Source organism: Jeotgalicoccus huakuii, from assembly GCF_036665975.1.
Taxonomy (GTDB): Bacteria; Bacillota; Bacilli; order Staphylococcales; family Salinicoccaceae; genus Jeotgalicoccus; species Jeotgalicoccus marinus.
Genome location: NZ_JAVIYN010000015.1, coordinates 1 through 57,483 on the forward strand (window position 1 = coordinate 1; position 57,483 = coordinate 57,483).

Annotated in this window: 63 protein-coding genes and 1 riboswitch (1 of these 64 only partly in view); of the genes, 12 read left to right on the top strand and 51 right to left on the bottom strand. The window is 35.6% G+C overall.

All coding sequences use genetic code 11. The annotated features are described in order from the left end of the window. Positions 1 to 173 precede the first annotated feature (173 nt). The gene (locus tag V6E76_RS08470; RefSeq protein WP_166626662.1) at positions 174 to 1,298 is read right to left on the bottom strand and encodes a M20/M25/M40 family metallo-hydrolase; all 1,125 of its coding nucleotides are present in this window, start codon (positions 1,296 to 1,298) and stop codon (positions 174 to 176) included. An 83-nt stretch (positions 1,299 to 1,381) separates the two neighbouring features. On the opposite strand from V6E76_RS08470, the gene prli42 reads away from it, so the two are divergent. After that, positions 1,382 to 1,483, top strand: a complete 102-nt coding sequence (gene prli42, locus V6E76_RS08475) for a stressosome-associated protein Prli42 (protein ID WP_156889134.1) — start codon at positions 1,382 to 1,384, stop codon at positions 1,481 to 1,483. A gap of 46 nt (positions 1,484 to 1,529) precedes the next feature. Here prli42 and V6E76_RS08480 read toward each other — a convergent pair whose 3' ends face one another. From V6E76_RS08480 to V6E76_RS08515, 8 genes are all read right to left on the bottom strand, one after another. Then, the gene (locus V6E76_RS08480; RefSeq protein ID WP_026866358.1) at positions 1,530 to 1,967 is read right to left on the bottom strand and encodes a BrxA/BrxB family bacilliredoxin; all 438 of its coding nucleotides are present in this window, start codon (positions 1,965 to 1,967) and stop codon (positions 1,530 to 1,532) included. 75 nt (positions 1,968 to 2,042) lie between these two features. Next, positions 2,043 to 3,290: a dihydrolipoamide acetyltransferase family protein gene (locus tag V6E76_RS08485; protein WP_499797793.1), complete on the bottom strand. Its 1,248-nt coding sequence runs from the start codon at positions 3,288 to 3,290 to the stop codon at positions 2,043 to 2,045. A 14-nt stretch (positions 3,291 to 3,304) separates the two neighbouring features. Beyond that, positions 3,305 to 4,288, bottom strand: a complete 984-nt coding sequence (locus V6E76_RS08490) for an alpha-ketoacid dehydrogenase subunit beta (protein WP_247352181.1) — start codon at positions 4,286 to 4,288, stop codon at positions 3,305 to 3,307. Continuing rightward, positions 4,281 to 5,276 carry a thiamine pyrophosphate-dependent dehydrogenase E1 component subunit alpha gene (locus tag V6E76_RS08495; protein ID WP_499797784.1) on the bottom strand — a complete coding sequence of 332 codons (996 nt, stop codon included), beginning with the start codon at positions 5,274 to 5,276 and terminating at the stop codon, positions 4,281 to 4,283. Before V6E76_RS08495 ends, V6E76_RS08490 begins: the two co-directional genes overlap by 8 nt. A 14-nt stretch (positions 5,277 to 5,290) precedes the next feature. After that, positions 5,291 to 6,706: a dihydrolipoyl dehydrogenase gene (lpdA, locus tag V6E76_RS08500; RefSeq protein WP_247352179.1), complete on the bottom strand. Its 1,416-nt coding sequence runs from the start codon at positions 6,704 to 6,706 to the stop codon at positions 5,291 to 5,293. After that, positions 6,706 to 7,782, bottom strand: a complete 1,077-nt coding sequence (buk, locus tag V6E76_RS08505; RefSeq protein ID WP_247352177.1) for a butyrate kinase — start codon at positions 7,780 to 7,782, stop codon at positions 6,706 to 6,708. Before buk ends, lpdA begins: the two co-directional genes overlap by 1 nt. Next, entirely contained in the window at positions 7,782 to 8,882 is a 1,101-nt protein-coding gene (locus tag V6E76_RS08510) for a Leu/Phe/Val dehydrogenase (protein WP_499797786.1), read from the bottom strand. Before V6E76_RS08510 ends, buk begins: the two co-directional genes overlap by 1 nt. Before the next feature lie 19 nt (positions 8,883 to 8,901). Beyond that, positions 8,902 to 9,810: a phosphate acyltransferase gene (locus V6E76_RS08515; RefSeq protein ID WP_247352173.1), complete on the bottom strand. Its 909-nt coding sequence runs from the start codon at positions 9,808 to 9,810 to the stop codon at positions 8,902 to 8,904. A gap of 206 nt (positions 9,811 to 10,016) precedes the next feature. On the opposite strand from V6E76_RS08515, the gene V6E76_RS08520 reads away from it, so the two are divergent. After that, on the top strand, positions 10,017 to 10,277 hold the full coding sequence (locus V6E76_RS08520; protein WP_247352171.1) for a DUF2627 domain-containing protein: 261 nt from the start codon (positions 10,017 to 10,019) through the stop codon (positions 10,275 to 10,277). 160 nt (positions 10,278 to 10,437) lie between these two features. Further along, a complete protein-coding gene (locus tag V6E76_RS08525) occupies positions 10,438 to 13,611 on the top strand; it encodes a peptidoglycan recognition protein family protein (protein ID WP_247352169.1) in 3,174 nt (1,057 codons plus the stop codon). 97 nt (positions 13,612 to 13,708) lie between these two features. Here the strand turns inward: V6E76_RS08525 and recN are convergent, their stop codons facing one another. The 13 genes from recN to V6E76_RS08590 all read right to left on the bottom strand — a co-directional run bounded on the left by recN (position 13,709) and on the right by V6E76_RS08590 (position 25,470). Then, positions 13,709 to 15,373: a DNA repair protein RecN gene (recN, locus tag V6E76_RS08530; protein WP_247352167.1), complete on the bottom strand. Its 1,665-nt coding sequence runs from the start codon at positions 15,371 to 15,373 to the stop codon at positions 13,709 to 13,711. A 14-nt stretch (positions 15,374 to 15,387) separates the two neighbouring features. After that, positions 15,388 to 15,840, bottom strand: a complete 453-nt coding sequence (gene ahrC / locus V6E76_RS08535) for a transcriptional regulator AhrC/ArgR (RefSeq protein ID WP_026866369.1) — start codon at positions 15,838 to 15,840, stop codon at positions 15,388 to 15,390. 88 nt (positions 15,841 to 15,928) lie between these two features. Then, on the bottom strand, positions 15,929 to 16,717 hold the full coding sequence (locus V6E76_RS08540) for a TlyA family RNA methyltransferase (protein WP_247352164.1): 789 nt from the start codon (positions 16,715 to 16,717) through the stop codon (positions 15,929 to 15,931). Then, a complete protein-coding gene (gene dxs, locus V6E76_RS08545; RefSeq protein ID WP_247352162.1) occupies positions 16,698 to 18,587 on the bottom strand; it encodes a 1-deoxy-D-xylulose-5-phosphate synthase in 1,890 nt (629 codons plus the stop codon). The genes V6E76_RS08540 and dxs overlap by 20 nt, the downstream gene beginning before the upstream one ends. A 91-nt stretch (positions 18,588 to 18,678) precedes the next feature. Further along, positions 18,679 to 19,548, bottom strand: a complete 870-nt coding sequence (locus V6E76_RS08550; RefSeq protein WP_247352161.1) for a polyprenyl synthetase family protein — start codon at positions 19,546 to 19,548, stop codon at positions 18,679 to 18,681. Next, positions 19,538 to 19,750: an exodeoxyribonuclease VII small subunit gene (gene xseB / locus V6E76_RS08555; protein WP_499797787.1), complete on the bottom strand. Its 213-nt coding sequence runs from the start codon at positions 19,748 to 19,750 to the stop codon at positions 19,538 to 19,540. Before xseB ends, V6E76_RS08550 begins: the two co-directional genes overlap by 11 nt. Then, the gene (gene xseA, locus V6E76_RS08560; RefSeq protein ID WP_247352159.1) at positions 19,731 to 21,077 is read right to left on the bottom strand and encodes an exodeoxyribonuclease VII large subunit; all 1,347 of its coding nucleotides are present in this window, start codon (positions 21,075 to 21,077) and stop codon (positions 19,731 to 19,733) included. The genes xseB and xseA overlap by 20 nt, the downstream gene beginning before the upstream one ends. Before the next feature lie 5 nt (positions 21,078 to 21,082). Continuing rightward, positions 21,083 to 21,466, bottom strand: coding sequence for a transcription antitermination factor NusB (gene nusB, locus V6E76_RS08565; protein ID WP_247352156.1), 384 nt, complete (start codon positions 21,464 to 21,466; stop codon positions 21,083 to 21,085). 25 nt (positions 21,467 to 21,491) lie between these two features. Next, a complete protein-coding gene (locus tag V6E76_RS08570; RefSeq protein ID WP_026866376.1) occupies positions 21,492 to 21,842 on the bottom strand; it encodes an Asp23/Gls24 family envelope stress response protein in 351 nt (116 codons plus the stop codon). Between the two features lie 122 nt (positions 21,843 to 21,964). Next, positions 21,965 to 23,311, bottom strand: a complete 1,347-nt coding sequence (gene accC / locus V6E76_RS08575; RefSeq protein WP_247352187.1) for an acetyl-CoA carboxylase biotin carboxylase subunit — start codon at positions 23,309 to 23,311, stop codon at positions 21,965 to 21,967. Then, complete coding sequence (gene accB / locus V6E76_RS08580) at positions 23,311 to 23,739, bottom strand: acetyl-CoA carboxylase biotin carboxyl carrier protein (protein WP_247352154.1); 429 nt, start codon at positions 23,737 to 23,739, stop codon at positions 23,311 to 23,313. Before accB ends, accC begins: the two co-directional genes overlap by 1 nt. Positions 23,740 to 23,838: 99 nt before the next feature. Next, entirely contained in the window at positions 23,839 to 24,396 is a 558-nt protein-coding gene (gene efp / locus V6E76_RS08585; RefSeq protein ID WP_247352152.1) for an elongation factor P, read from the bottom strand. Positions 24,397 to 24,411: 15 nt separating this feature from the next. Continuing rightward, on the bottom strand, positions 24,412 to 25,470 hold the full coding sequence (locus V6E76_RS08590; RefSeq protein ID WP_247352150.1) for an aminopeptidase P family protein: 1,059 nt from the start codon (positions 25,468 to 25,470) through the stop codon (positions 24,412 to 24,414). Between the two features lie 115 nt (positions 25,471 to 25,585). On the opposite strand from V6E76_RS08590, the gene V6E76_RS08595 reads away from it, so the two are divergent. From V6E76_RS08595 to V6E76_RS08610, 4 genes are read left to right on the top strand one after another with little or no spacing between them, the layout of a single operon-like run. Next, positions 25,586 to 26,146 carry a membrane lipoprotein lipid attachment site-containing protein gene (locus V6E76_RS08595; protein ID WP_247352148.1) on the top strand — a complete coding sequence of 187 codons (561 nt, stop codon included), beginning with the start codon at positions 25,586 to 25,588 and terminating at the stop codon, positions 26,144 to 26,146. A gap of 14 nt (positions 26,147 to 26,160) precedes the next feature. Then, positions 26,161 to 27,066 carry a DUF1385 domain-containing protein gene (locus V6E76_RS08600; RefSeq protein WP_247352146.1) on the top strand — a complete coding sequence of 302 codons (906 nt, stop codon included), beginning with the start codon at positions 26,161 to 26,163 and terminating at the stop codon, positions 27,064 to 27,066. Continuing rightward, complete coding sequence (locus V6E76_RS08605) at positions 27,066 to 27,284, top strand: SA1362 family protein (protein WP_026866383.1); 219 nt, start codon at positions 27,066 to 27,068, stop codon at positions 27,282 to 27,284. Before V6E76_RS08600 ends, V6E76_RS08605 begins: the two co-directional genes overlap by 1 nt. Before the next feature lie 25 nt (positions 27,285 to 27,309). Further along, the gene (locus V6E76_RS08610; protein ID WP_247352143.1) at positions 27,310 to 27,696 is read left to right on the top strand and encodes a rhodanese-like domain-containing protein; all 387 of its coding nucleotides are present in this window, start codon (positions 27,310 to 27,312) and stop codon (positions 27,694 to 27,696) included. 75 nt (positions 27,697 to 27,771) lie between these two features. On the opposite strand, the gene gcvT is transcribed toward V6E76_RS08610, so the two are convergent. From gcvT to V6E76_RS08650, 8 genes are all read right to left on the bottom strand, one after another. After that, the gene (gcvT, locus tag V6E76_RS08615) at positions 27,772 to 28,854 is read right to left on the bottom strand and encodes a glycine cleavage system aminomethyltransferase GcvT (RefSeq protein ID WP_247352141.1); all 1,083 of its coding nucleotides are present in this window, start codon (positions 28,852 to 28,854) and stop codon (positions 27,772 to 27,774) included. A gap of 71 nt (positions 28,855 to 28,925) precedes the next feature. Next, a riboswitch (glycine riboswitch) is annotated at positions 28,926 to 29,015 on the bottom strand. Positions 29,016 to 29,098: 83 nt separating this feature from the next. After that, positions 29,099 to 29,587, bottom strand: a complete 489-nt coding sequence (locus tag V6E76_RS08620) for a shikimate kinase (RefSeq protein WP_247352140.1) — start codon at positions 29,585 to 29,587, stop codon at positions 29,099 to 29,101. A gap of 159 nt (positions 29,588 to 29,746) precedes the next feature. After that, entirely contained in the window at positions 29,747 to 30,142 is a 396-nt protein-coding gene (locus V6E76_RS08625) for a competence type IV pilus minor pilin ComGF (RefSeq protein WP_499797789.1), read from the bottom strand. Further along, a complete protein-coding gene (locus V6E76_RS08630; protein WP_247352133.1) occupies positions 30,133 to 30,387 on the bottom strand; it encodes a hypothetical protein in 255 nt (84 codons plus the stop codon). The genes V6E76_RS08625 and V6E76_RS08630 overlap by 10 nt, the downstream gene beginning before the upstream one ends. Next, positions 30,377 to 30,808, bottom strand: a complete 432-nt coding sequence (locus V6E76_RS08635; protein ID WP_247352132.1) for a type II secretion system protein — start codon at positions 30,806 to 30,808, stop codon at positions 30,377 to 30,379. The genes V6E76_RS08630 and V6E76_RS08635 overlap by 11 nt, the downstream gene beginning before the upstream one ends. Further along, positions 30,786 to 31,109, bottom strand: a complete 324-nt coding sequence (comGC, locus tag V6E76_RS08640) for a competence type IV pilus major pilin ComGC (RefSeq protein ID WP_247352130.1) — start codon at positions 31,107 to 31,109, stop codon at positions 30,786 to 30,788. Before comGC ends, V6E76_RS08635 begins: the two co-directional genes overlap by 23 nt. Before the next feature lie 11 nt (positions 31,110 to 31,120). Further along, positions 31,121 to 32,179: a competence type IV pilus assembly protein ComGB gene (gene comGB, locus V6E76_RS08645; RefSeq protein ID WP_499797790.1), complete on the bottom strand. Its 1,059-nt coding sequence runs from the start codon at positions 32,177 to 32,179 to the stop codon at positions 31,121 to 31,123. Beyond that, positions 32,139 to 33,131 (bottom strand): ATPase, T2SS/T4P/T4SS family, encoded by a 993-nt coding sequence (locus tag V6E76_RS08650; protein WP_247352125.1) that lies wholly within the window; start codon positions 33,129 to 33,131, stop codon positions 32,139 to 32,141. The genes comGB and V6E76_RS08650 overlap by 41 nt, the downstream gene beginning before the upstream one ends. A gap of 235 nt (positions 33,132 to 33,366) precedes the next feature. Here V6E76_RS08650 and V6E76_RS08655 point away from each other — a divergent pair, with 235 nt between their 5' ends. After that, the gene (locus tag V6E76_RS08655; protein ID WP_026866393.1) at positions 33,367 to 33,615 is read left to right on the top strand and encodes a DUF2626 family protein; all 249 of its coding nucleotides are present in this window, start codon (positions 33,367 to 33,369) and stop codon (positions 33,613 to 33,615) included. Between the two features lie 45 nt (positions 33,616 to 33,660). Here the strand turns inward: V6E76_RS08655 and V6E76_RS08660 are convergent, their stop codons facing one another. Continuing rightward, entirely contained in the window at positions 33,661 to 34,272 is a 612-nt protein-coding gene (locus V6E76_RS08660) for an MBL fold metallo-hydrolase (RefSeq protein WP_247352122.1), read from the bottom strand. Positions 34,273 to 34,369: 97 nt separating this feature from the next. Between V6E76_RS08660 and V6E76_RS08665 the strand changes: the two genes are divergently transcribed. Next, positions 34,370 to 34,609 carry a DUF2759 domain-containing protein gene (locus tag V6E76_RS08665; protein WP_247352120.1) on the top strand — a complete coding sequence of 80 codons (240 nt, stop codon included), beginning with the start codon at positions 34,370 to 34,372 and terminating at the stop codon, positions 34,607 to 34,609. 39 nt (positions 34,610 to 34,648) lie between these two features. Here the strand turns inward: V6E76_RS08665 and argH are convergent, their stop codons facing one another. The 11 genes from argH to V6E76_RS08720 form a co-directional block, all read right to left on the bottom strand. Beyond that, the gene (gene argH, locus V6E76_RS08670; RefSeq protein ID WP_247352118.1) at positions 34,649 to 36,025 is read right to left on the bottom strand and encodes an argininosuccinate lyase; all 1,377 of its coding nucleotides are present in this window, start codon (positions 36,023 to 36,025) and stop codon (positions 34,649 to 34,651) included. Continuing rightward, positions 36,018 to 37,226 (bottom strand): argininosuccinate synthase, encoded by a 1,209-nt coding sequence (locus V6E76_RS08675; protein WP_247352116.1) that lies wholly within the window; start codon positions 37,224 to 37,226, stop codon positions 36,018 to 36,020. The genes argH and V6E76_RS08675 overlap by 8 nt, the downstream gene beginning before the upstream one ends. Before the next feature lie 87 nt (positions 37,227 to 37,313). Further along, on the bottom strand, positions 37,314 to 38,723 hold the full coding sequence (locus tag V6E76_RS08680) for a rhomboid family intramembrane serine protease (protein ID WP_247352113.1): 1,410 nt from the start codon (positions 38,721 to 38,723) through the stop codon (positions 37,314 to 37,316). Next, positions 38,713 to 39,285: a 5-formyltetrahydrofolate cyclo-ligase gene (locus V6E76_RS08685; protein ID WP_247352111.1), complete on the bottom strand. Its 573-nt coding sequence runs from the start codon at positions 39,283 to 39,285 to the stop codon at positions 38,713 to 38,715. Before V6E76_RS08685 ends, V6E76_RS08680 begins: the two co-directional genes overlap by 11 nt. An 80-nt stretch (positions 39,286 to 39,365) precedes the next feature. Next, positions 39,366 to 40,019, bottom strand: a complete 654-nt coding sequence (gene phoU, locus V6E76_RS08690; protein ID WP_247352109.1) for a phosphate signaling complex protein PhoU — start codon at positions 40,017 to 40,019, stop codon at positions 39,366 to 39,368. Between the two features lie 3 nt (positions 40,020 to 40,022). Continuing rightward, the gene (pstB, locus tag V6E76_RS08695; protein WP_026866401.1) at positions 40,023 to 40,865 is read right to left on the bottom strand and encodes a phosphate ABC transporter ATP-binding protein PstB; all 843 of its coding nucleotides are present in this window, start codon (positions 40,863 to 40,865) and stop codon (positions 40,023 to 40,025) included. A 20-nt stretch (positions 40,866 to 40,885) separates the two neighbouring features. After that, positions 40,886 to 41,764 (bottom strand): phosphate ABC transporter permease PstA, encoded by an 879-nt coding sequence (gene pstA, locus V6E76_RS08700; protein WP_026866402.1) that lies wholly within the window; start codon positions 41,762 to 41,764, stop codon positions 40,886 to 40,888. Position 41,765: 1 nt separating this feature from the next. Further along, positions 41,766 to 42,689 (bottom strand): phosphate ABC transporter permease subunit PstC, encoded by a 924-nt coding sequence (gene pstC / locus V6E76_RS08705; RefSeq protein ID WP_026866403.1) that lies wholly within the window; start codon positions 42,687 to 42,689, stop codon positions 41,766 to 41,768. Between the two features lie 74 nt (positions 42,690 to 42,763). Next, the gene (locus tag V6E76_RS08710) at positions 42,764 to 43,816 is read right to left on the bottom strand and encodes a phosphate ABC transporter substrate-binding protein PstS family protein (RefSeq protein ID WP_247352107.1); all 1,053 of its coding nucleotides are present in this window, start codon (positions 43,814 to 43,816) and stop codon (positions 42,764 to 42,766) included. Positions 43,817 to 43,942: 126 nt separating this feature from the next. Beyond that, a complete protein-coding gene (locus V6E76_RS08715) occupies positions 43,943 to 46,123 on the bottom strand; it encodes a peptidoglycan D,D-transpeptidase FtsI family protein (RefSeq protein WP_247352104.1) in 2,181 nt (726 codons plus the stop codon). 108 nt (positions 46,124 to 46,231) lie between these two features. Then, positions 46,232 to 46,834 carry a superoxide dismutase gene (locus tag V6E76_RS08720; RefSeq protein WP_247352102.1) on the bottom strand — a complete coding sequence of 201 codons (603 nt, stop codon included), beginning with the start codon at positions 46,832 to 46,834 and terminating at the stop codon, positions 46,232 to 46,234. A gap of 130 nt (positions 46,835 to 46,964) precedes the next feature. Here V6E76_RS08720 and V6E76_RS08725 point away from each other — a divergent pair, with 130 nt between their 5' ends. Further along, the gene (locus V6E76_RS08725) at positions 46,965 to 47,708 is read left to right on the top strand and encodes a DUF1189 family protein (protein WP_247352100.1); all 744 of its coding nucleotides are present in this window, start codon (positions 46,965 to 46,967) and stop codon (positions 47,706 to 47,708) included. 78 nt (positions 47,709 to 47,786) lie between these two features. Further along, entirely contained in the window at positions 47,787 to 48,905 is a 1,119-nt protein-coding gene (gene ispG / locus V6E76_RS08730; RefSeq protein WP_247352098.1) for a flavodoxin-dependent (E)-4-hydroxy-3-methylbut-2-enyl-diphosphate synthase, read from the top strand. A 66-nt stretch (positions 48,906 to 48,971) separates the two neighbouring features. On the opposite strand, the gene V6E76_RS08735 is transcribed toward ispG, so the two are convergent. The 5 genes from V6E76_RS08735 to V6E76_RS08755 all read right to left on the bottom strand — a co-directional run bounded on the left by V6E76_RS08735 (position 48,972) and on the right by V6E76_RS08755 (position 53,372). Continuing rightward, a complete protein-coding gene (locus V6E76_RS08735) occupies positions 48,972 to 49,385 on the bottom strand; it encodes a Fur family transcriptional regulator (RefSeq protein WP_247352096.1) in 414 nt (137 codons plus the stop codon). Continuing rightward, a complete protein-coding gene (locus V6E76_RS08740; protein ID WP_247352094.1) occupies positions 49,366 to 50,211 on the bottom strand; it encodes a metal ABC transporter permease in 846 nt (281 codons plus the stop codon). Before V6E76_RS08740 ends, V6E76_RS08735 begins: the two co-directional genes overlap by 20 nt. Further along, positions 50,208 to 50,990, bottom strand: coding sequence for a metal ABC transporter ATP-binding protein (locus tag V6E76_RS08745; protein ID WP_247352091.1), 783 nt, complete (start codon positions 50,988 to 50,990; stop codon positions 50,208 to 50,210). The genes V6E76_RS08740 and V6E76_RS08745 overlap by 4 nt, the downstream gene beginning before the upstream one ends. A gap of 126 nt (positions 50,991 to 51,116) precedes the next feature. Then, positions 51,117 to 52,022, bottom strand: a complete 906-nt coding sequence (locus tag V6E76_RS08750) for a deoxyribonuclease IV (protein WP_247352089.1) — start codon at positions 52,020 to 52,022, stop codon at positions 51,117 to 51,119. Between the two features lie 12 nt (positions 52,023 to 52,034). Next, a complete protein-coding gene (locus V6E76_RS08755; RefSeq protein ID WP_247352087.1) occupies positions 52,035 to 53,372 on the bottom strand; it encodes a DEAD/DEAH box helicase in 1,338 nt (445 codons plus the stop codon). A gap of 140 nt (positions 53,373 to 53,512) precedes the next feature. On the opposite strand from V6E76_RS08755, the gene V6E76_RS08760 reads away from it, so the two are divergent. Next, positions 53,513 to 54,475: a 4-hydroxy-3-methylbut-2-enyl diphosphate reductase gene (locus V6E76_RS08760; RefSeq protein WP_026866414.1), complete on the top strand. Its 963-nt coding sequence runs from the start codon at positions 53,513 to 53,515 to the stop codon at positions 54,473 to 54,475. A gap of 48 nt (positions 54,476 to 54,523) precedes the next feature. On the opposite strand, the gene V6E76_RS08765 is transcribed toward V6E76_RS08760, so the two are convergent. The 4 genes from V6E76_RS08765 to rpoD form a co-directional block, all read right to left on the bottom strand. After that, positions 54,524 to 55,603: a Nif3-like dinuclear metal center hexameric protein gene (locus tag V6E76_RS08765; protein ID WP_247352085.1), complete on the bottom strand. Its 1,080-nt coding sequence runs from the start codon at positions 55,601 to 55,603 to the stop codon at positions 54,524 to 54,526. Then, positions 55,590 to 56,279, bottom strand: coding sequence for a tRNA (adenine(22)-N(1))-methyltransferase TrmK (locus tag V6E76_RS08770; RefSeq protein WP_247352083.1), 690 nt, complete (start codon positions 56,277 to 56,279; stop codon positions 55,590 to 55,592). The genes V6E76_RS08765 and V6E76_RS08770 overlap by 14 nt, the downstream gene beginning before the upstream one ends. 56 nt (positions 56,280 to 56,335) lie before the next feature. Further along, a complete protein-coding gene (locus V6E76_RS08775; RefSeq protein WP_247352081.1) occupies positions 56,336 to 56,719 on the bottom strand; it encodes a c-type cytochrome in 384 nt (127 codons plus the stop codon). A 95-nt stretch (positions 56,720 to 56,814) separates the two neighbouring features. Next, positions 56,815 to 57,483 carry the 3' portion of an RNA polymerase sigma factor RpoD gene (gene rpoD, locus V6E76_RS08780; protein WP_247352079.1) on the bottom strand. Its footprint extends 438 nt past the window's final position, so only the last 669 of its 1,107 coding nucleotides appear in the window; its start codon lies off the right edge, out of view; the stop codon is at positions 56,815 to 56,817.

Consider the following 57,483-nt stretch of genomic DNA (forward strand, 5'->3'; position numbering starts at 1 on the left):
GACTTATGTCCCAGCCCCAGTCAGATAAATTGTTTCATCAACCTTATTTGACGTAGAGCCCAAGTTAGACAGTCAGATAAATTGTTTCATCAACCTTATTTGACGTAGAGCCACATTAAGTTACTTGGCATTATTTGCGGCCTATAAACTTAATGTACGGTTCTATTTATAATTTATTTACTTTCATTTTTATGATGAACTTTAACAATCTCAACAATTAAATCTGTCATTTTATAAAGTTCTTCTAATGGCATACGCTCACTTGTTGTATGGATATATTCGTATCCAACTCCTAAAATAGCTGTCGTCACACCATTTCCGTGGAAGATATTACCGTCACTACCGCCACCAAGACTGATGACATTAGGCGTACGGCCAATGTTTTTAATCGCTTCTGAAGCAGTTGTTATAACTACATCGTCTTCTTTTGCATACAGAGACGGATACATCAATTCAACATCAACCTCAGCACTTCCACCAAGTTCTTTTGCAGTTTCTTCAAATGCAGTTTTAATCTTATCTGTCTCACTCTGTAACTTCTCATCAGACAATGAACGAACTTCTGCTAAAATTTCACAATGGTCACTGACAATATTTGTTGCTTGACCACCCGTAATTGTACCAATGTTTGAAGTTGTTTCTTCATCAATTCGACCTAGGTTCATCTTTGCAATTGCCTTTGCAGCAATGTTGATTGCACTAATACCCTTTTCAGGTTCAATTCCAGCATGTGCTTTTTTACCAAAGATTTGTGTTCTAACTTTTGTCTGTGATGGTGCGCGGTTAACCACTGTACCTACTTCACCGGTACCATCAACTGCATAACCAAATTTACTTTTTATGTTCTGGATATCTAAAGCCTTAGCACCAACTAAGCCAGTTTCTTCACCGACTGTAATGATGACTTCTACATCACCATGTGGAATGCCTTCTTCTTTTAGAACGCGAACAGCTTCTATAATAGATGAGACGCCAGCCTTATCATCTGAACCTAGTATTGTTGTACCATCACTGTAAACATAACCATCTTCAATATGTGGTTTAACACCATTACCTGGTGTTACTGTGTCCATGTGAACCATGAAAGCAACTGGTGGAATGTTACTGTCCCCTTTTAATGTATAAATCAGGTTACCAGCACCATAACCGGTTGTCTTTTGTGAGTCATCTTCAAAACCTTCAAGTCCAAGTTCGTTAAGAAGATTGATTAAATAATCTGCCACTTGTCTTTCTTGGCCAGATTCTGAATCGATTTGGACAATTTCTAAAAATTGCTCTGTAAGACGTTCTTTATTCATAAAATAATGCCTCCAAGTGTTGATATGTTGATTTACCTTCATGTATAGTTATTATAACAATAAATACCGAGGATGGTTGACTAATGCAAAATAAAAACGTTCAAAAATTCATCATATGGTTCATGATTATTCTGATTGTTGTTTCAGGACTAATGATGGGTATCTCATATTTAACTTCATTTTAAAATTGAGAAACACCAGTTTGTACACTAAGATACAAACTGGTGTTTTTTAAACTTCTTTACCGTGTTCTTCGAACCAAGCTTGAATTCCAGTCATCACACTCATAATTTCGTGACCTTCTATTTCATGTCTTTCAATCATATCGACAATTTTTCCATCTTTGAAAAAAGCGAATGATGGTGAAGAAGGTAAGTAATCTGGTGCTCTATCTCTCATTTGCTCCGTTGCTTCCTTATCTTGACCGGCAAAAACAGTTAACAATTGGTCTGGACGTTTGTCATAGTTTAAGGAATGTATTGCAGCTGGTCTTGCGATACCACCTGCACAACCACAAACAGAGTTCACCATAACTAAGGCAGTACCTTCTTTATTTAAAGCTTGATCAACATCTTCAGGTGTACGTAATTCTGTATAGCCAGATTCAGTCAATTCATTTCTAGCATTTTGAACAAGGTCTTGCATGTATAGGTTAAAATCTAAATCCATACTAAAACTCCTTTTTGACTCAAGACGAGTCTAATCATTACTTTTATTCTAGACCGCTAAAAGAAGTTTGTAAAGTTAATAAACTGATGACTGATCTGGGTCAATATTTTCAATTCGTTGTTTAACTGCTTGTAAGAAGTTGCCTGCCATGAGACCATCTAAAACTCTATGATCAATCGATAGACAGAGATTGACCATGTGTCTTGCTGCTAACATGTCATCAATGAAGACTGGTTTCTTTACTATGGATTCGACTTGTAAAATCGCAACCTGCGGTTGATTGATAATACCCATAGACTGTACAGAGCCAAAGGCACCAGTATTATTAACAGTAAATGTACCACCAGCCATGTCTTCACCCGTTAACTTTTTCGTTCTCGTCTTAGTTGCAAGTTCGTTGATAGACTTAGCGATGCCTTTTAATGAACGATCATCTGCATTTTTTATGACCGGTACAAAGAGCTGGTCTTCGTCTGCAACTGCAATAGATAAGTTGATATCTTTGTGAACTGTTATTGTGTCACCGTCCCAAGAACTGTTTAACAGCGGGAAATCTTTAAGGACTTCAGAAACAATCTTAACGAAATAAGAGAAATAAGTTAAATTAACGCCTTCAGTCTCTTTAAATTTTGCCTTGTGTTTATTACGTAACTTTACAAGATTTGTCGCATCAACTTCCATCATGAGCCAAGCATGTGGAATTTCAGTTTTTGATTGTACCATGCGTTTAGCAATTTCTTTACGAACACCTTTAACCTTAATTTTCTCACCAGCCGTTACGCCTGTTTCTTGTGTAGGTATATGAGGGGTCTCTTTTGGTGCTGAATCACTTTTATTTACTGTTTGCTGTTGGTTGTCAGAAGTAATGAATTTTTCTACATCTTTCTTAGTTATCCGTCCCTCAAAGCCTGTGCCTTCTATACTATTGGCATCCAAACCATGTTCACTCAACATTCTCATCACTACAGGTGATAGTCGTTTAGAAGAATTGTTATCTGAACTAGCTTTAACTGATTCTTTATTTTCTGAAGGTACATCATTTATCTCTGAATCATCAGTTTCTTCATCAACTTCTTCTTTAACTGCTGCATTGTCAGCTTCAATTTTATAGATTGGTGTACCTACTTCTACGGTCTCGCCTTCATTAACGAGGATCTCACTGATTACACCGTCGTAAACAGAAGGAACTTCTGCAGTTACCTTTGCCGTGTTAACTTCACATACTGCATCATATTCATTGACATGGTCCCCAACTTTTACCAACCAATTTTCAATTGTACCTTCTGTGACACTTTCCCCTAATTTAGGCATCGTAATTTCAATCATTATTTCACTCCCTAGTATTCACTTAGTGTGAGCATTTTATTGTATATTTTTTCTGGGTTCATCATAAAGAAGTCTTCCATAGGTGGCGCATATGGCATAGATGGTACATCAGGACCAGCTAATCGCGTAATTGGTGCGTCTAAATCATAGAGACAATTTTCACCAATGATGGCAGATACTTCACTCATCACGCTACCTTCTAGATTATCTTCTGTTACAAGTAGCACCTTGCCTGTCTTAGAAGCTGCTTTAATAATTGATTCCTTATCAAGTGGATACAATGTTCGTAAGTCTAATATCTCTGCTTCGTATCCATCTTTAGATAACTGTTCAGCAGCTTGTACAGCATAATTAACACATAAGCCATAAGTAATGACGGTAATATCTTCCCCGCTCCGGACCGTATTCGCTTGACCAATAGGTAAGATATACTCCCCTTCTGGTACCTCGCCTTTTAAGAGACGATAAGCTTTCTTGTGTTCAAAGTATAAGACTGGATCGTTATCTTTAATGGCTGCCATTAATAACCCTTTTGCATCAGCAGGATTCGATGGCACAACGACTTTAAGACCTGGAGTAGAAACAAAAATTGATTCGATGGACTGTGAATGATACAATGCGCCGTGAATTCCACCACCAAATGGTGCTCTGATGACAAGTGGCGCATTCCAGTCGTTATCTGAACGGTATCTAATTTTTGCAGCCTCGTTTAATATTTGATTGACTGCAGGTAAAATATATTCTGCAAACTGAATTTCAGCGACTGGTTTTTTGCCCACCATCGCTGCCCCAATGGCAGTTCCTGCAATATTACTTTCGGCAAGTGGCGTATCTAAAACTCTCATTTCACCAAATTTTTCTTGTAGGCCTTCCGTTACTTTAAAAACGCCACCTTTTTTACCGACATCTTCTCCAAGTACAAAAACATCATCGTCTTGTTCCATGGCAGTAAATAAAGCATCTTTTATTGCATCGAGATAAGACAATTTAGCCATTGTTTACCTCCTCATAAACGTGTTTAAGCGCATATTCTGGTTCTGCATATGGTGCAGCTTCAGCTCTTTTTGTTGCCTGATTGACAGTTTCTTTAATTTCCTTTTCTAATTCTTCTAACCAAGACTCATCGACGATAGATTCACTTAGTAAATATGTTTTAAACGATTCTATACAATCATTTTTCTTATCTTTCTTTAATTCTTCTGGATCTCTATATTTATCATCATCATCAGAAGAATGTGGGGTTAATCGAATGGATAAGGCTTCGATTAAGGAAGCACCATCGCCGTTAATAGCACGTTCACGGGCTTCTTTCATTACTTTATAAACCGCAATTGGATCGTTACCATCTACTTGTTCACCATGCATATCATAACCAATTGCACGGTCAGATAACTTTTCTGCCCCATATTGAAGGCTTGTCGGTACACTAATGGCATACTTATTGTTCTCAATTAGACATATAAATGGTAAATCGTGGACACCTGCAAAGTTTAAACCTTCATGAAAATCTCCTTGAGAAGTTGAACCTTCCCCTAAAGTGGTTAAGGCAACTGCTTTCTTACCATCCATTTTAAAAGCGTAACTTGCTCCTACAGCATGAAGCACCTGAGTAGTTACGGTAGAACCTTGAGTTAAAATATTACTTTCCTTTTTAGAAAAGTGTCCAGGCATCTGACGTCCACCACTTTGTACATCAGCACCTCTTGCGAAGGCAGATAACATGGTTTCTTCTGGAGTAATACCAAAGTGTGTCACTAAGGCTAAATCTCTATAGTAAGGGCTTAGAATGTCAACTTCCTTATCTAAAGCAAAGGCAGTACCAGCTTGGGTTGCCTCTTGACCTTGACAAGAAATAACAAAGGGTAGTTTACCTGCACGGTTTAACAACCACATACGTTCGTCTAGTCGTCTTGATAAGACCATTAATTTATACATTTCTTTTAAATCTGATTCAGTTAAATCTGTTTCATTATGTGATAACAATATGTCTCACCTTCCTATACATGGATTGCGACGTCTTCTGCATCGAGTCCGACTTCTTTTATGATTTCACCAACTGATGGATGCGCAAATGTGGCACTAGATAATTCTAGGGTTGATGCATTCATAAATGCTGCAATAGATATGCTGTTGATTAACTCAGTCGCATGTGCGCCAACAATTGTCGCCCCTAAAATATCGCCTGATGGTGACACATTTAGCTTTATAAACCCTTCTCCCCCATTATCGATCACAGCTTTTGCGATTGTTTGTAAAGGTAACTTATGGGTTTTAAAATCTATTCCATTCTCTTTTAAAACTTCAGTGGTCATACCAATTGATGCAATTTCTGGTGAGGTATAGACACATCTAGGGATTTTATTATAGTCCAAAGTCAGTGGTTTCTGATCTGCTATATGCTCAGCTGCGATAATTGCTTCTTCAATCGCAACGTGTGCAAGTTGAGGCGTATTTATAACATCTCCGATGGCATAAATATGAGATTCTTTAGTCTGATAGTACTCATTAACTTCAATCGTACCTTTATCAGTCACTTGAGCTTTCGTATTTTGAATGCCGAGTTGATCAGTATTAGGTTGTCTTCCAACGGCAACGATAATTTTATCATAGCTTTCTTTTTCACCATTCACCACTATTTCACCATGGTCATCTTTAATCTCTATATCGTCTTGATCTAGACTAAGACCAGTTAACACTCTGACACCTTTGTCTTTTAAGGATTTTTCAACTGCTTTTGAGGCATCTTTTTCTTCTTGAATTAAGAGTCGGTCAGCCGCTTCGATTAAAGTCACTTCACTACCGAACGATGATAGGATAGTCGCAAATTCAACACCAATGACGCCACCACCGATCAATGCAACTTTTTGTGGTATATTTTCAAGATGCATTAAGTCGTTACTAGATAAGACAACCTTGTGATCAAATGGAAGGAATGGTAATTCTATTGGCTTTGAACCACTTGCTATAATCACTTGGTCATTGACAAGGACTTCACTTTCCTTTGATTCATCTTCATAGGATACGCTGACTGCGCCGGCAAGCGGTGAAAAAAGTGAGGGTCCAAGAATAGTTGCAGTACCTTCAATTACATCCACCTTATTCTTATCAAGTAAGTATTTAATACCGTTTTGCATCTGGTTTACAACCTTGTCTTTCACGCTATTAATATTTTTAATGTCAAAAGATGGTGTGTGATTCTCTAAACCAAAACGTGATGCTGTTTTCATATTCTCTATCATTTCTCCGCTCTTTAAAAAGCTTTTTGTAGGAATACATCCTTGGTTCAAACAAGTACCACCGAGCTTACTTTTTTCAACAACAGCAACACTCTGTCCGAGTTGACTGAGCTTAATTGCTGCCACATAGCCAGCTGTTCCACCACCGATTACGACGGTATCGTAATTTTTAGTCATTATTGACCACCTGCTTTATAGTATTTTAGCTTGTTATTATCTTGAATTACGGAGTATGCACCGTAGGCTAATGCATCCATCTCCAATTCACCAGGGTAAACTGTCACTGGTCCAATGTAGGAAATATAATCTTTAATGCCATTGATAACATAGTCACTATAACTGACTCCACCAGTAAAGATGATTTGGTCAACCTGCCCTTTTAGAATGGCAGCTTTTCCGCCGATTTCTTTAGCAATCTGGTAAATCATTGCATCAAGTACTTCTTTACTATGCTTATCTCCATTTTCAATATTTTGAACGACAGTGCGTACATCTTCTATACCAAGATGAGAGATTAAGCCACCTGCTTTAGAAGCAGTATAAATGATTGCTTCGTCACTTAAATTATTATCGTTTTTATATTTTAATAGTGCGTTGACTGGGACTGAACCGACACGTGTTGGACTCATTGGTCCGTCACCATTCAATCCATTATTAACATCGATAACTTTGCCATACTTATGAGCACCAACAGTAATACCCCCGCCCATATGAACGACAATCAGTTTTAAGTCTCTGTAGTGTTTATCAATTGAAGCTGCATACTTTCTCGCAACTGCTTTTTGATTAAGTGCATGGAAAATTGATGTCCTTCTGACACCTTTTAAGCCTGTATATTTTGCTTCGTCACACAGTTCATCGACTACAACAGGATCAGTAATTACTGCTTTGATGCCGTATTGTTTTGTGAATTCATTGGCGAGAATTCCACTTAAATTAGATGCATGATCACCATATTTCTTAGAAATAAGGTCATCTAACATTTCTTCATTAATTAAATAAGTGCCGCCTTCAATTGGTCTTAATAGACCACCCCGAGCTGAGACGATATCGAGTTCTTCTGCAGTTACATTACACTCATGTAAAAATTCCATTACTGTGTCAAAACGAACTGACTTTTGTTCGTTGAGTGGCATTAAAATTAGAGCCTTGTCATGCGAGTAGGTCTTAACTTCTAGGCAAGATAAATCTCGGTAGAGCGCGACTTTTGTAGTCGTGCTCCCGAGATTAATTACTAATGTTAAAATAGACATTATTTTCTTCTACCACTTAGAATATTTTTATCTTTTTGAGTGAAGACACTTTTGACGTTTTGAATAGCTTCAATACGACTCTCAGCTAGATGATCAGCTGCGTGTTGAGGTGAAATATTTTGTTCTTTTGCTATCGTGAAAATTTTGTCGATTTGATTGTATACGTTGTTAACTTTAGATGTTGCTCGTTCTTTGTCATAGCCTTCTAGCTCGTCTGCAACATTGATTACCCCACCTGAGTTAACAACATAATCTGGCGCATACATAATTCCTGCATCCGTTAACATTTGTCCATGTTTCTCAATATCTAGTAACTGGTTATTTGCACTACCACATACAGCTTTTACCTTCAATTGAGGAATTGTATTATCATTTAAAATTCCACCAAGTGCACACGGGGCAAAAATATCAGCATCTACACTATATATTTCATCTAAACCAACTGCTTTAGCACCGAAGTTATCTACTGCACGTTGAACTGCTTTTTCATTAATATCTGTGACTATTAAATTTGCACCAGTTTCATGTAATAACTCACATAGGCTGTAAGCAACGTTACCAACGCCTTGAACAGAAATCGTTTTTCCTGAAAGATCATCACTACCAAATGCTTCTTTAGCAGTACGCTGCATTGCTCTGAATAAACCGAGTGCTGTAAATGGACTTGGGTTACCAGATGAGCCATATGCCTCAGAGATTCCGCATACATAATCAGTCTCTTGGAAAATATAGTCCATATCTTCTACTGTTGTACCGACGTCTTCAGCAGCAATATATCGACCACCAAGGTTTTCAATATAGCGGCCTAAAGAACGGAAGAAGGCTTCAGATTTATCTTTTGAAGCGTCTCTAATTACTACTGTTTTACCACCACCGAGGTTTAAGCCAGCTGCGGCATTCTTGTATGTCATACCTTTAGCAAGTCTTAAAACATCTGTGATTGCATCTTCTTCCTTATCGTAGTTCCAAAATCTAATACCTCCAAGGGCTGGACCGAGTGTTGTATCATGTATACAAATAATCGCTTTTAAGCCACTTTGTTTATCCTGACAAAATACAAGTTGTTCGTAATCTCCATGTTCCATTTCTGTAAATATCATCTTAAACATCCTCCTAAATTTAGTTGAGCATTTGTAGTGCAAGTTTGATTGAATTGTATTTTTCTAATTTAGTATCTGCGCGAGATGTGAGTACAAATGGCACTTTTAAACCAGTGATAATACCTGCACAACGTGCACCAGCTGATACTGTTAATGCTTTATATAAAACGTTGCCTGCATCAATATGAGGCATGATGAGAATATCCGCATCACCTGCAACTTCAGATTTATAGCCTTTAATTTCACTAGCAGTAGCTGACATTGCTAAGTCATATGACATCGGTCCATCGACAATAGCATTAGAAAATAAATCAGCTTTTACAATTGTATCATTTGTAACTGTAGAATGAATCTTCTCATTCACTTTTTCTACTGCAGAAATTAAGGCTACTTTTGGCTTATTGATATTGAGATTTTCAGCGACTTCTATTGTATTCTTTATAATATTAACTTTCTTATCATTATCAACATCGATGTTCATTGCTGCGTCACTGATGATAATAGGTTTATGATACGTGGGTATGTCGAATAAGGCAACATGCGATAATACTTTCTTATCTAATAAATCTAGTTCCTTATTGAGCACTGCCTTAAGGATCGTTCCAGTTGATATTAATCCTTTCATTAAGACACTGGCCCGACCACTGTGAATCGCTTTAGCAGCTTGTTCAGCCGCTTCGGTATCCCCTTTAACATCATGTATTTCTATGTCGTAAGACTGATAGTCAAAAGCCATTTCTTTAAATGAATTCACTAATAACGATTCATCATCATAGAGGTGCCATTTTATTTCATGTTTTTCGGCTGTTTCTCTGACTATTTCTAAGAGCCCTTTTGAGTTCGCTCGAACCAAAGCTATAGACTGAGAGGTGTTCCTGTTGTAATCTAACATGCTGTCAAAATTAATAATAATCCCTCCTACATTCATTATACAATATTTAATATAAAACGCTTGTATCATCAATTGTTTGTAAGCCCTTACATTAAGGATAACTTTAAAATATATAAAAGAAAAGTGTATTACGAATGTTTAATTATTAAGAATATTAGAACTAATAATTTCATAAATTCTTAAATTTTTAAGCCATTATTTAATGTATAATATAACTAGTATTTTAGATTAGGAGCATGTTAATGCAGAAAATTATCGCTTTATTAATACTTGTTATCCCATTTATAATTGCAGGGGTCGGAATCAAATTGATGCGAGACAGCATATTCGGTATCGTAATTGATCCCTTTACTTATACAGCCCTCCAATTTATAGTTGGTTTACTTATGACTATTGTTGGTGTTTGGTTCATTGGGGGTTACCTCCTTCATAGAGAAAGAAAAAATAAACGCGCACAAGAAAGATTTTTAAAAAAACGTAAAGAAAATGACGAGACAAATTAATAGTTTTTTATGGCCTCCAACGGTTACATACGAGTATGTTAATTGTAACTTTTGGGGGATTTTTATATTACAATTGTATTAAATTCTGTAAATTTTGATAATTTTGTGACTATACTCTTCTATAATTGCCTAATAAATTAATTGATGGAGGTTACTTTTAATGAAGTACAAGAGTCGTTTAATTATCCCAACCCTACTTTCTACGAGTTTACTTGCCTCAACGATGGTCGCTAGTGCAGATGAGATTGATCAAGAAGAGAAAACATACGAACAGAATTTAGAAACTCACTATGAAGAAGAAAACGGTAAAGTTGATAATTTAGCAGATGACGATGCGGATGAAAGTGACGAATCAGAAGAAGTTGTTGAAGAAGAAGATACAGAAGAATCTCTAGAATCTGACGAAGAAGCCGCTCCTGAAGATGAAGAAAGTGAAGTTGATGAAGATGTTGACGAATTAGAATCAACTGAGACAGCTGAAGAAGCACCTATTGAAGAAGATGTACAAAGTGAAGAAGAAACTGTTGAAAACACGGCGTCCACTTCTGAAAATGAAACAGCAGCTGTTCAAGAATCAGAAGTGACTACTGAGGCAGTAACTGAAGTACCTTCACAAGAAGAAAGTAATCTTGAGACTGAAGAAGAAACGGATACTACAGTAGAAAGTACTGAAACAACTGTTGAAGAAACTACAGAAGAAAACACAGATTCAACGACCGTAAGTGAGTCAGTAGAAGAACCAGCACAAGATGTTGAAGAAGTGACATCAGAAACCGAAGAGACTTCTGAAGCAGTAGCAGAAGCACCTTCACAAGAAGGAAGTAATATTGAAGCTGACGAAGAAACGGATACTATAGAAGTAGAAGAAAACGTAGAATCAGATGAATCTTCTGAGGAAGAGACTGTAGAAACTTCAAAGGAAGAAAGTAATCCAGAATCAGAAGAAGCTACTGATGCTACAGAAGTAGAAACTACTGATCAAACTGTTAAAGAACCTACAAAAGAAAACGCTGAGTCCAATACTGAAAGTGAGACAGAAGAAATCGTAGAAACAGAAGAGACAGTTGAAAAAGACACATCAACAACTGCCGAATCAGAAGAAGCTACATATAAATATGATTCTGAAACGCTTACGAATGAATTAGAAAATAAATCTGCTGAGGAACGTACAGCGTTTATAGAAGAAAATGCTGACAAAATTGAAGCTGATGAAGAAACACTTAAGGAACTGACACAAGCCGTTGAAGATGAACTTGGTGTAGAGATTGATGAGAATCTGGCCTTTAACACAATGAGTACAATGTCTATGTCTCAAGCGATTACGGATATTAATAGCTATATTGCAGAAAATAATTTTGAAGTAGCAGAAATTCAATACGATATTATTGATTATCTACCTCAATATGCATATGAATCTAACATTGGATGGGAGCCTGAAAATGGTAAAGTTGGTCAACCTTCAGGTGTGGTATTACATGATGTTGGTAATGATAACTCAACGATACATGGTGAGATTAGTTACATGTCCGAGAATTGGGAAAATGCCTTTGTACATGCCTTTGTAGATGCTGATAATATCATTCAAGTTGCAAATACAGATTACCTCGCTTATGGTGCGGGTCCTGTATCAAATGATATTCATTTACAAGTAGAACTTGTACGACACGATAACCAACATGACTTCGCAAGATCAATTAATAACTACGCAGACTATATTGCTAACCTACTTTACAAATACAAATTACCAGCTGAAAGAGCGGATAGTTCAGGAAATGGTACACTATGGTCTCACGTAGAAGTATCAAACATTTTAGGTGGAACAGCTTCACCTGACCCATATGAATATTTCCAATCACATGGCTATGCATATGAAGATGTGATTAGCTTAATCCAAGGTCGTTACAACAACCTCTATAATAAAGTCAATACGCCAAGCATTTACATGCCAACATTTGAAGGCGATACATCAAATCTTGCCGGAAGTATCACTAACCAAAATAGAGGAATTTATGAAAGTATCACCGATGTTAAAACTGCCGATGCGAGCAACTACTTAGGAAAAGATGTTCGAGTGGTTCGCTCTGAAATATACAACTATGAAGAATACTACCTACTTGAAAATGTTTCAGACGGTTCAACAATCGGTTGGATGTATGCAGGTGATGTTGCCACATCATCACTTCCTGAGGCACCAATTGAAGATGACGATGAAGGTACTGATAACTCAGGCGATGGCTCTACTCCAGAAGTACCAGTAGAGGATGACGATGAAGGTACTGACAACTCAGGTGATGGTTCTACTCCAGAAACACCTGTAGACGACGATGAAGGTACTGATAACTCTGGTGATGATTCTACTCCAGAAGCACCAATTGAAGATGACGATGAAGGTACTGATTACTCAGGAGATGACTCCACATCTGAAGTACCTGTTGATGATGACGATGAATCTGAATCTGCTGATGATTCGAACGAAGATTCATCTAAAGATGAGAATCGAAGAGATGATGTTTCCGAAGATAATACCTCTGAGGACAGTACTGAAGATCAACTAGAACAACCAACTAATGGAGATAATGAATCAGAGGATGAAACTGAAGAAGTTATAGGAAGAGATGAATCAACTGACATAGATGATGACAATGGAGAAACAACTGATGACGTTTCATCTTCATTAGAAGATCCAGAAACTGGTGTTAGAGTATATAGTGCGTCTGATGAGCTAGTTGGCAAGCAGTTAGAAGTAACTGTACTTAATCCTTCAAATGCCATTGATGCAACACATGATTTATATGATATTCATATTCTAAATAGTGATGGTTCATTATATAACTTGAACAACCCTGTGACAGTTTACCTACCTGCTAATGGATATGTATCAAATCTATATTATCTTGGAGATATTGGTGAAACACTCGAGGCCATTTCATACAGAACTGACGATGATTATGTTGTATTTGAAACTTCTAGCTTTAGTCAATATGCTGTGGTTTATGGTGAATCTAACAAGGAAAACACAATTATCCCACCAACATCTGAAAAACATGGTGGAGATTCATCTGATGGTACAAATACTCATTCTAAAGTCTATACAGAAAATGTAGGTCAAGTTGATCAGGCTGAAGCGTCTATATCTACAAATGAAGTAAAAGGAAATACGCAGAAAGATAGTAATCAAGAGGCAGAAACTACAGATGAACAGGATGAGGAAGTAGCAGTGTTACCAAATACTGGTGTTAAAGAACAAGGTACAACTGTATTTGCAGCATTACTTGCAGCACTAGGCCTAGGCTTCTTAGTTAGAAGAAGAAAATCAGGTGAAGAGAAACAATAGCAAATAAAAGGTAATTCTTTGGGACTACCGCTTAACCAATTAACAAGGGTGGAAATCTAATTTGTAGATTTCCACCCTCTTCTATTTATAAAATAATTTACTCTTTTCCAGTTCTCAGCAATTCTTCAGCATTCAAGCGTGCAGCATCTGTAATCTTAGAGCCACTAATCATACGTGCAATTTCTTCAACTTTCTCCTCTTCCATTAAATAAGATGCTGAAGATTGTGTTCTGTCATCGACATTGGATTTCTCTACGTGAAGTAGGAAATCTGCTGTTGCAGCGGCTTGTGGTAAGTGTGAAATAGCAAGTACTTGTCTTTGCTTACTCAGTAGCTTCATCTTTTCTACCATACGCGCAGCAACCTGACCACTTACTCCAGTATCTATTTCATCAAATATTATAAGTGAATCATGTTCGAAGTCAGAGAAAATTGTTTTAACCGCTAAACTTACACGGGAAACTTCCCCACCGGATGCAATTTTATTTAACGGTTTTAGTGGTTCACCTTTATTGACTGCAATCAAGAATTCAGCATCTGTGTATCCTAAAGGATTAAATTGTGATTCTTTTAAATTGATTTCAAACTGTACATCTGGCATTTCAAGTTCTGACAATTCATGTCTTAATTTACTCTCTAGAAAATGTTTTCGGTCCAATCGATATTGATGCAATCGTTCTGCTGATGCTTCCATCTTATCGTAAAGCACCTTTTCTTCTTTTTGAAGCCGATCAAATGATTGTGAGATATTCTCTAAGTCATCAATATCAGATTTTAATTGCGTTTGAAATTCTAACAAACCTTCAAATGTTTTTGTGTATTTTCTCTTTAACTGATTAATTTGATTTAATCTCGATTGGATTGCATTTAAACGGTCACTATCATAATCGAGAGATGACAAATCATTTGATACTTGTGAATTCAACTCAGTCAGTAAGTAATATGCATCAGTCAATGTATCTTTATAAGAAATGTATGATTCATCATAACGGGTAATCGTTTCTAACGACTGATTGATATCATAAAGCATGCCTTGTGGAGGATATTCACTGACAAGTAAGGACTTAATCTGATTTAATGCATCATTAATATTTTCATAGTTCGATAAAAACTCAAGTTCATTTTCTAGTTCTGTCTCTTCGTCTTCTTTTAATTCTAATGTTGATAGTTCATTATATTGATGCTTTAACAATTCAAGTTGTGTCAGCCTATTTCTATCTTTGTATTCTAACTCTTCCTTACGAGACTTTACAGATTGATAAGCTTGATAATCATGAGTATATGTTGTGAAAATATCTTCCTTGACTAAACCAATATATCGATCCAAGTAATCCAACTGCTCGGACTTATCCAACACTTCTCTATGTGTGGATTGTGAATGGATAGATAAAACGTGTTCCATTATGTTTTTAAGTTGATTTAAAGTAATCATCTTATTATTTATTTTAATCAAGCTTTTGCTATTTGTCATAATTTCTCTACGAACAATGTACAGCTCATCTTCTTCAATACTTGAGTCAGCTAGTAATTGATTTAATTTTTCATTACTAGGAAAATCAAATACACCCTCAATGACAGCACCGGATTTTCCATGTCTGATATCTTCTTGAGATGCACGTTTTCCCTCTAAGTATCCGATAGCTTCAATAATTTTTGATTTTCCGGCACCAGATTCCCCCGTCAATACTGTCATGCCTTTTGAAAAATCAACTTCTATATTTTCTAATACAGCAAAGTTCTGCACACTGAGTCTTAGTAGCACATTAAACACTCCAATTAAATGAGATTAAAAATTCGATCTTTAATTAATTGCTGTGATTCTTCATCTCTACAAATGAGTAAGCACGTGTCATCGCCACAAATCGTACCAACGACCTCTTCCCACTCTAGCTGATCGATAATCGCACCAATTGATTGTGCATTACCTGGTAAGGTTTTTAAGACAAGTAAGTTACCAGTAAAATCTAACTTTACAAAACTATCCATTAGATAGCGGCCGAGCTTTTCTAATGGATGATACTGTCTATCCTTAGGCATGCTGTATACATATTCTCCACCTGGAGATGGTACTTTGATTAACTGTAATTCCTTAATATCTCTTGAGACAGTGGCTTGTGTAACATTAAACTTGTGCTCATTTAACTTATCTACAAGCTCTTCTTGTGTTTCAATTTTGTTGTTAGTAATAATTTCCCTAATCTTTATTTGCCTGATTGACTTGTTCGACATTGAAAATCCCCCTTGGTTAAAATCATGTGTATATTTATACATCATATTATCATAAGTTCATATACTTGGAAAGCAAAAACAGAAGACATCAACTATTTACAATAGTAGTGATGTCCTCTGTTCTGACTTGTTTATTATTTATATCTTCATTGCTAAGGTAGCATAAATATTCTACATTACCTTTGGTACCTTTAATCGGTGATCGGTCAAGTGAATACGCATATAGACCAATCTTGTTTGCTTCTTCAATCACTCGATTTATAACATGTTCATGGGTCTCTAAATTCGTTATGATTCCATGCGCTTCTCTTTCTTCAAGATAACTCTCAAACTGAGGTTTAATTAAAGCGACTATATTATAATCATGTTTAAACAACACTTCAATATGTCTAAGAATTGGAACAATGGAAGTAAAGGAAACATCAATTGTAATCAATTCAGGTAAATGAGTGAAATCATTAATACTTGTGTCTTTAAAATTGGTTTGTTCCATGACCTTAACATGTTCATCTATTCTAAGACTATAATCCAGTTGATTTGTACCAACGTCTACAGCATAGATGTAGGAAGCTCCGTGCTTCAATCCACAATCCGTAAATCCACCAGTCGATGATCCAATGTCCAACATGACTTTATTATTTAAATCTATATTAAAATGGCGTATTGCATGTTGTAACTTTAAACCACCACGTGATACATACTCTTTAACATTCTTAAATCTAATATTTGCTTTAGCGGGATCTAACTTATCAGAAGCTTTATAGACTAATTCATTATTATTTAATACTTTTCCCGCCATGATCATACGCTGAATGTCTGTTAATGAACCGATATTAAAGTGTTCATAAATATACTCATCAGTTCGCATTTTTTTCATGGCTACCCTCAACGATACGACAACTTTTATTTACGACATTTTCAACACTAATCCCGATGTCATTTAGTAGTAAATCAACATCACCATGTTCAATATATTCGTTATCAATACCTAATCTTTGTATGATATTTCGATACTTATTATCTGTAAAGTATGAGGAAATCATAGAGCCTAAACCACCTGTTAACATTGCTTCTTCAATAACAAAGATTGGCATACTGCTTGCACCTAATTGATCTAAGCACTCAAAATCTAAAGGTTTAATAAATCTAGCATTAATAACTTTAGCATTGATACCAAGCTCTTTAAGAGTTGTCGCTGCTTCAGTGAGCATTTGTAAAGTTGGTCCAAAGGAAATTAAAGCAATATCATTTCCATCTTCTAACACTTCCCAGCTACCATATTCAATCGGCGCTCTTTTTTCACTCGTATCTAAACCAAGGACATTACCTCTAGGATACCTAATTGCCATAGGGCCCTTAGTATTAAATGATAAATCAATCATTGCTGCAGCTTCTATCTCATCTCTAGGCATCATTAATGTGATATTTGGTAAAGGTGCAATGAAGCTAATATCAAAGACACCCTGGTGTGTTTCACCATCTGCACCAACTAGACCACTGCGATCTATACCAATTAAAACGTCTAAGTTCTGACGGTCAACATCATGTAAAAGCTGGTCGTAACCGCGTTGTAAAAAGGTCGAATAAATCGCTAGATAAGGTTTTAATCCTGCCGCAGCTAAACCACCTGCCATAGTTAAAGCATGTTGTTCAGCGATACCAACGTCAAAGAAACGTTCTGGTAATTCATTTTGGAACTTAGTAAGTTTACTACCAACAGGCATAGCAGGCGTTAAAGCAACGATACGATCATCCTTTTTGGCATGCTCTAAGACAGAGTTGGACATAAAGCCACTCCATGACTCTGTCTCTTTTTTACCAAGTACTTCTCCAGTTTCCATCTTATAAGGGCCTAAGCCATGCCAAACACCTAATTTATCATGTTCAGCTGGATGATAGCCCTTGCCTTTTTTAGTAATCACGTGAATGATAACGGGACCATCATACTCTTTTGAAGTTTTAATTGCGGCACCTAAGTCTTCGAAACTATGACCATCGACTGGACCAATGTATTTAATGCCAAGTTCTTCAAAAAAGACACCATCAACAAACATGTATTTAGTACTATCTTTTACTCGGTCTGCTAAATCTCTTAAAGTCGTTCCTACTTGTGGTAATTTCTCTATAAAGCCTTCAGCACCGTGTTTTAATTTATTATACTGTGTATTCGTACGCATGCGTCCAAGCATGTTGTGTAAGGCACCAACATTTGGTGCAATACTCATTTCATTATCATTTAAAATAATCGTCATATTCGTCTTGTCGCTACCGATATGATTTAATGCTTCTAAAGCCATACCGCCAGTTAAAGCACCATCACCAATAATTGGGACGACATGACTGTTTTCACCTTTAATATCTCTCGCTTTGGCAAATCCCATCGCTGCAGATAAGGAAGTTGATGAATGGCCCGCTTCCCATACATCGTGTTCACTTTCTCGCATTTTAGGAAAACCACATAAGCCTTCGTATTGACGAAGTGTAGGAAACTTATCGATTCTACCCGTTAGGATTTTGTGTATATAAGCCTGATGTCCGACATCGAAAATCAGTTTGTCAGTTGGCGAATCAAAGTACTTATGAAGGGCAATTGTTAATTCAACAACACCTAAGTTTGCTCCGATGTGGCCGCCTGTAATTGCACATGATTCTATTAGGAATTCCCTAATATCAGTTGCAAGTTCTTCGAGCTCCTTATCATTCAAGTTTTTCAGAAATGAAGGCTCTTCAATACTATATATATTCATATAGCAACCACCTTTAAATTTACTATTACTCATTATAACACTATATAGTACTCCCAAAAAGAAAAATGATAATTCATATACCTATGAATTATCATTGGTTTCTGTCAGCAAATATAGAGACAATTTGTCTTAATCCCTCTATGGAAATGTCTCTTTCTAATGTTTCAAGTATCATATTAGCCTGACTGACTTTTTCTTCTAATGCAGACTTTGCACCATCTAAACCAAGTTCGCTCACATAAGTGACCTTACCTTTTTTTACATCTGAACCAGAATTTTTACCTGTGAGTTCTACCTGACCCTCAATATCTAGAATATCGTCCTTAATTTGAAAGAGCACCCCGATAATTTCACTAAATCGTTCAAGTTGTGATCTAACCGATTCACTTGCATTAGCGATGATACATGCAGAAAGGACTGGTGCTTTTATTAAAGCTCCAGTTTTATAGGAATGTATAATTTCTAACGCTTCCAATGATGTCACTTTCTCTTCTGCTTCAATATCTAACATCTGACCGCTTATCATGCCTGACTGACCACTGGCAGTTGAAATGGTCTCGATTAATTTGATTCTCACTTCAGCAGATAGTGATTCATCTTTACTAATCACATTGAAACTTTCATTCAGTAGATTATCACCAGCTAATATCGCTGTCGCTTCTCCGAAAATAATATGATTGGTCGGTTTACCTCGTCTTAAGTCATCATCATCCATGGCTGGTAGGTCATCATGAATAAGAGAATAAGTATGAATCATCTCGATAGCAGAAGCAGCACTTAAGCCTTTCATAGGCGGTTCACCAAGTGCCTCTAATACAGTAAATAAAAGTGTTGCACGTAGGCCTTTTCCTCCTGCCTCAATGGAATATCGACTCGCATCAAATATAGTTGTTGAGTGTTTAGTATGTTCGAGATGAGCCAATATATTTTGCCTTACTTCATCTATATATCTATTCTCCATCTTCTGAATCTCCAACTAACTCTTCGACTTTTAATTCTGCATTTTTAAGAATATCATCACATTCTTTGGAAAGCTTGATACCTTCCTGATAGAGTTCGAGTGACTTTTCTAAAGATAAACCATCTTCATCTAGAGATTTTACGATTTTTTCAAGTCGTGTCATTTTCATTTCGAAGGTTGCTTCATTTTTTGTCATCTTCATTCACCTCTATAACCTCGGCAGTCACACTGCCGGTACTAAATGATATATCTACATAATCTCCCTTATTTAATTCATTTGCATCTGAAACAATTTTATTATTAAACGTTGTAAAAGAATAGCCTCTTTTTAGAATCTGTGTCGGACTAACAGACTCCAAAACTTGAATATTATTGTTTAAGGCCTCTGCTTTTTGTCTATGAACCTTTTTTACACCACGATAAAGTGCGTCACGATAACGATTTAATTCCTGTTGATACTTATTAATACTCGGTAACGGGCTCATGTAAGATAAGCTCGTATTTAAGCGATCAAGTTGGTGTTTAAATAGTGTTAGCTGCTTGACCATAGAACGTTCTAGGTTCTTATTAAAGTCGTGTAGTTTTTCAGTCTGTTCAATATATAGTAAATTAGGGTTCTTAAACTTATAATATGATGCGAGATTCTCTAGATGCTTATTATTATTGGAGATTTTATTTTTTAATAGGTAAGTCGTCTGACGATTAAATTCTTCTAACTTAACCTGTAAATCTCTTTGATTTGGTACAGCTTGTTCTGCAGCAGCCGTTGGTGTTGGTGCTCTTAAATCACTGACAAAATCGACGAGTGTAAAGTCTGTTTCATGACCCACACCAGTGATAATAGGCGTATTTAAATTAACAACGGTCATGGCAACATCCAGCTCATTAAAAGTCCACAAATCTTCAATCGATCCGCCACCTCGTGCAAGGATAATTGTGTCGACACCAAGTTTATCCGCTGCGATTAAATTATCCATAACACTCTTTTTACTAAGACCACCCTGAACATATGTATTGTAAAGTGACACTTTGACAAGAGGGAATCGTCTTGTCAATGTCGTAATCATATCCTTAATGGCTGCACTCGTACTTGAAGAAACAATCGCAATGTGTTCTGGGTATATTGGGATGGGCTTTTTTAAGTTCGCTTTAAAATACCCTTTTTCCTCTAGGTACTTTTTATTTTCTTCAAGTTTTAAGAATAATTGTCCGACTCCATCAATCTGCATTTCCTTAACATATAGTTGATACTGCCCTCTTTTTTCATAGAGTGTGATGTTTCCTGAAAGTAAGACGTTTTGTCCTTCTTCCGCTTTAAAATCTAGTTTTTCTGCATCATATCTAAACATGACTGCATTGATTACTGATGCGTCATCTTTAACTGAAAAGTAGATGTGGCCATTTGAATGGTGTTTTACATTCGATAGCTCACCTTTAAGAAAGACCCGTTGTAAATACGGGTCTTTGTCAAATTTATATTTAATATATTTTGTTAAAGATTGAACAGTTAAATACTTATTACTATCCATATAACTTACCCTTCATTTTGTACGGCAAAGTTCTTCAGTACACCATTTACAAAACGATGACTATCCTTATCTCCGTAATTTTTTGCAAGTCTGACTGCTTCATCAATAACGACTTTTACAGGTGAATCATGAACTTCCAATTCACTGATTGCGATACGTAAGATATTGCGTTCCACTTTTGAAATTCGATCGATCGTATATCCAGTAAGGCTGGATGAAATCTTACCATTTATACTTTCACCGTTTGCGAAATAATAATCCACTATGGCTTTTATAAACATCTCACTCTGATATACTTCATAATATTTAGCATTCGTTAAATCTACAATATCTTTGTCCGTTTGAAAAAGTAATTGGAATGCTTTTTGTCTTTGTTCATGTCTTTTCATGCTTACACCTAAACCTATCTGTATACTATTTTATAATGTTGACAATGTGCACGTTTACTTCATTGACAGTCACTTCTAACATATCATTTACTGTCTGTTTAACATTGTTTTGAATGCGCTCAGCCACGTTATGCACATTTCGGTCAGTCGATAAAACAACATAGATAGAGATATGAATTTTGTCATCTTTTGTTTCAACTCTGACACCGCGGCCTCGAAACTTCTTACCAATCTTTTCGATATTACCACTGGCAAAGTTATTTTGCAATGAGTGAACACCTTTAGTCTCTTCTACTGCGATGCTGGCAATTACTTCTATTACTTCACTAGAAATTTCAATATTGCCTAAAGCTGTACTATGATTTTCTAAAATCATTACGATCACCTCACATCATTATTATACCATGACACTACTGCTTATAAAAATAGTTTGACATTAAAATCGGACGCACACTACGCTTTGTAATATACGTCCGATTTCAATTTTGATTATAGTATTTATTTCATAATGTCTTCTTCTACTAAAAAGTTAGTATTGTAATTATTATCTATAAATGACTGGTTATCTAGAAGATTTTGGTGGAAAGGAATTGTTGTATCAATCCCACCTATGGTAAATTCTTTTAATGCTCTACGGGCAATGCTTAAGGCATCGTCACGGTCTTTTCCATGGACGATAAGTTTAGCAATCATTGAGTCATAGTAAGGAGGAATCACATAGCCTGCATATGAGGCTGTATCCATTCTTACCCCAAAACCACCTGGTTGTAAGAACTCAGTTATCTTACCTGCAGAAGGCATAAAGTTTTTATGCGGATTTTCTGCATTCACTCTAAATTCAAAAGCATGTCCTTCAAAATTAATATCACTCTGTTCGAATGGTAGAGGCTCGTGCATCGCAACTTGAATTTGTGCTTTGACAAGATCGACGCCTGTAATCATTTCTGTAACTGGATGTTCAACCTGTATACGCGTGTTCATTTCCATGAAATAGAATTTATGATCGTTTAAATCATAAATAAACTCTATTGTCCCCGCACCGATATAATCGATACTTTTAGCAGCACGTACTGCAGTTTCACCCATCTCTTGACGTGTTTTGTCACTGATTACTGGACTAGGTGCTTCCTCAACAAGCTTTTGCATTCTTCTTTGAACCGTACAATCTCTTTCACCTAGGTGCACAACATTACCATGATAGTCCCCAAGTACTTGAATCTCAACGTGCCTAAAGTTCTCAATAAATTTTTCGATGTATAAGCTCTTATTACCGAACGCACTTTCTGCCTCTTGTTCTGTCAGCTTATAATTTTGTGTAAGTTCATCTTTGTTGCGTGCGACGCGTATACCTTTACCGCCACCACCATAGCTCGCTTTGATAATAATTGGATACCCAATTTCATCTGCAATGGAATATGCATCTTCTAATGATTTTACGACACCATCACTACCTGGTACAGTCGGTACATTTGCTTCTATCATAGTTTGTTTAGCAACATCCTTAACACCCATTAATGAAATTGTTTCAGACATTGGTCCAATAAATATTAGATTGGATGTTTCGCACATTTCCGCAAAGTCACTATTTTCAGCTAAGAAGCCGTAACCAGGATGAATAGCATCACATCCTGTTGATTGTGCAATTGTGATAATACCTATCATATCCAGATAACTATCCTTCGATAATTTAGGTCCAATGCAGTATGATTCTGTTGCTAGTTTCCGGTGTAAACTATCTTCATCCGCCTCTGAATAAATACTAACAGTATCAATACCAAGTTCGTGACAAGCACGTATGATTCTTACCGCAATTTCTCCACGGTTCGCAATTAATACTTTTTTTATCATTTCAATCTGAATAATGGCTGATTGTATTCAACCATTTCCCCATCATCTACTAGAATCTCAACAATTTCACCGGATACTTCTGCTTGTATTTCATTAAATAACTTCATCGCCTCTAAAATACAAACGACTGACGAGCTTGAAACTTTATCTCCAACTTTTACATAAGCATCTGCTTCAGGTGATGGTGATTTATAAAATGTTCCTACCATCGGCGCCTTAATAGTTATGCCCTCATCTACAGTTTGTGTACTGTTGTTTGTTGTAAACTCTTGTTTTGGCATTTGTACTGGTTGTGGGCTTTGTACCTGGGTAGGTGTCAGCTCTCTTTTAAGTTTTATATCCACATCTTTATCTTTATATGAAATTTCAGTAAGTGAAGCACGTTCCATTTTTTCGATTAAAGAATCGACTTGTTCTAAATTCATTCGTAAACTCTCCCATAAAATAATATGTTAAACATTCTACACCGGTGGTCGTACCAATTCAAGTTAATTTTAAGAGCAGGAAAAACTGCTCTTAAATTTTTATGCTCTAGAAACGTATGATCCGTCTTCTGTGTTAACTACTAACACATCTCCTTGGTTAACAAAGAGTGGGACTTGTAGCGTCACACCAGTTTCAAGGGTCGCTGATTTTGAAGCACCACTTGCCGTGTCACCTTTGATGCCAGGCTCAGTTTCGACTACTTCAAGTTCAACAGTTTTAGGTAGTTCCACCCCAAGTGTTTCACCTTCATACATCATAATTGATACAGACATATTCTCTTTTAGGTAGTTTAATTCATGTTCTAATTGGTCTGCAGGGATTTCAAGCTGATCATATGTGTTGTTATCCATGAATACATGTGAACTTCCATCTGCATATAGGTATTGCATCTTATTATTGTCGATTTGAGCACGACCAACTTTTTCACCAGCTCTAAATGTTTTCTCTTGTGTTGCGCCAGTACGTAAATTTTTGAGCTTACTGCGTACAAAGGCAGCACCTTTACCTGGTTTTACGTGTTGGAAATCTAAGACTCTCCAAATTCCTCCGTCTGTTTCAATTGTTAAGCCTGTTTTAAAATCGTTTACTGAAATCATAATATTCCTCCTATACTATTCAATTATAAATAATTCTTTACTACTATGTGTTAATTTTTCTAGTCCATTTTCAGTCACAATGGCGTCATCTTCAATACGGACGCCACCGAGGCCATCAACATAGATACCAGGTTCTATAGTAATACACATTCCTGGTTCTAACACTGTATTACTCTTTTGTGATAAGCCAGGTTGTTCATGTACTTCTAGTCCAAAAGCATGGCCAAGTGAATGACCGAAGTTTTTACCATAACCATTAGCACTGATTACATCTCTTGAAATTGAATCAGCTTCCTTACCTGTCATACCCGCCTTAATTTCAGCTAAAGCCTTTAGCTGAGATTCTAATACAATATTATAGATGTTTTCCATTTCAGGAGAAACAGAACCGACACCAAAACTGCGCGTTATATCTGATGCATAACCTTTATAGTACGCTCCAAAATCTAGTGTGACCATATCACCTGACTCAATTACTTTATCAGAAGCGACACCATGCGGTAAAGCTCCTCTATATCCGCTTGCAACAATCGTATCAAAGCTCGGTCCACTGGCACCAAGTTTAGTCATATGCGCTTCAAGTTCATTTTTAACTTCTAACTCGGTCATACCTGGTTTGACAAAAGTCAAAATATGCTCATAAGTTTGGTCTGCAATCCTACACGCTTCTTTAATTAATTCCAGCTCTTCTGGAGTTTTAATCATACGGATTTCTTCAATTTCACCAGTTAGTGCAATGAGCTCAAAGGTATCATTCAGTTGTTTGTATGTATTATAATTTACATGTTCCCCTTCAAAACCGACTCTTTTTGCACCTGTTTCATTAAGCAAATCTACAATAGATTCTAATAAACCTTTTTCTTGTAAGACAAATTCAAATTCTGTCGCCTCTTGTTGTGCTTGTACATTATATCTAAAATCAGAGAGTAAGTAACGCTGATTACTCGTAATGACCAAGGCACCACTTGAACCAGTAAAACTGCTTAAATACCTTCTATTATGATCACTCATAATGATTAAGGCATCGAGATTTTCTCTTTCAATTAAAGCTTGAACTTTGTCAAATTTGATCATTTCCCAGTCACCCTTTCCATTACATCTTACATTAAAATAATTTCCATTTCATTTTCTTTTTATATTTTAACGCTAACATGTTAAAATAGTCTAATGATATATAGGAGAATGTGCAATGAAAAAAAGCCTCACTACGGCTGTATTTGTTCTGCTTCTAGCAGGATGTTCAGCTAACAGTCCAGAAGAATCTTTACAAGAACAAGAAGAATATAAAAGTGAACTCGAAAGTCTTTTACAAACTGAACAAGTCAGAAATCAACAATTATCCTTACACTTAGAAAATCTGGATACAGATATAGCAAATTTTGAACGCGATATGGATAATCCTAATGTCGATCAATATGTTAGCATTGTTGATACTTATAGTAATAGTTTGACTGAAGACTTAGAAAAACTCGATGCTTTTATTTTGACTTATCGAAATGATGAGGAAGTAAAAGCTGGTGAAGTTGTAAAAGTACGGGATTCAATTCAAGAAACGATTGAAACTTTTGATGATTCAGTCAGTGACTTAGAGTTAACAGATGTATTAGAAAGAGAAAATGAAAATATTGTACTCGCTAACGAAGAGATTGATGAGGCAGTTACTGATATAGCTGATGCAATTGCCAGTGATGATGTTGAGCTTTTAGACACTGCCGTCAATCAACTTAAACAGGCAACTGAATACCTATAAGAGGGATGGCTTAGATGACTAAAAAAATTTATGGTGGTCAGGCAGTACCAGAAGGTGTCATGTTCCAGTCTACAGATCATATTGCAACAGCGATCAGGCGCACGACTGGTGAAATTGATTACTTCGATATGCCAAGACCCAAGAACAAAAATTTAATTAAACTTAAAAAAATCCCTTTCATAAGAGGTATTGTTGCGATTTTTGAGGCAGTCGTATACGGTATGAAGCCGATGGACTTCGCAACAGATCGCTATGAGCGTGATCCTAAAGACGACTACAAAATAGAGACTGAAAAAAATAATACAAGTACTGCTAAAGTTGCGATTACAACAACAATCATTGCAATTTTCACCTTCTTATTTGCAAAATTTGTACTCACCCTTGTACCCGTCTTTATTGCAGAAGTATTTTCAGGCGTAATTACTGGTAAATTTGGGCAAGTATTCTTAGAAACATTAATAAAACTCATCATTCTACTCGGTTATATCTATCTCTTATCATTGACCCCAATGGTAAAAAGACTCTTTCAATATCACGGTGCAGAACATAAGGTCATTAACTGTTATGAAAATGACTTAGAATTAACAGTAGAGAATGTACAAAAGCAATCACGACTTCATTATAGATGTGGTAGTTCTTTTATATTATTTACTGTACTTGTTGGCTTTGTAATTTATATGTTCGTTCCGATGGAACCCTTTCATGTAAGAATTATTAACCGAATTTTACTTATTCCAGTTGTACTCGGCGTGTCTTTTGAGGTTTTACAGATAACAAATAAATTGCGTAGCGTACCTGTGTTAAAATACTTAGGGCAACCAGGTTTGTGGTTACAGTATTTAACAACTAAAAACCCTAAAGATGACCAGGTTGATGTTGCGATACATTCTTTTAATCACCTATTAAGGAGTGAAAAATAATGAAAAGAGCAATTTTAATTATCATTCTCGCTATTGCTGCTATAGGTCTTTTGATGAATTTAGATGCTGTCTTAAGCATGATTGTTAGTTCACTCATATTCCTATTAGTATTAGGTTTGGTCTTGTACGGCATTTACTATTTCTTTATCTTAACTGAAGACCAAAGAAAATATAGAAAAGCCCTTAGACAAGCTAAGAGAAGAAGAAAGAAAAAATAATTATAGATTTTAAGGAGAGTTTAAAGTGGAAAGTTTGATTATTGCATTAATCATCTTAGCAGTTATTATTATCGCGCTTGTTATCAATGCTTATATTAGCATGCGAGGCGTGAACATGCTATCTGAAGAAGAATTTGGAAAGGATCTAAGAAAGGTTCAATTGATTGATTTAAGAGAGAAAGATAAATTTAACCATGGTCATATTCTTGGGGCAAGAAATATTCCCCTTTCTACCTTCCAAATGAAAAAAGGTGGCATTCGTAAAGATCAACCGGTTTTTCTATATGATCAAAATGGAAGAACTGCACTAAGAGCTGCGCGTATGTTGAAAAAAGACGGTCATAAAGATATCAATATTTTAAAACAAGGTATCGCCAAATGGACAGGTAAAATCAAATCTAAGAACAAATAAGAAAAATCCTAAGAAAAATCCAGCGATTAAAAATCGCTGGATTTTTTATTAAATACTTTATTTAAAGATAAAATCTTAGTTTTTGTGGAATGGTGATTTTACAAATTTAGCAGGTACTTCTTTTTTACGAACTTGAACAACAAATTCCTTATCCAATTCGTAGAAGTCAGTATCTACTAGAGCAAAACCAATTGAACGTTTACTTGTTGGTGACTGTGTACCACTTGTAACATATCCAACTTTGTTGCCTTCTTTATCGAATACTTCATAGTCAGTACGTGCAATACCTTTGTCTGTTAACTCAAAAGCAGAAAGACGACGTGGTGCACCGTTTTCTTTTTGGTCTTTCAGGACACTTTGTCCAATGAAATCACCCTTATCTACTTTGACTGCAAAGCCAATACGTGCCTCAATTGGTGAGATTTCTGGTGTTAGGTCTTGACCATGTAATGGTAAACCAGCTTCAAGACGAAGTGTATCTCTAGCACCCAGACCACATTCAACTGCACCATTTTCAACGAAAAGTTTCCATAAGGCTAGTGTATCTTCGGGTTTGCAGTAAAGTTCAAAGCCATCTTCACCAGTGTAACCACTTTGTGAAATAATCACTTCTTTACCATCCACTTTTCCATCTTTAATGAAATTAAACATTTTAAGTTCAGATAGGTCTGAATCAGTAAATTTCTGTACTAAAGCTCTAGCATTAGGTCCCTGTACAGCAAGTTGACCATATTCACTAGAAACATTTTCTACAGTTACATTGTAACCTTCTACAGATTTCAGCCATTCAAAATCTCCGTCAGTGTTACCTGCGTTTGGAATAAGTAGATACTCATTGTCACCAAGTTTATAAACAACTAAATCATCAATTACGCCACCATTTTCATTTGTGATTGTAGTATATTGAGCTTTAACGTCTGTTAGCTTAGTAACGTCATTTGTAAGCGTGTAGTTTAAGAATGCTTCAGCATCTTCGCCAGTCACGCGGATTTCACCCATGTGACTTACATCAAAAATACCGATATCTTCTCTCACTGCAGTATGTTCTTCTTTGATACTTGAGAATTGTACAGGCATTTCCCAACCACCAAAATCAACTAGCTTTGCACCTTGTTCATGATAGTATTCATTTAAAGGTGTTCTCTTCAATTCACTCATCCAAAAATCCTCCTTAAATAAATATAACAGGTCAGTTTAATGCTGGCCTGTTGAAAATCTCTTCAGGATGACGTCCAAACATTGTCCTTTTGCCTGAGAGATTCACCAGTTATGGCTTGCTCCTTCGGCGGCATTTTAATACACTCTCCAATGTTTTTCAATCGTCTGTATATTATTGAATCCGTATTCATTATACTCATATTTTATTCATCTTTGCAAGCTGCAAAGCTTATTAGATAAGCATTCAATACAAATTAGCTAGAATATTATCAACTGTTTCATCAATAGATTTATCAGTAGAGATTTCATGATCACAAAGTGCTCTATATTTATCAAGTCTAGATTCATATAAGGCTTTTACTTTTTCCTTGTCTTGATTACCTAAGGGACGTGTTTTGTCATTATATATTCTTTCATACATGTCATCAAATGGCGCATTCAAGAAGAATACTTTTAAATTATTTTGCTTTTTTAATAATTCAAAAGACTGATCAAAAGAGACAATACCCCCACCAGTTGAAAGAATTATATCTTCTTTTAAATTTAAACTGAGTGCCTTATACTCATATTCTCTAAATGTTTTCTCTCCAGATTCTTTAAATATTTCAGGTATACTCTTGTTTGCAAGCTCTGGTATAACATCATCTAAGTCTACTAATTCTTTTTTGAGTGTATAAGCCAAAGCGTTTCCAATCGTAGTTTTCCCAGAACCCATAAAACCGATTAAAATCATTCTAAAACTCCTCTTTATATTAAATTACTGATTTGATGGACGTAAATCTCAATTAGATTCATACGAATATCAAGAATTAATTGAAATCTTTCATAGTAATAATAATATACACCGATTAAATAAATAAGTACAAAGTATACTGATAGACTAAAAAATCCTTTAGAGTTTAAATTCAAGTTTTTCATTTTGTACACCTTCTATATTTATGACAATGCTCGACTTAGATTCTTCTACATCAAAATTTTTAACATTATACATAAGGGTAACAAAACCACTGTTATCTATACTTTTAATGATTCTGTTAGCGGAAAAATGATAGCTGACTATTCTTTTACCACTCTTAAAGTTGACACTCTTACTATTGTTTACTTCTATCTCGTCTGTAGATTCGTATGTGTTTCCAATATCTAGTATGAAGACATCGAAGTCATAATTATCTTCATGCAATTTAATATTGTTCAAGGTTGTCAATAATTGAGGTAATGTGAGTGTAATTAAAGTAACCACCATCAGTGATAATAGTAATTCGACATAGCTAAATCCTTTCATGGACATAAGTCACTTAATCTTTCTTTACACTTTATTTCATTTATTTTATGTTCGTTTTTTGCAAAGTCTATAAATTCATCCTCTTCCATTAATAAGCTTTTAATATAAAGGTGCCTGTAAAACTCGACTTGGTTTTGGCTATAGTCATCTATTTTTTGAATATGTAAAATAGCGGGTATTAGCATTATGACGGTGCTAAAGATGACTAAGGATAGTATACTGTCAAAGAGTAAGAAACCATCATTTTTCAATTCTAAACCTCCCCTTTTGAATCTGCATAACGATTTTGACACTATTGTTATTGCATATCATATAAACAGTGCCGAAAGCTGTAGTATCACCTAAAGTATTATAGGAGAACTGCTCTAAACCGTAATTTTGAAGTTTACAGATATCTAATTTATAGCCATTCACTTCGTTTCTTTTTGCATCTCTTACAATAACTTTATTGTTTTGCCTATCGAAATTTACTGTAAATAAAGTGGACTCAGCCTGTGCCTTCATCTGAGTCCCTTCTAATAGGTAGCTAATATTTAACAGTTCGTCATCAACCGACTTTACCTTGTATTTTGGGAGACTTCCGAAAGTTAAAGATAAAAGAATGCTGACGACCATTAAGGTCATCAGCATCTCTACCATTGTAAAACCTTTAAGAACGGACAGCTGTGCCATTTGTAATTGTAATAGAGTCACCATTTTGGCAACTGATTTGATCTGTAGACAGATAAGTCGGCACAAGTGTATCTACACTCGTCGGAGGCGATCCTTCATTTAAAGTATAAGCTTCTATTTGACTTTGCACCATTTTAACTTGAGCATCACAACCTGTGTCTTGTACATTACGACTCTGTGCTGCAATATTTGGAATGATTAATATAATCAGAACCGAAATAACTAGCAATACTAATAACATTTCAATTAAAGTAAATCCATCTTCTTGTTCTTTAAATTTTCTTATTAATGCACGTCTCATTTTATTTCCTCCTAAGATATTGTAGATAACATATTAAAAATAGGCATAACGATGACAAGGTATAAACAGATGATTAAGAGCCCTAGAATTAAAAATATTATCGGTTGAATTTTCTGTGTCATTTTTTCAATTTTAAGAATGATATTTTCTAATGTGTATTCACTATAGATAATCAATTCTTTACCAACATTACTGTTATACTCTCCGTGATTCACGAAGATAGTCAGCCTATGATCTAAGAGCGGTATTGATTCAATGGATTTACCAAGTGTATTTCCAGTTAATAGTTCTTTTTCAATCATATTGGCCGTAAAAGACAAGTACCGATTAATAGTCTGAGTCTTAAATAAAAGAATGATTTCCTTAACTTCAAGACCATTATTTAGAAAATAGCCAAATTCTCTAGAAAATCGATATGTTATATAGTATTTAAAATAAGTTTTTACAAGAGGAATTTTAAGTAGAATTGAAACAGCCATTTTAGTATTCTTTAGCTTGAATACAAACCAGATATATATAATAAAAATGAGAAGGAGTCCCACAATAAATAAAACAGCGTGTGGAAGATAGTTTAAAACCAGAGTTAATATATAAACTAAAAAAGATTTTTCAGCCTGCATAGCTGTATATAACTCATTAAATTGAGGAATTACGGTGTAATTTAATAAGATCAACATTATAATGAATATGCCTATGAGCACTAAAGGATACTGAATCGCCTTTATCAACTTTTCTTTTGTTTGTCTCCTCCGCTGTAAATAAGCACCAGATTCATATAAATTTTCAATGATTTCACCATGGATTTCAGCAAACGATACTTGCATGATAATCGATTTTGAAAAACCTAAACGCTTAAGTAAAGTTGATATTGATGCACCTTCTTCTAGTAAATTTAATATTTCCTCTTTATCTTTCTTTGTTAAAACCTCGTATTGCTCAAGTAAAAATTTCATAGCTTGGTACATGTTAAAACCGCTACTCAGTAAATCTCCGAGTTTAATTAAAAAATGAGAATCGTGCTTTTTTAACTTATTGGAGGATCCGCTGGTAATGTTGATATTCTTCATCATTCATTCCACTTTCTTGATGGATAAGTGCTAATTTATCTATTAGGGTGTTATAAGTAACTGTTTCACCTTTCAAAAATTTTTCAACGTCTTTACTTTCTATATATTCACAGATAATAAAGCTTCTTTTAGCTGTATGAATCAGCCTTTGATTTACGATTAGAGAAATACTCTCAGCCATTTCTTCTTTGAATAAGCCATAGTCTTGAAGTCTAACTAGTGTGCTTAGCGCACTTTTACTATGAAAGGTGCTCAGTACTAAATGCCCAGACAAGCTTGTTTTAATTAACTCCTCCGCAATGGTTTTGTCTCTAATCTCTCCAAACATAATAATGTCAGGATCACAGCGTAAGACCCCTCGAATTAAAGGTGCATATTCAAGTTTTCCTTTCTCATTAATTTCAACTTGGACAAGTCCAGGCACCTCATATTCCACAGGATCTTCAATACTGATCACTGCTTTTAATCCTTCATCTGCGATTTCCTTAATCAAGCGGTACATCACTGTACTTTTGCCTGATCCAGTTGGTCCAGTAAACAATATAAGTCCCTGAGCCTTTTTCATATACTCCGATAAAAAGATATAATCCTTTTTATCATAAAATAATTCTCTTGAAGTTTGACGATCATTATTGTTCAAAATTCTAATGACAACCGACTCCCTTAGAATTGTCATAGGTAAGGTGCTTATTCTGACGCTGATTTCACCATGTTCTAATTGAATTGTTGTTCGACCGCTTTGTGGTACTTTGTGTTCATTGATATCTAGTTCTGTAATAAACTTTAAATAATTAATCAATCGCTTGAACGTATCACCGTCTAATAGTTGCAATTGAACCATCTGACCTTTGATTCTTAATTTTACTGTGCCACCGGACTCGTCCAATGTGATATGTATATCACTCGCTGACTGGTTGTGAGCTTCTGTCAGAATACTTTCAACTAAAGATTTCATAAAATACACCTCCTACCCTATATATACGAAAAAAATGCTCATTTACTTTTTTTCAGACACTTAAATACAATCTTTATAAAACCGCTTTACTTTTTACACAGTTTAACTGACAATTGTAATTTAATGTCAAGAGAAATTATTGAAAGATGCTTAATTCCTATTTACTTTACTCGAGTACTTATCTATAATTATATTTAATGATATGTGAAATTATTCAGGTGGGAGGACGTATCACATGGATAAAGTATTTAAAATGCTAGGCTTCTGGACAGCAATGTTTGCGATTCTTTTCTACGTTGGAGACATGGTCACAATGACTATTTTCTTTGTCGTACAAACTGGCTTGTTCGTTCTACTTGGCTATATGAAATTAACTGAAAGAATGTATATGTATATTTTTGCAGCGTACTTGATTTTATTCTTCGTTGGCTTTACATACTATACAACATTCCTATTAGAACCATCATTTGGAAACCAGCACTAAAAAGAAGGCAGGAACGAGATTTCGTTCCTGCCTTTTTATAATGACTTATCTTACATACGGATTATTTTGTTTTTCTTCCCCGATAGTTGTTGGTACATTGTGTCCAGCATAGACAGTGGTATCTTCAGGGAGCTTGAAAAGTTTCTCTTTAATAGAATACTGTAATTCATCATTAGAACCACCAAATAAATCTGTACGCCCAACACCATATCTGAATAAGACGTCACCAGATACAATAAAGTCATCAAATTTATAAGACAGAGATCCTGGTGAATGACCTGGTGTATGAATGACTTCAAAATTAAAGTCTGCAATAGAATGCTTGCCTTCATTCAGTAACTTAGGTGTTGCTTTAGAAGTAATTGGATGCTTATAACGTATTGAACCATTCTTTTCAATGTCAGTAAGCCAAGTGCGTTCTATATCAGACATGTAAACATCTGCTCCACTGTATTCAATCACCTCATCTAGGGCACCAAAATGATCATAGTGAGTATGAGTCAGTAAGATAGCACTGACTGGTAAATTGATGTCTTTAAGTTTACTTAGAATTACTTCAGGTTCTGCAGATGGATCAAAAACTAACAACGATTTGCCATCACTTAAAATATAGCAGTTCGTTGAAAGATCACCTAAAGGTAAACGCGTAATATTCATAAAATCATCCTCCAAAAATATACTCGACAAATCTATATATTAATTATACAATATTCTTAAGTGATTGTTTAATGAGAAATATTAGGGGGTCAATTCAATGCCTTTCTTCGATACTGGAGAATTATTCACAATTGGTGGCGTAACAATAAGAATTGGTATTAATGCGCTAGCAATCTTAATGGGCTTAGTAGCAGTATTTGGTATCATTGGTCTTTTAAACTCAATGAAAGCTAAAAACTTGTTAGCTGCTGGATTCAGTGGTCTTACATTTGTCGTTTTTGGATTATGGACAGTAGCTACTATATTTACATTTGGTTATCCTGACTTAGGAAACTAAGTTCAAAAAAGCCGTTCCCTTTTAAATGGAACGGCTTTTTTATGTGATTCTTTCTTTTGCAAGTTCTAATTGCACTCTAACTGCTTCTGTTCCGGTCGAACCATAAGAAATACGACGATTAACTGCTACTTTTGCTGACAAGATTTCATATATATCTTTTTCGATTACTGAAGCTGCTTTTTTATATTCCTCAAACGGTAAATCTTTTAAGTAAATACCCTTGTTAATACATGTAAGTACCAATTTCCCTACAATTTCATGCGCATCCCTAAAAGGAATCTCTTTTTCAACTAAATAGTCAGCGAGTTCGGTTGCATTTGAAAAATCACTAGATACAGCTTCCTCTAGAACATCTTTATTGACTGACATTGTACTTAACATGCCTTCCATTATCTTAAGTGCACCTTTAATGGTCTTTACAGCATCAAAAAGCCCTTCTTTATCTTCTTGCATATCTTTATTATATGTTAGCGGTAAGCCTTTCAAGAGCATCAACATGCTCATTAAATGACCGCTTGTCCGTCCACTTTTACCTCTAATCAATTCAGCCATATCTGGATTTTTCTTTTGAGGCATCATTGAAGAGCCTGTAGTAAATGCATCACTTAAAGAAATGAAATTCGCTTCATCAGTCGACCAAAATATTAGTTCCTCTGATAATCTAGATAAATGAACCATTGTTAATGAAATGTTTGATAGCGTTTCAACAATATAATCACGGTCACTAACTGCATCCATACTGTTGTGATATATATCGTTAAAACCGAGTGCTTTTTGTGTTTGGTGGCGATCGATATCAAATGTTGTCCCACTAATCGCACCTGCACCAAGGGGTGAGATATCAATACGTTTTAAAGCATCTGTAAACCTTGATTTATCTCTTTCTAACATCCAAAAATACACAAGTATGTGGTGAGAAAACAGTATGGGTTGTGCTCTCTGTAGATGTGTATAGCCCGGCATAACGACTTCAATGTTAGACTCTGCTAAGTCAACGATAGTATGCTGCAAGTGCTCGATGTTTGAGATAATATCTATTACCTCTCTTTTTACGTATAAGTGCATATCTGTTGCTATTTGATCATTTCTGCTACGTGCGGTGTGTAGTTTACCACCTATTGGACCAATCTTTTCAATTAGTAGTGCTTCAATATTCATATGAATATCTTCTCTTTCAATTGAAAATGTGATCTGCCCTTTCTGGTATTCTTCAAGGATTTCTCTTAATCCTGACTCAATTTTTTTAAATTCATCTTCTGTTAGAATACCCTTAGTTTTTAGCATATCCCCATGTGCAATACTGCCCTTAATATCTTCTTCGATCAACACTTTATCAAAATGGATGGATGCATTAAAGTCATCCACCCATGATATTGAATCGTTATTAAATCTTCCACCCCATGCTTTTTTAGTCATCCACTGACACTCCTTGATCTAACATTGCTTTTACTTTTGTCGGTAGACCAAAGATTTCTATAAAACCAACTGAAGCAGCTTGGTTAAAAGCATCTTCTTTTGTATAGGTTGCAAGTTTTTCATTGTAGAGACTATTATCCGACTGACGTCCCTTAACAATAACATTACCCTTATAGAGCTCTAAACGGACTTCACCATTCACAGGTGCTTGCATATCTTTTAGCATTGCTCTAAGTGAATCAGACAATGGAGAGAACCATAGTCCGTTGTAGACCTGTTCTGTATATTTTTGTTCAATCACTGGTTTAAAGTGTGCAATATCTTTAGTTAATGTAATCGTTTCAAGATCATGTTTTGCAGTAAGAATCACTTTGGCAGCGGGCGTTTCATAAATTTCTCTAGATTTTATTCCTACAAGTCTATTTTCAACGTGATCAATACGTCCAATGCCGTGCTTGCCTGCAACATCATTTAAATGAAGTATCAACTCATGTAAGTCATATTGTTTACCGTTCAATTTAGTCGGAAGACCAGCTTCAAAAGTAATTAATAATTCTTCAACATCATCCGGTGCATCCATAACATTAACAGTTAAATCATAAGCGTCTTCCGGAGGTGCTGCCCAAGGATTTTCCAATATACCACACTCATTACTACGGCCCCATAGATTTTGGTCAACTGAGTACGGTGAGTCTAAGTCGATTGGAATTGGTATATTATGTGCTTTGGCATATTCAATTTCTTCTTCTCTTGACCATGTCCATTCTCTAACCGGTGCGAGTACCTTAATTGATGGGTCTAAAGATTTAATGGCGACCTCGAATCTCACTTGGTCATTACCTTTGCCTGTACAACCATGAGCAACAAAATCTGCAGAAGTTTCATGTGCGATTTCTACAAGTTTTTTAGAAATTAATGGACGACTGAGTGCTGACACTAGAGGATATTTTTCTTCGTACATAGAATTTCCGTAAATTGTATAGCTAACGAATTCCTCTGCAAATTCTTGTTGAGCATTGACGATATGACATTCACTTGCACCCATTTTTAAGGCTTTGTCATGGATTAATTCAAGGTCCTTACCTTCACCAACATCAAGACAAACAGCAACAACATCAAATCCTTGGTCAATAAACCACTGAATCGTTACGCTAGTATCTAAACCACCTGAATATGCTAAGACTACTTTCTTTTCGGACATATCGATCACTCCATAAGTTTATTTTTATATGATAGTTCATAGCATATCATTATAAACTTACGTAATCAAGTATATTTATACATAATATTAATTAACTTCTTCAGCTAGTATTTTAAGGCCATCATCTTGTATGGGTTTCTCAAGTTTGTCTAATGCTTCTTTCATACTATCGTAGTCCTGAGCTTTTCTATAGGCGATTATTTTATCCTTTGCTGCTAGTTCATTTGAAGGGTCCATCTCATAGCTTTGATCTATCAGGCTTTGTCCCTTTTCAACGTCACCCGATTCTATATACAGTTCTCCAAGAATATAATAAGTAAGTGGTGTTTCCACCTCTTTATTAAATGAATTATTTACAACTTCTAAGGCACGATCATATTCACCGTGTTCATAATACGTCATAGCTTCATCATCCATCGGGTGAATAGAAGTTTGCTGATTCATTGCATAATGACTATATAAAGTGAATAAAATGATAACTATAAGTGCACCCACTGAATATTTTATACCAGTCTTTTTAATATTATAAATTACAGCAAGTAAGGCACCGATTATTAATCCTGCTGCATGTGCAAAGTGATTGATATTTGCTGTAAGCATAGACAGGGCTGATACTACCACGAAAATCACTAGTATCTGGATAATTAACTTAGCCTTTATTTTTCGATTAACTAAGAGATGTACAATAATCACTCCTAGTAATCCATATACTGCCCCACTCGCCCCGAGTGAAATACCTTCAGTAATAAAACCTAAAGAGAACATACTTGCAATCACACCACTAATAATATAGGTGATGAGCAGATGCCAGCCTGAATATATACCTTCAACAAACTTACCTAAAATGAATAGTGCAAAGATATTCATAAGAAAGTGACTAACACCTACATGTAAGAATGAGGATGATAACAGCCTGTAATACTCACCAGATGTGACTTCATAATGACTCACAGCAAGTAAATGCGTTAATTCATTGCTATTAAATAAATGAATAAACACTATATTTATTAGGAAAACTAGCGTATTTAATGTGACTAAAAGTAAGGTCATCGGCGTAAATTTAATCATATACTTCTCGAAAGGATGTCTAGAAGTTAGGCGTTTTTGATAGTATGAATCGTCTTTAGATTTTTTATACTTAATGTCAATCTTATAAAATGGATTGGATATAATCTTCTCTAAGTTATTGATTGCTCTATGATTTACCCTGAGTGTTTTAGATTTAAATTTTCTAGTAAATTTCTTATTGGTTAAGTGATAGACGTTTATGGCCTTAATAGTAAAAGCTGCAAGCTTGTTTAGATGTTCCTGTGAATTAAATATACTGTCTGTCACATCTTCTAATTCTGAGTCAGTCAAATCGACATCCACTAAACAGAGTAAAGTTCTTTTCTTCTGATCCTTTAACCAAATAATTTCTGGATTTGTATCGTGATGGAAGAAATCGTAATTTGTGTATTTAGCTACTTCATAGGCAGCCTGCCATTTATTTCTCATTGGCTCTCACTGACTTTACATCAAATAATGCCTGATCGGTAATGATCGTATCTACAGGAATATCATGATCATCCACTATTGTTTGGCCAATTTGTTCTGAAAAGATAAGGGAAACTGTATCATTCTTAAAAGTGCTTAGGAAGCGATCATAAAAACCACCACCATAGCCAATTCTATAGCCATTAGGACTAAAGATTAAGCCTGGTACAACTAGGAGATCCATATCATTATTAATCGGCTGATTAGGGTCTGGTATTGGAATATTCTTTTCATCACTTTCTACTTCATCTCTAGAGTTTAATTTATGAAAGTTCATAGATTTATCTACGTAATTGCACTTTGGTGCATACACCTCAATATTTTCTTCTAAAAGCTTATCGATTAAAGTCCATGTATCATATTCAATAGACATAGGTAGCACAATACCAACACTTTGATAATTATTTTCTTTTATAAAATCAACAGCGCGTTCTGTAATTTTTCTTGTTGCAGAGAGTTTCTTACTTTCTGGTAGATTTTTTAAAATTGAAATCATTTCTTGACGCAAATCTTTTTTTGTCATAACACTTCTCCTCACACAATATTCTTATTACTAGTTTATATGAATATAGAAAAAACCTCCAGATATCTGGAGGTTGAATATTATTCTCTTGCCCCTTTTTCAAAGGGTGTTCCTGTTTCAGTGTAATAGATATGTTCAGCAATGCTCTTTATATGATCGCCGATACGTTCTAAATACTTAGCTGTTAACTGGATTTGACCGGTTAAGAATGCATCAGACTCTTCAAAGATATCTGAAGTTGTAATCTGAACGAAAACAGCATCTATATCCTTATCACGTTCTATAATTTCACGGATAAGATCCATATCACTTTCTTTAAATGCTGTATAAACATCTTCTAACATGAGTGATGCTAAACGTTCCATCGTCTTAAATCTTAAGAGTGTACGTTCATTAGTAATTTTTATACGTTTTCTAACTTCTGCAATATTACTGATGTTATCCCCTATTCTCTCTAGATCATCAGCAATTTTAATGCATGAAATAATGGTACGTAAATCACTAGCAACAGGTGCTTGAGTGGTAATTAAATTAATTGCATGGGCGTTAATCGCTGATTCTAACTGATTAATCTCTGAGTCAGCTTTTACCAGTTTTCTAGCTTCTTCTATATTATCAGTCACAAGAATTTCTACAGCCGTAGATAATCTATTATGACATGCTTTACCAAGCGTAATGCATTCTTCAATCAGAGAAGTAAGATCTTCATGAAACTTCTCACGATAAACTGTCATCTATTAACCGAATCTACCTGATACGTAATCTTCTGTACGCTTGTCATTAGGGTTTTCAAAGATCACATTAGTATCATCTGATTCAACAACATAACCTTGGTAGAAGAAGGAAGTTCTATCTGACACACGTGCAGCTTGTTGCATATTGTGAGTAACGATAATAATGCTGTAGTCTTTCTTAAGCTCTTGCATTAAGTCTTCAATCTTAGTTGTTGAGATTGGGTCAAGGGCACTTGTAGGCTCATCCATTAGGATAACTTCAGGTTCTACTGCAAGTGTACGAGCGATACAAATTCTTTGTTGTTGACCACCAGATAAGCCATAAGCGTTATCGTTAAGACGGTCTTTAACTTCATCCCAGATAGACGCACTACGTAATGATTTTTCAACGACTTCATCGAGAATAGATTTTTTCTTAATACCGTGAACTCTCGGTCCATATGCAACATTATCATAGATTGATTTAGGGAATGGATTTGGTTTTTGGAATACCATTCCGACTCTTGTTCTTAATTCTTCAACAGACATACCGCTTTTGAAGATATCGTCTCCTCTAAATTCAATGTTACCTTCTGTACGTACAATAGGTACTAGTTCTGTCATACGGTTCATTGATTTAACGAAAGTAGATTTACCACAACCTGATGGGCCGATGATTGCATTGATATCATTTTCGTGGAAAGTTAAGTTGATATCCTGCAAGGCATGGTTGTCACCATACCAAAGGTTGAAGTTTTTCGCTTCGAATACTACTTTTTTGTCTGTTTGAATAATTGAGCTAGATTCAGTTTCCTTATTGTCTACTGTATCTTGTTTGTTAACTTGAACGTTTTTAAGTTCAGCCATATATAAAACTCCTTTAAAAATTAATATCTTTTAGAAAACTTGTTACGGATGAAGATCGCTGCTGAGTTCATCAGTAATAGAACTACTAACATAATAATGATACCTGCAGCTGCGATATACTGAAATTCTTCATTAGGCATTTTAACCCAGCTATATATTTGCATTGGCATAGCTTGGAATGAGTCTAAGAAACTATTCGGTGTGACAAGTAAAGTAGTTGGAACACCAATTACTACTAAAGGTGCTGTCTCACCAAGTGCACGTGATAAGGCTAAGATAATACCAGTGATAATACCAGGTATTGCTGCAGGTAAAATAATCTTAGAAACTGTTTGCCATTTCGTTGCACCCATACCGATTGATGCTTCTCTAACAGATGCTGGGACTGTTCTAATCGCTTCCTGTGAAGCAACAACGATAACAGGAAGAATCATCAGCGCTAAAGTAAGACCCGCTGCTAAAACTGAGTTACCTAGTGCTAAAGCACGAACAAACATCGCTAGACCTAGTAGACCAAATACAACTGATGGTACTCCTGCAAGGTTAGAAATATTAATTTTAATGAATTCAGTAAATTTGTTTTTCGGTGCATATTCTTCTAGATAAAGTGCTGTACCAACTGAAAGCACAATAGCGACAGGAGCTGTGACAACCATTAACCAAAGTGATCCAATAATCGCACCATAGAAACCAGCACTTTCTGCTCTACTTGAGTTAAAGTTTGTTAGGAATTCCATATCTAGACTATCCCAACCATCAGCAACTGTGTCTGCAATTAACATAATGAGGACCATGAGTCCAAACATAGTACAAAGGAAGAATAACCACTTTAAAATTGAGTTTCTGGTTTGTCTACCAGAACGTTTGTTGGCAATGATATCCTTATCAATCAATGTCATTTTAGTATTCCTCCTTGAATCTGTTTGTTAACCATGAAGATATTATGTTCATAATTAATGTCATGACAAACAATGCCATACCTACAGCGAATAAGCTGTAATATAGATTTGTACCGAATGCTGCATCACCAGAAGTAATCTGTACAATAAAACCAGTCATAGTTTGTAATGGTTCTGTTACATCAAAGCTTGCATTTGGAGTTGAACCTGCTGCAATTGAAACAATCATTGTTTCACCAATTGCACGAGAAATTGCCAGTACAAATGATGCAATAATCCCAGAGAAAGCTGCAGGAATAACGACTCTAACCGCTGTTTCTAATCGAGTTGCTCCCATACCTAAAGAACCTTCTCTCATTGAGGCAGGTACAGAGCTCATCGCATCTTCACTTAGACTTGCAATCATAGGGATAATCATAACACCAACAACAAGACCAGCAGATACGGCATTATATAGACCAAAACCATCGTAAATAGATTGAAGGATTGGGTTAACAAAGTTAATAGCGAAGAAACCATAAACTACTGTAGGAATACCTGCCAATACTTCTAGGATTGGTTTAATCAATCGTCTAACCTTATCAGATGCATATTCACTTAAATAAATAGCGGCACCTAGTCCAATTGGAATTGCAACAATTGCTGCAATAACTACAATTTTCATTGTTCCCATTATAAGTGCCCAAATTCCCCACTCACCATCTCCAACGTATGGTTGCCACGTAGTAGATAAGAGAAATTCAGTTATCGGTACTCTTGAAAAGAATTCAAAAGACTGTGAAATTAATGTATATAGAATACCGATTGTAGCCACGATCGATACTAAAGTTATCACTAATAAGATAATTGGAATAATTCTTTCAAACGTATTTGATTTATTTCTTGTGTTCTCTACTACTTGTTCACGAATTTTATTATTACTCATCTGAAACCTCTCTTTACTTTAAAAATGGACGGGGATATAAAAATCATCCCGTCCATTGTTATAAGATTTTATACTTATTGTTCTAAGTTTGGAAGTTTAGAAAGTTCTTCTTCAAGCGCGTCGTCTTCAAGAGGTACATATCCAACTTCTTCTGCAGCTGATTGTGAATTTTTAAGAGTGTATTCCATGAATGTATGGAATGTTTCATTCTCTTCTAAAGCTGAGTTACTAGCGTAAACGTAAAGTGGACGAGATAATGGATAAGAGAAGTCCATTACGTTTTCAAATGATGGTTCAACAGCTTCTTCACTGTCTGGACCAACAATGTTTACAGCTTTAAGCTGATCAGCATTTGCTTGGTAGAAGCTATAACCGAAGAAACCAATTGCATTTTGATCTCCTACTACAGAAGAAACAACCTGGTTAGTGTCTTGGATTAATTGTCCTTGAACACCTTCTTCTTCCATAACTTCTTCATTGAAGAAATCGTGAGTTCCGTGTGATTGGTCAGGACCGTATGCAGTGATAGGTTCTTCAGGGAAGTCTTCACGAACATCAGACCAGTTTTCAGCCTCACCTGAGTAGATTGTTTGTAGTTCTTCAAAAGTTAAATCTTCTACAAAGTCGTTTGCTGGATTGACAGCAACAGTTAATCCATCAGTTGCAACTAAAAATTCAGTGTACTCGATTCCTGCTTCTTCAAGTGCATCGATTTCCTCTTGTTCAATTCCACGTGATGCGTTAGCGAATTGAGCAGAACCGTCGATTAATGCACTGAAACCAGATCCAGTTCCGTTACCACCTAGTTCAACAGCAACACCGTGATCAGCATTGAAGTCTTCAACTAGTAAGTTTAGAATCGGGAATACTGTTGATGAACCTTCACCAGCGATTTGCTCATCATCTTCGTTTACAGAACCTGTAACTTCTGCTGATGATCCACTTTCTGAACTTTCATCTTCAGTTCCTTCTTCAGTACTTTCGTCTTCAGACCCTTCCTCAGTAGTCTCTTCAGAACCAGTATCTTCTTCAGTACTAGTGTCTTCTTCAGAGCCAGAACCAGAACATGCAGCTAAAATGAACATTAAGCTCATTAGTAGCGCAGCAAGAAATAAATTCTTCTTCATCGCCAAAATTCCTCCAATTAAGTATTAATTATTGTTACATACATATTCTAAGGAAGTATTGTAAATCTAAAATAAATGTAGTGTAAAGATTATGTAAATACAAAAATACCCGAATAAATTCGGGTATTAATAGCTGCCATATTCGAGTTCTTGATAAAATTCTGACGCATCGTAATTATGAAGTGGTTCTTCATCTTGACCATAGTAGATCTCGTAGTATTTTTGAACAACATCCTGTCCCATGTATTGGGCAGGGAAGAATGGTACTGTACTTGGCAATGTTGGGAAGATAATTGAGAAGGCCATATCAGGATCATCATATGGTGCATATCCTAGATAAGTTTGGTTCAAGACAGGATCACCATCTCTAAAACTTTCCGCCGTTCCTGTTTTACCAGCGGCCTTAGGTTCCAGTTCGTGATATGCATCCCAACCTGTTCCATACATATCTCTTCTTTGGTCATGTGTATTAAACACATCGTAGAACCCTGCTTGTATTTGGTTTAGTTGTTCATTTGTAATCGGTATCGTATTCAATACGTTAGTGCCATATGAACGGATGACTTGTCCTTTATCATTTGCATTTGAACCTCTGACTTCTTTAGCTAAGTGTTGCTGGACACGTTTGCCATCATTTGCAAATGTAGACATGTACTGAGATAACTGTAGTGCAGTATATGTGTCATATTGGCCAATTGCTAAGTTTAAAAGATTTGTTGCGTTAAGCTGTGGTGCAAGACCCGTCGCTTCATTAGGTAGGTCTATACCTGTTGAAATACCTAGACCAAACTGATTGAGACCATTTCTTAAATCATAGCCTGCTTGATCGATATCTGTAGGTAATGCCATATTCTGTGAATAATCTAGACCTAGTAAACCAAGTGCTACCTTAAACATATAAGTATTGGATGATACCATTAATGCCCTTTGATCATCTACAGGTTCTCTACCATCTGGATTAAAGAATGAAGCTCTCGGTTGGTCACTCGAAATATAGAGTGGTTCATCGATTACGACTTCGCCTACTTCAAAGACATCCTCTTGATAGCCAGTCGCAACTGTTGCCCCTTTAATAGAAGAACCTGGTACATAGGTCGCTGTTAAAGTGCCATAATCGTAATCGACAATATCTCCATCATCATTGATTGTCTTACCGACCATCGCTAAAATATCACCATTATTTGGATCTTGTACGACTAGTTGAACTGTGTCGATGTATTCAGGAATAATCGTATAATCAAGATCCCCTCTTGTTTCATCCATTTCAACAATTTCTTCAGCGAGATCTCGAATTCCAGTTAAGTGGTGTTCTGCAATCTCCTCGAGTTCCTTTTGAAGTTCTATATCGATTGTGAGGTAAAGATCGTCTCCAGCTTTACCCTCTTCTATAGTCTCTTCACCGATTATCCGACCGGATTTATCTGTGGTGTATTTCACTTGAGGTTTCTTGCCGCGTAGTACATCCTCATATTGGAATTCTAAATAAGACTTACCGACCCTATCATTTCTCGAGTAACCAAGTGCCTGATAGTATTCAACGAGCTCTCTAGGTAATCCTTCTTCATTTGTTGATACTTCTCCTAGTATCGTTCTGAGTGAGTCATCATGCGGATACGTTCGTTGCCAATCTAAGCCTGTTGTTATTCCGGTGAGTTGATCTAAGTCTTCATTAATAGAAGCAAATTCTTCTTCTGTCACATCTTCACTTTTTACGATGACAGGATTGAGCTCACTTGCTGATGCCATCTCAACATAGATTGCAATAATATTTAAATCTTCTTCTCTTAGGACTGAATCTGCAAATTCTTCGTCAATCATTTCATAGGCTTCTTCATTGAATTCATTCTGAGAAATGCCACCATTTTCTAGTAAAGTTACCTGTTCTGGCATCACTTGTTCGAGTTCATTGGGATAATTATTTATAATAAAGTCTTGCTTATCTCTAAGTGATAAGCTGCTCGTATCCATCGTTAGGTATGAACTTAACTCTTCAGCTACATCCATAATTTCATAATTAGACATGTTTCTATGCCGCGTGAAATAGATCGCTTGTTCAGCTGAGTTCCCAACGAGTAAGTTGCCGTTCCTATCGTATATTTCTCCTCGTGGTACACTCTGATTGATTTCTACATATTGCGCATTTTCAACTTGTTCTTGATATGTATCACCTAAGACAATTTGTAAGTATCCAAGTCTAATAATGATGACTAGAAATAAACCAAAAATAACTAACATCAAAATATTAATTCTTGCTCGAAGCACTTGTTTATTTATTGCATCTAAGCTTTTTATTTTTGCACGTTTCACACAAATCAAACCCTTTAATAAAGTCCACATCATTTTAACATATTTTTAAGTATATCCGTTAAATAAAAAAAAGACGAGGAAAAATCCTCGTCTTCAAATTATAAAATATTATTTAGCTGCTTGGTAAAGTTCGTTAACTTTGTCCCAGTTAACTACGTTCCAAATTGCACTTAAATATTCAGGGCGTTTGTTTTGATATTTAAGGTAATAAGCATGTTCCCAAACGTCTACACCAAATACAGGTGTTTTACCTTCTGTAAGTGGGTTATCTTGGTTAGGTGTTGTAGCAATTTCTAATGAACCATTGTTTACAACTAGCCAAGCCCAACCTGATCCAAAGCGACCAGCTGCAGCAGCTTCAAATTCTTCTTTAAATTTGTCAACTGAACCAAATGCTGATTCAATTGCATCTTTAAGTTCACCAGTTAATTCTTTTTGTTCTGGAGATAATAATTCCCAGAATAATGAGTGGTTGTAGTGTCCTCCACCGTTGTTACGAACAGCAGTCTTGATGTCTTCTGGTACAGAGTTTAAGTTTTTAACAATTTCTTCGATAGATTTAGACTCAAGATCAGTACCTTTAACTGCATCGTTTAATTTTGTTACATAAGTGTTATGGTGCTTAGAATGGTGAATCTCCATTGTTTCTTTGTCAATTGTTGGTTCTAATGCATCATAAGCATATGGTAATTCTGGTAATTCAAAAGCCATAAATAAAAATCTCCCTTCAAAATTGTTTACATCCTAAATATAGCAATTTGATGTTAGAATAACAATTAGATTGCTTAAATCAAAATAAAATAAGACCTTAGTCCTATTAAATAATATTGAGGATGATAACATGAAATATTTTGAGTTTCTTAAACGTCTATTAATGTTTAAGAAGTACCCACTCTTTAGAACTGTACCCTTCAGGTACTTGCTTTTAAACATACTTTTAGTATCTATTTTAATTTCTTTACCCTACATAAGTTCTATGTTTTCAACTGCTAATACCTTTGGTGAGCTAGATGAAATTCAAAATGAAGTTCCTGACTTTACTATAGAAAATGGGCAGTACAAAGGTGAGGACAAGATAATCAATTTAAACGGTGACTCAGTACTGTTTACTGAACAACTCAGTCAAGATAATGTTGAAGAAATTAATGATGATGTGCTCCTTGGTTTTTTATCCGATGGTTTATATATTTCTGATTTTCAAAATGGAACATTTTCCTATAGTTTAATCGGTGATGTAAATGATAAAGAGAGTTTAGAGAGTTTTATCACGACGCAGATGTCTAGTTTGTATTTCTACATTATTATGTATGTTACAATATATGTCATTGTAATATATTTCTTTGTCTTTACTATAATGTTAATACTATCATTTATACTTAGTGGATTAGCCAAAGTCGGTAATAAAAAGACAGACTATATGAACTGGTTTAAAATCGGCTCATATGCAATCTTAATACCCGCTTTAATTATAGGCATTATCCAAACCAGCACAGGTTTGTTTCTCTGGCAGATATTTATTCTTGCTTTAATTCCTTTCGTGTATTATTATAAAAAGCTACCTGTGAAAAATAAAACACAAAGCTAAGGCGTCAAGGTTACATTCCACAGATTTTTTTATTATAATGAAATTATAAAATGAGTAAAATAGATTAGGGGCTTGTATATGTCTGAAATTACACATCGTACAAAAACTAGAAAAGTTAGAGTTGGCGATCTTACAATCGGCGGTGCCGATGAGATTATTATTCAAAGTATGACAACGACGAAAACACACGACGTTGAAGCAACAGTTGCACAAATCAAAGAACTTGAGGAAGCAGGTTGTCAGGTTGTTCGTGTCGCGTGTCCGAAAGAAGAAGATGCATTAGCGATTGCTGAAATTAAAAAGCAAATCAACATTCCGCTAGTTGTCGATATACATTTTGACTACAAGTTGGCTTTACTTGCCGTCGAGGGCGGTGCGGATAAAATCCGTATTAATCCTGGTAATATTGGACGTAGAGAAAAAGTTGAAGAAGTTGTTAAAGCATGTAAGGCAAAAGGCATTCCAATACGTATTGGCGTCAATGCCGGAAGCTTAGAAAGACACATCATTAAAAAATATGGCTACCCTACTGCTGATGGTATGGTTGAAAGTGCCTTACATCACATTCAAATTCTAGAAGAATTAGACTTCCATGATATTATCGTTTCAATGAAAGCTTCTGATGTTAACTTAGCAATTGAAGCATATGAGAAAGCATCAAAAGCATTTGACTACCCATTACACATTGGTATCACTGAAAGTGGTACATTGTTTGCTGGTACAGTCAAGAGTGCCGCAGGTTTAGGTACAATTATTTCTAAAGGTATCGGAAATACAATGCGTATTTCATTATCTGCAGATCCAGTTGAAGAAGTAAAAGTTTGTAAGGAATTGCTAAAAACATTTGGTCTTGCATCAAATGCTGCAACACTTATTGCATGTCCGACATGTGGACGTATTGAAATTGATTTAATTTCAATTGCCAATGAAATGGAAGAGTACATCTCTACAGTAAAAGCACCACTTAAAGTTGCTGTACTTGGATGTGCTGTAAATGGTCCAGGTGAAGCACGTGAAGCTGATATCGGAATCGCAGGTGCACGTGGTGAGGGACTACTGTTCATGCATGGTAAAACTGTTAGAAAAGTTCCTGAAGAAACAATGGTAGATGAACTCAAGAAAGAGATTGACATCTTAGCTGAAGAATACCATGAGAAAAAGCGTTTAGAAAAAGAAGAATTAAAGAGTAACTCATAAAGAATGGTGGAGATCGAATATTGATCTCCACCATTTTTGTTTACTATATTCTATGAATTCTCAAAACTAGGCACATTTCTCACATAAGCCATACAATTCAACTTTATGACTGTTGATAGTCAGACCACCTAATTCTTTTTGCCATTCGCCAACAGGACAATAGTTAATTACTTTAGTTTCACCACATTTTTCACATATAAAGTGATGGTGATGATGATCTGTACAAGAAATTTTGTACTGCATCTCGCCAGAGAATGTTGTTTGTTCGAGTACATTAATATCATTTAAGGTATGAAGATTTCTATAGATTGTATCGTAACTAATACCTGGATATTCTTCATTCATGATTTCCTGAATTTCTTTAGCGGATAAATATCTCTCATCCTCTATAAAAATTTCAATCATTCTCAGTCGTTTCTTAGTGACTTTAAAATTTGCCTCTTGTAACATCGCTTTATAATCATTGAGTTCTTTGTGCATTTTTAACAACTCCTACACGGTTTAATAATAAGGTAATTAGCAGGATTAAAATAGATACAAGTACTATTGTGCCTCCTGGTGAAATATCTAAATGATAACCTAAAAATAAACCTACAATTACTGAAATTTCGCCAAAGACAATACTGACAATCATCAACTGCTTGAAACTTGAAGTTATTCTCATGGCACTTGCAACTGGTAAGGTCATCATGGCACTTACAAGTAAGATACCAACAATTCTCATCGATGCACTGATGACAAGTGCGACGAGTACAATAAATATAATATGAATATATTTGCTTAGTTTCATCACGCCAGCGTACTCTTCATCAAAGGAAATAAAGAACATCTCCTTATACAGTAAGAAGACAAAAGCTAAAACAATAACGCCAATAATACTGATTAGAATTAAGTCATTAAAGCTTACTGCACTAATGCTACCAAACAAGTAGCCAAATAAATCTTGATTAAAGCCATTTGCTAAAGATAAAAATAAGACACTTAGAGCAATACCAAGACTCATAATAATCGGAATGGCAATCTCTGAATAATGTTTATATAAACCTCTTAGCTTTTCTATTCCTAGAGCACCAATGACAGAAAAGATTACGCCTGAAATCACTGGATTGATGATGATATTAAAAATCGATGAGATATACACACCGAATGCAATACCCCCTAGAGCAACGTGACTCAGGGCATCCGCAATCAATGATAATCGTCTTACAACAATGAAAGTACCTAATAGTGGTGCAATTAATCCAACTATGAGTCCACTAACAAATGAATATCTCATAAAATCATAATTTAAAATTGCTTCTATCACTTACAGCACTCCCTTTGATGATTATGTGAAACCAACTGAAGTGGAAAACCGTAAATTTTCGATAGCTCTGCTTCACCTAGGTTTTTAAATTCTTCATTAGTACCATGAAAATGTAAGTGCTCATTCAAACATGCCACTCGGTCTGCATTATCTACTACGACCCCAATATCATGAGTAACAAGTAGTATCGTCACATTCTCACGTTTTAATTTAAGTAAGACATTATAGAAATCTTTTACATGTTGACTATCAATACCTTCAGTAGGTTCATCCATAATTAGAACCGAAGGCTTATTGACTAGTGCCCTTGCAATAAATACACGCTGTGTTTGTCCACCAGATAAGTTAGATACATTTTGATTTTTTAAGTTCTTAATATCCAGTAACTCCAACACTTCATCTAACCGTTCATAATCTTTTTTAGAAAATCTTTTAAATAATCCACGTTCTTTAGTTAAACCACTTAAGACAACTTCCTTAACCGTCGCTGGAAATCCCTTAGCATTCGCTGCTGCTTTTTGAGATACATAACCGATCTCTTGCCAGGCATTGAATGACTTCCTCTGATTGCCATTAATTAAAATTTCACCTTCTTGTAATTTATACACCCCAAGAATCAATTTTAATAAGGTAGATTTACCTGAGCCGTTTGGTCCGACTATAGCTAGAAATTCACCTTTGTTAATGGCAAAGGAAATGTGCTTTAAAGCAGGTGTCGCTTCCAATTTATCTTTATATTGAAAACTGACATTTTTAAGTTCAAATACTGGTGTTACCATATCTACACTCCTTTATCTACCTTGGTTATTATAATGGAATGGTTACGATTTGTAAATAGGAATGATTACGAAAAAACTGTACTTGGTCATAAATTGACTAAGTACAGTTTTAGATTCTTAATTATTTTATTCTAATTCTGAAATCGCTGGATTGATTTTAGTAAGAAGATTTGGATCAAATTCTCCACTTCTAATCATATCAATCTCATGTTTATATGGTGCTAAGCGATTTGACTTATCTGGACCAACAAATGGTGTTTCTAAGATTTTAGGAATATCTTTGAACTCAGGGTGATTGATAATGTAAGTTAATGCATCAAAACCTAGATATCCAAATCCAAAGTTCTCATGTCTATCTTTATGGGCACCAACATCATTTTTAGAATCATTCATGTGTAAGACTTTAATTCGATCGATACCAATGATTTTATCAAACTCATTTAAGACTCCATCGAAGTCATTCTTAATATCATAACCAGCATCGTGGACGTGACATGTATCAAAAGTAACACTCAGTCTTTCATTGTTTGTGACACCGTCAATAATCTGTGCCAGTTCTTCAAATGAGCGTCCGATTTCGGTGCCTTTCCCTGCCATGGTTTCTAAAGCAATTTGTACATTATTCTTATTTGTTAAGACTTCATTTAGTCCTTCAATAATTTTCTTAACTCCGGCTTCACTACCTGCACCGACATGTGATCCTGGATGTAGGACAATCTGACTAGCTCCCAGTGCTTCAGTTCTTACTATCTCTTCTTGGAGAAAATCCACACCTAGATTAAACACATTCTCTTTTTCTATATTAGCGATGTTAATAATATAAGGTGCGTGAACGACAAAATCACTAATACCAAGTTCTGTCATCTTTTGATGCCCTTTTTCAATGTTTAAATCTTCGATTTTTTTACGTCTCGTATTTTGTGGTGCACCAGTATAGATCATGAAAGTATTCGCGCCATAAGATGCTGCTGTTTCTACAGATTCTTCAAGCATCTTTTTACCACTCATTGATACGTGTGATCCGAGTAACATAGTTATCCACCCCTACTTATTTTCTCTTTGTTTACGTTTCTTTTCATTTCTTGATTTAGCCTTAGCGTAACGACGTCTTTCTTGACGTTCTAACTCTTCTTTTTGGTACTTAATTTTTTTCTTATAACCTGGTTTTACTTTTTTAGGACTACGTACTTTATAGTTCTGTGTCTTATTCGTTTTAGAACGGTTGGTTCTAGACTTTCTAGTTGTACGGTCCTTGATTTCTTTAAGTTCCCCACCGCGAATATCTTCATGATTAAAAACATAACCCTTACTTTCTAACTCATTGATTGCGTGTGCTTCTGACGGTTCATACAAGGTGATTGCTACACCTGAATATGTCCCACGACCCACACGACCCGAACGATGCGTAAAGAATTCTATCTGTTTAGGAATATCATAATTGATGACATGTGAGGCACCATCAAAGTCTAAACCTCGTGCAGCTAAATCACTTGCTACAACCCAGTGGTACTTCAAGCCTTCTATATTTTTGATTTCCTGGCTTCTTTCACGTGGCTTTAAGCCTCCGTGGAAAATGCCAACGTTGATGCCTTCTTCTTTTAAGTAAGCATATAATTCGTCTGCACGTTCACGGGAATTGGCAAAAATGAGTCCAATATAAGGCGTAATCGTACGTGTTAACTCCAAGGTCTTTTCAAATTTAGAACGACCTTTTACTGGCACTAAACTATAATGTATTGATGCCTTATTTTTAGGTGTATCAATAACGATAATTTCAGTTTCTCCGATGTACTTCTCAAGGAAATGTTTTAAAGGTTCTGGAATCGTAGCTGAGAAAACTAAAAACTGACTCTGGTGAGAAATGCGCTTAGAAATATAATCCACATCATCCATAAATCCTAAATCTACCATAAGATCTGCTTCATCGATTACGATCGTTTTAGCATAATGAATATCTAAAGCTTGATTATCGATTAAATCTCTAATACGTCTTGGCGTGCCAATTACTATCTGCGGTTCTTGACTCGCTCTTTCTTCATCACGCTTTAAATCTGTTCCGCCTATAAATGCACGAACAGTCACACCATCAAAATTTTCAACTACTTTTTTTGCCATATTTTCTAATTGTTTGGCTAATTCTCTAGTTGGTGCTAAAATAATCGTTTGTGTAGATTTCTTTTCATGGTCTATACCTTGAATCAAAGGTAAGAGGAAAGCGTGACTTTTACCACTACCTGTCGCTGACTGTGCAACAACATTATTTCCTTTCATCACTCTAGGGATAACGCGTTCTTGTACTAATGTTGGATGGGTAAAGCCGATTTTCTCTATTGCACTTAGCATTGTGTCATCAAATTCAAATCTTTTAAATGCTTTGGACATATTTGTCACCTGTTCCTTTCAAACTCTACATAATTATAACTAAAATTCACTAATTACGCTATACAATTACAATAGTTGACTTGATGATTTGAAAGTGAATCAAAATCAAGTATAATCATTATTAAGGAGGAGTTTCATTTATGGATATTATTAAAATTTCACCGCGTGGGTATTGTTATGGTGTCGTTGATGCAATGGTCATTGCAAGAAACGCATCCTTAGACAAAACTCTACCGCGTCCTATATATATTCTCGGTATGATCGTACACAATAAACATGTAACGGATGCTTTTGAAGAAGAAGGTATCATTACATTAGATGGCCCAAACCGTTTAGAAATCTTAGAACAAATTGACCATGGTACAGTAATATTTACTGCACATGGGGTATCACCACAAGTTAAAGAAAGAGCCAAAGAAAAAGGTCTAGTATGCATAGATGCGACATGTCCAGACGTAGAATTCACACATGATTTAATTAGAGAAAAAACAAAAGATGATTATCATGTGATTTATATTGGTAAGAGAAATCACCCAGAACCTGAAGGTGCTGTCGGCGTTGCACCTGGACAAGTACACCTGATTGAAACACCTGAAGATGTTGGAAATTTACCAGATTTCCTTTCTGATAAAAAACTCATTGTAACTAACCAAACAACAATGAGTCAGTGGGATGTCAGCCACTTAATGGACGACCTTAAAACACGTTACCCACACATCGAAGTGCATAAAGAAATTTGTCTTGCAACACAAGTAAGACAAGAAGCAGTTGCTGAACAAGCAGGAGAAGCTGACTTACTTATTGTAGTCGGAGATCCTAAGAGTAATAACTCAAACCGTCTCGCTCAAGTGTCTAAGGAAATTGCACATACTAATGCATACCGCATTAGTTCCTTAAATGAATTGGACAATTCTTGGTTAGAAGGTGTTGAAAAAGTTGCAATTACTGCCGGTGCTTCGACACCTACACCGATTGTTAAAGAGGTTATTGATTACATTAAGAACTATAACATCGAAGAGCAAAAAACACCTGAGTCAGTTGTACCGATGAGAAAAATCTTACCAAAAATTAAAAATCCTACTCCAGTTAAAATTATGGAATAGTGAAATACGAAAGCGCTTGGGACAAAGATCCCAAGCGCTTTTACTTTGTTATTCAAATGGATTAGTATTCACGGTTGATGCATAGACTGTGACATCACTATACTTTTCTATTAATGATTGTAAACCATCAACCATCACTACTTCTAAATAGTGTCCAGCATCTATAATATTCCATCCGGCTAGTTTTGCATCATATGCTTCATGATACTTAACGTCACCTGTAATTAAAACATCCACGTCTTTTTTAAATACATCATTTACATAGGACATACCGGACCCACCGATAATTGCGACCTTGTTTATTGGGTTATCATTTGCTTTAACTAGGTTAACAATCTTTCTATCCATTACGGTTTCTAGTCTGTTTACTAAATCATCAAGAGATTCCCCAAATTGAAAACTCACACCAAGTCCTTCATTCTTATTCATATCAATAGTAATAATATCAAAAGCTGGAGTTTCAAATGGATGGTACTTATAGATTGCAGCAACGACTGCTTCAGTATCTTTAGCATCAAATATACATTCTAAGACAAATTCTTCAACATGTTCTAACTCATCACTTTTACCTAGCGTTGGATTTGCATTTTCACTAGGTTTAAATTGACCTTGAACCTCATATTCAAAACTCACTTCGGAATATTCACCCATCTTACCTACAGGTGCATATTTAAGCATATTTTCCTTGAACTGCTCTTTTTCTTCACTTGTAATATTAATTCTTAGCTTTTTAAAGTGACCCGCTAGTGGCAGTAACACTTCCGTGTCTTCAAAACCAAGTTTACTTACTATCATGTGACTTACACCATTTGTCTGATGATCAAGATTCGTATGCATGGCTATTAGATTAATATCATGTTTAATTAATTTTCTAATAATCTTCCCAATTCCCGATTCAGTTATAGCTGATAATTTTGAAAAGATGAGTGGGTGGTGGGCAACAATAACATTCGCACCAAAGTCGATTGCTTCATCGACAGTGGATGCGTGACAATCGAGTGTGGTCAAAACCCCCGTCACCTCGTTATTCATATCTCCGACAAGTAAGCCTGTATTATCCCAAGGTTCACTATCATTAAAGGGGGCTATTGTATCAAGAACTTTAAATAAATCTTTAACTGTGGTCATGATCAATCACCTCATTTAAAACTTGTAACTCTTTTTTAAGCTCAGTAATTTTATTTATATTTTTTTCTGTTTCTTTAATACCAAGAAGAATTTTTTCAATATGTTGTTTTTCACGTTTTAAATCATCGATAAATAAATCCGTTCTTCTCACTAAGTTTAAAGGTCCAAATTTCAGTTCTCTTTCACTATAAGCTGGCTTATCCGGACTATAATCAAAAACAATAACATCGTAAAAATGTGGGCCATCTTTATATTGTCGTTCATCACTTACACAGTAGTTGAGTCTAGCCATGACTTGTCTCACCTTATAAGGGTAAGTATTTGCCTGAGCGATAATTCTTGGATTTCCTGATACGTTTTTAAAGCCACTTTCAATAATAGATGCTATTAGTGGTCCGCCCATTCCGCATATTGTAATCGTATCGACTTGATCCGTTTCATTTAAAATTTTCAAACCATCACCAAAGCGAACTTCAATCTTATCATCCATGTTTTTTTCTTTCACATTTTTTACTGATGAGTCAAAGGGTCCCTCTACAACTTCTCCACAAATTGCAGATTGACACAAACCATTTTCAATCGCATAAATCGGAAGATATGCATGGTCTGAACCAATATCAACCAAAGTATTACCAATAATATAATCTGATACTAATCTCAATCGTTCTTTTAACATAAATTCGCTCCTGTACAGAAAAAGACTCTCAAAACTTGAGAGTCTTTTAGAAATAATTATTGTTCAGAGAAGAATTGATATAAAGCAGTAAGTTCTTCATCTGCAATTTGATCAGCTGAGAATGCAGGCATTGAACCTTTACCATCACGAACTGTCGTTGTGAATGTTTCTTCATCTAGGCTAGTACCAGCTAAAGCAGGCCCCATACCACCAGAGAAGTCTTGACCGTGACATGATGCACAGTTATCGCGTGCGATACCCTCAGCATCTACGTCACCGCTTGATGCCTCTTCGCCGCCACCTGATTCTTCTGAAGCACCTTCTTCTGATGCTACATCTTCTTCACCGTCATCAGTCGCCCCTACACCTGAAAGTAGGAAAACAAGTCCAACTCCTAAGAAGATAATCAGTAAAAATGGAATTATAGGATTTTTATTCAATTTGTTACCCCCTCAATACATGGATTTAATCTCATATTCAATTGTATCTCAATTTGTGACAAAGTCAAAACAATTTTGAGAAAAAATTACACATATTAGTCCATAAAATCTTTTAATTTTTTACTTCTTGAAGGATGTCTGAGTTTTCTTAAAGCCTTCGCTTCTATTTGACGAATTCGCTCTCTTGTAACCCCAAATACCTTACCAACTTCTTCAAGTGTTCTCGTACGTCCATCATCTAAACCAAATCGTAGACGAAGTACATTTTCTTCACGGTCCGTCAACGTTTCTAGAACATCTTCAAGCTGCTCTTTTAATAATTCATAAGCAGCATGATCGGAAGGACTTTGTGCCTCTTGGTCTTCTATAAAGTCACCAAGGTGGCTGTCATCCTCTTCACCGATTGGTGTTTCCAGTGATACAGGTTCTTGGGCAATTTTTAGAATTTCTCGAACCTTATCAGCTGGTAAATCCATCTCTTCACCAATTTCTTCAGGTGTTGGTTCACGACCTAAATCTTGTAATAATTGACGTTGAATACGGATTAATTTGTTAATCGTTTCAACCATGTGAACCGGAATACGAATTGTTCTAGCTTGGTCTGCAATTGCTCTAGTAATAGCTTGGCGAATCCACCAAGTTGCATAAGTAGAGAATTTGAAACCTTTAGTAAAGTCGAATTTCTCAACAGCTTTAATTAGACCCATATTCCCTTCTTGAATTAAGTCTAAAAATAACATCCCGCGGCCGACATAACGTTTAGC

What these genes read in the sequence shown, in the direction of transcription:
- V6E76_RS08745 (WP_247352091.1), bottom strand. Translation starts at nt 50,990, where the DNA reads ATGGTAACACCAGTATTTGAACTTAAAAATGTCAGTTTTCAATATAAA.
- argH (WP_247352118.1), bottom strand. Translation starts at nt 36,025, where the DNA reads ATGACTAAAAAAGCATGGGGTGGAAGATTTAATAACGATTCAATATCA.
- V6E76_RS08515 (WP_247352173.1), bottom strand. Translation starts at nt 9,810, where the DNA reads ATGAATGTAGGAGGGATTATTATTAATTTTGACAGCATGTTAGATTAC.
- xseB (WP_499797787.1), bottom strand. Translation starts at nt 19,750, where the DNA reads ATGAAGATGACAAAAAATGAAGCAACCTTCGAAATGAAAATGACACGA.
- V6E76_RS08490 (WP_247352181.1), bottom strand. Translation starts at nt 4,288, where the DNA reads ATGGCTAAATTGTCTTATCTCGATGCAATAAAAGATGCTTTATTTACT.
- V6E76_RS08710 (WP_247352107.1), bottom strand. Translation starts at nt 43,816, where the DNA reads ATGAAGAAGAATTTATTTCTTGCTGCGCTACTAATGAGCTTAATGTTC.
- xseA (WP_247352159.1), bottom strand. Translation starts at nt 21,077, where the DNA reads ATGGATAGTAATAAGTATTTAACTGTTCAATCTTTAACAAAATATATT.
- prli42 (WP_156889134.1), top strand. Translation starts at nt 1,382, where the DNA reads ATGCAAAATAAAAACGTTCAAAAATTCATCATATGGTTCATGATTATT.
- buk (WP_247352177.1), bottom strand. Translation starts at nt 7,782, where the DNA reads ATGTCTATTTTAACATTAGTAATTAATCTCGGGAGCACGACTACAAAA.
- pstA (WP_026866402.1), bottom strand. Translation starts at nt 41,764, where the DNA reads ATGACATTGATTGATAAGGATATCATTGCCAACAAACGTTCTGGTAGA.
- comGB (WP_499797790.1), bottom strand. Translation starts at nt 32,179, where the DNA reads ATGATGAAGAATATCAACATTACCAGCGGATCCTCCAATAAGTTAAAA.
- V6E76_RS08625 (WP_499797789.1), bottom strand. Translation starts at nt 30,142, where the DNA reads ATGTCCATGAAAGGATTTAGCTATGTCGAATTACTATTATCACTGATG.
- comGC (WP_247352130.1), bottom strand. Translation starts at nt 31,109, where the DNA reads ATGAGACGTGCATTAATAAGAAAATTTAAAGAACAAGAAGATGGATTT.
- V6E76_RS08650 (WP_247352125.1), bottom strand. Translation starts at nt 33,131, where the DNA reads ATGAAATCTTTAGTTGAAAGTATTCTGACAGAAGCTCACAACCAGTCA.
- phoU (WP_247352109.1), bottom strand. Translation starts at nt 40,019, where the DNA reads ATGACAGTTTATCGTGAGAAGTTTCATGAAGATCTTACTTCTCTGATT.
- V6E76_RS08665 (WP_247352120.1), top strand. Translation starts at nt 34,370, where the DNA reads ATGCCTTTCTTCGATACTGGAGAATTATTCACAATTGGTGGCGTAACA.
- V6E76_RS08635 (WP_247352132.1), bottom strand. Translation starts at nt 30,808, where the DNA reads ATGGCACAGCTGTCCGTTCTTAAAGGTTTTACAATGGTAGAGATGCTG.
- V6E76_RS08685 (WP_247352111.1), bottom strand. Translation starts at nt 39,285, where the DNA reads ATGACAAAAAAAGATTTGCGTCAAGAAATGATTTCAATTTTAAAAAAT.
- V6E76_RS08605 (WP_026866383.1), top strand. Translation starts at nt 27,066, where the DNA reads ATGAAAAGAGCAATTTTAATTATCATTCTCGCTATTGCTGCTATAGGT.
- ispG (WP_247352098.1), top strand. Translation starts at nt 47,787, where the DNA reads ATGTCTGAAATTACACATCGTACAAAAACTAGAAAAGTTAGAGTTGGC.
- accB (WP_247352154.1), bottom strand. Translation starts at nt 23,739, where the DNA reads ATGAATTTAGAACAAGTCGATTCTTTAATCGAAAAAATGGAACGTGCT.
- V6E76_RS08750 (WP_247352089.1), bottom strand. Translation starts at nt 52,022, where the DNA reads ATGTTACTCGGATCACACGTATCAATGAGTGGTAAAAAGATGCTTGAA.
- V6E76_RS08755 (WP_247352087.1), bottom strand. Translation starts at nt 53,372, where the DNA reads ATGTCCAAAGCATTTAAAAGATTTGAATTTGATGACACAATGCTAAGT.
- dxs (WP_247352162.1), bottom strand. Translation starts at nt 18,587, where the DNA reads ATGAATATATATAGTATTGAAGAGCCTTCATTTCTGAAAAACTTGAAT.
- V6E76_RS08760 (WP_026866414.1), top strand. Translation starts at nt 53,513, where the DNA reads ATGGATATTATTAAAATTTCACCGCGTGGGTATTGTTATGGTGTCGTT.
- efp (WP_247352152.1), bottom strand. Translation starts at nt 24,396, where the DNA reads ATGATTTCAGTAAACGATTTTAAAACAGGCTTAACAATTGAAACAGAC.
- V6E76_RS08520 (WP_247352171.1), top strand. Translation starts at nt 10,017, where the DNA reads ATGCAGAAAATTATCGCTTTATTAATACTTGTTATCCCATTTATAATT.
- V6E76_RS08525 (WP_247352169.1), top strand. Translation starts at nt 10,438, where the DNA reads ATGAAGTACAAGAGTCGTTTAATTATCCCAACCCTACTTTCTACGAGT.
- V6E76_RS08540 (WP_247352164.1), bottom strand. Translation starts at nt 16,717, where the DNA reads ATGAAAAAAATGCGAACTGATGAGTATATTTATGAACACTTTAATATC.
- ahrC (WP_026866369.1), bottom strand. Translation starts at nt 15,840, where the DNA reads ATGTCGAACAAGTCAATCAGGCAAATAAAGATTAGGGAAATTATTACT.
- V6E76_RS08550 (WP_247352161.1), bottom strand. Translation starts at nt 19,548, where the DNA reads ATGGAGAATAGATATATAGATGAAGTAAGGCAAAATATATTGGCTCAT.
- V6E76_RS08675 (WP_247352116.1), bottom strand. Translation starts at nt 37,226, where the DNA reads ATGTCCGAAAAGAAAGTAGTCTTAGCATATTCAGGTGGTTTAGATACT.
- V6E76_RS08660 (WP_247352122.1), bottom strand. Translation starts at nt 34,272, where the DNA reads ATGAATATTACGCGTTTACCTTTAGGTGATCTTTCAACGAACTGCTAT.
- V6E76_RS08725 (WP_247352100.1), top strand. Translation starts at nt 46,965, where the DNA reads ATGAAATATTTTGAGTTTCTTAAACGTCTATTAATGTTTAAGAAGTAC.
- V6E76_RS08510 (WP_499797786.1), bottom strand. Translation starts at nt 8,882, where the DNA reads ATGATATTTACAGAAATGGAACATGGAGATTACGAACAACTTGTATTT.
- V6E76_RS08765 (WP_247352085.1), bottom strand. Translation starts at nt 55,603, where the DNA reads ATGACCACAGTTAAAGATTTATTTAAAGTTCTTGATACAATAGCCCCC.
- V6E76_RS08595 (WP_247352148.1), top strand. Translation starts at nt 25,586, where the DNA reads ATGAAAAAAAGCCTCACTACGGCTGTATTTGTTCTGCTTCTAGCAGGA.
- V6E76_RS08770 (WP_247352083.1), bottom strand. Translation starts at nt 56,279, where the DNA reads ATGTTAAAAGAACGATTGAGATTAGTATCAGATTATATTATTGGTAAT.
- V6E76_RS08655 (WP_026866393.1), top strand. Translation starts at nt 33,367, where the DNA reads ATGGATAAAGTATTTAAAATGCTAGGCTTCTGGACAGCAATGTTTGCG.
- V6E76_RS08680 (WP_247352113.1), bottom strand. Translation starts at nt 38,723, where the DNA reads ATGAGAAATAAATGGCAGGCTGCCTATGAAGTAGCTAAATACACAAAT.
- V6E76_RS08720 (WP_247352102.1), bottom strand. Translation starts at nt 46,834, where the DNA reads ATGGCTTTTGAATTACCAGAATTACCATATGCTTATGATGCATTAGAA.
- V6E76_RS08620 (WP_247352140.1), bottom strand. Translation starts at nt 29,587, where the DNA reads ATGATTTTAATCGGTTTTATGGGTTCTGGGAAAACTACGATTGGAAAC.
- gcvT (WP_247352141.1), bottom strand. Translation starts at nt 28,854, where the DNA reads ATGAGTGAATTGAAGAGAACACCTTTAAATGAATACTATCATGAACAA.
- pstC (WP_026866403.1), bottom strand. Translation starts at nt 42,689, where the DNA reads ATGAGTAATAATAAAATTCGTGAACAAGTAGTAGAGAACACAAGAAAT.
- V6E76_RS08735 (WP_247352096.1), bottom strand. Translation starts at nt 49,385, where the DNA reads ATGCACAAAGAACTCAATGATTATAAAGCGATGTTACAAGAGGCAAAT.
- V6E76_RS08570 (WP_026866376.1), bottom strand. Translation starts at nt 21,842, where the DNA reads ATGATTTTAGAAAATCATAGTACAGCTTTAGGCAATATTGAAATTTCT.
- pstB (WP_026866401.1), bottom strand. Translation starts at nt 40,865, where the DNA reads ATGGCTGAACTTAAAAACGTTCAAGTTAACAAACAAGATACAGTAGAC.
- V6E76_RS08590 (WP_247352150.1), bottom strand. Translation starts at nt 25,470, where the DNA reads ATGATCAAATTTGACAAAGTTCAAGCTTTAATTGAAAGAGAAAATCTC.
- V6E76_RS08470 (WP_166626662.1), bottom strand. Translation starts at nt 1,298, where the DNA reads ATGAATAAAGAACGTCTTACAGAGCAATTTTTAGAAATTGTCCAAATC.
- lpdA (WP_247352179.1), bottom strand. Translation starts at nt 6,706, where the DNA reads ATGACTAAAAATTACGATACCGTCGTAATCGGTGGTGGAACAGCTGGC.
- V6E76_RS08600 (WP_247352146.1), top strand. Translation starts at nt 26,161, where the DNA reads ATGACTAAAAAAATTTATGGTGGTCAGGCAGTACCAGAAGGTGTCATG.
- nusB (WP_247352156.1), bottom strand. Translation starts at nt 21,466, where the DNA reads ATGAAAAGACATGAACAAAGACAAAAAGCATTCCAATTACTTTTTCAA.
- V6E76_RS08480 (WP_026866358.1), bottom strand. Translation starts at nt 1,967, where the DNA reads ATGGATTTAGATTTTAACCTATACATGCAAGACCTTGTTCAAAATGCT.